Here is a 57,671-nt window from a genome sequence, read left to right as displayed (position 1 = left end):
GCTCGGCCTGTGCACCTGTGGCATAGATGGCCTTCTCTGTATCCAGGAATCTGTCATTGATTGCTTTCTTAATTCTAAGCGCCAGCTGCCGGTAATGTACAGCATCCGTAGCCCTGCCCATAACGCCTGCAGCTTTTGATAATAACAGCGCATCCTGATAATAGTACAGGGAGATCAGCAATTCTTTGTTTGCAATTGTCTTATAAGGCACCCAATCACCCAGCCCCCAATCCGTAAGATCATTTTTACTTACAGATGTAATATAATCGACAAAGCGTTTCATGTTAGGATAATTATCAGACAGCACTCTGGTATCCCCGTAATACTGATAGAGTGTCCAGGGCACGATCAGCATGGTGCTCGTCCAATCCGGCCCGTTGCCCCAGTGATAGCCCCAGGTGGCCGTTGGAATAATTGCCGGCAGCATGCCATTTTCCTGCTGGGCGTCCCGGTGGTCCGCCAGCCATTTTTCATACACCGTAATGCCGTCATAGTTTAACAGGCCTGTCTCCAGTGCAATATGGGCATCACCCGTCCAGCCGTTCTTTTCCCGTTGCGGGCAATCCGTAGGATAACCATGTAAATTTGAAAGGTAAGAACGATTGGTAGCTGCCCATATCTTATTCACCAGCGTATTGGACGATTCAATTTTCCCTACTTGCCGTACATCGCTGTTTACGCGGTAAGCCGACAGGCTGCCCGCATTCAGCCGAACAGGGCGGTCTGCAATCACCTCAACATATTGAAAACCCTTGTAATTGAACCGGGGCATAAACTCCTCAATACCCGCTCCTTTCAGAATATAGATATCCGTCTGAAAAGGATCGGCCCCATGCCGCTGATCTGCATAGATATCGATGGTAGACTGATCTACCCGTTCATCTTTATTAAGTGTTTCACCATGTTTCAGCCGGATAACCGTTCCTCTTGCTCCCTGAATGCTCAGTTTTGATATGCCGGCAATATTTTCCGGGAACCGGAACACATATACAGAATCGTTTATTTTCCGGACCCCGGGGTTATGAAATTCTTTCACGATCCTGACCGGAACCATGGCTTGTGTAACAACCTGCGTTGAAGGTGCCTGCCGCTGTACCACTTTGTTCCAGCCGGCATCATCATAACCGGGCACACTCCATCTGCCTAAATCCATCCGGGCATCATAATGCTCTCCGGTATAAATGCTGTTGAAAATAAGTGGCCCTGTTTTCGTTTTCCAGGTAGGATCTGAATAAACTGTTGCAGTAGTTCCATCTGTATATCTGACCTGCATTTCCAGGCAAAATGCCGGACGATTGCGCCACATCGCGCCATTGAAATTCCATTCAGACCATGACTGATGATTATACCACCCATTGCCCAATACAACACCAATCGCATTGTTCCCTTTTCTCAGCTCTTTTGTTACATCAAAGCTTAAATACAGATTGCGTTTATCAAACCGCGTAAACATGGGATTCAGCAATTCATTACCCATTTTCGCGCCGTTCAGATAAAGCTCAAATAATCCCGCGGCCACTATATACACCCGTGCCTGGGAGACCTGCTTCTGCAGCTGCACTTCTTTACGGAAATAAGGTGCGGGATAAACCAGGGTATCTTCCCCATCGCTCATCCATTGTGCCTTCCAGGGCTCCTTCATTTTTCCGGTTTCAAACCACGACAGTTGGGAGGTGGCTGATTTTACGCCATTCTTGTCCCACAGCGCCACGGCCCAGTAATAACGGGTGCGGGGTTTCAGCTTTTTTCCGTTAAAGGTTGTTATTGTAGCCGAAGATGCTATTTTACCACTCTTCCATACAGTTCCGTTTCCACGGCGGACGATAGCGGCATCTTCGTCCACAATAATTTCATAGGCTGTTTGCGCAGCGCCCAACCTGCTGTCTGCCACCTGCCAGGTAAAACGGGGAGCTGCCGCATCAATACCAAGCGGATGCTCCAGGTGCTCGCATTTAAGAAATACCGCTTCCATCCGCTGGCCTATTGCGGGCGCAGCATAAAGTAACAACAACACCAGTAGCACATGTAAGCAATTTGTTCTCATGCAATGCGATTTAGAAAAATGATACAATACAATTATCCCCTGAGTTAATTCTTCAATCTCCGCTGAAGATCAAACAAAGATTTATATCCTATAACAATGACACCTTCATCCTTTATCAGCTTTTTAACTGCATCGCCCGTAAAGAAAGCCAGTTCCTTAATACGTGTTCCGGCTGAATTGGTAATAGCACGCAGTTCATCGCTCTCCGCGGCCGCATGCACAAAAATCTCGGTAACGCCCGGTTTCAGGTTTTTAATATAGTCTGTCTAGAACGTCTCAACATTCTCTGTCTTATAATCTTTAAATTCCTCATAAACGAAATAATCCGGCGTTACCAACCCGCTATCCCTGCATCGTTTTCTAAACTCTGAAAACCCCATTGCATCCAGGGTTGTTTGTGCAGCCATGCGCAGCGGCAGGTCAAACTCTTTAGCCAGCTGCAGGTACATTTTCATATAGCTGGAATCATACTGGAACGTTCCCATATGCGAGTCAATATGTGTAACCGGTATGCCGCTATCCAGCGCTTTTTTTATCTGGGCCCGTCCTTCAATCAGCGCTTCTCGGATATTGGATGCTGCGTACACCTCCGATGCATCTTTCCACAGGTATCCCTCCTTATCATAAAGCCCGGGCACCTCGCTACGCGGGGCAATACTCGCCCATCGATAGTGCTTCCATTCTGATGTAAGCGTAAGGTGCACCCCAAAGCCATATTCCGGATGGGTCCTGGCAAAGTCGGCGATCTCATTAAACCAGGGACAGGGAGGCATGATCGTGGCAGAACGGATAATTCCTTTTGTCATTGCCTGTATCGTACCCAGGTTAGCAGCATGACACATACCGGCATCATCATTATTAATGATCAGTATTCTATCGGTCTTTTTGTACCCCAGCTGCTCTGCCAGCGTCTGGCTGCCCGCAGGCAACGCGGTGAACAGCCCCCATAAAACAAAGATTATTTTTTTTAGTTCCTTCATGATCAGTCTGGTTAAACTCCTGCTTATTCTTTTATCCTCATAGCATATTCCATATTTGCCGGGGCATTTACAATCCATAGCAGATCAAAACCCGCCTGGTATTGCTTTTCTATCTGTTCCCGGATCACATTTTCCAGATCTGTTCCGGGAACGTTTTCATAATTTACCGGCAACCACCACAATGTACCCCTTATTGCGGGTTTTTTATTTTGCGGCCCGCTATACCGGCTATTGAGCTTCTGATAGTATCCTGCATATGCATCATAGGCATTTCTCTGTCCTTCAGAAGTGATCGTCTGCCCATCCACTTCTGCTGAAGGCCAGGGCCCCCGCTCTGTAACAGGATTCATAAAGGGGAAATAGCCCCAGTTTACAATACCGCTTCCATATTCAGCAGCCAGCTCCAGCTTTTGCTGCAACCAGTTGATGGGGGTGAACTTCCAGTTCCGGGTATTGCTTTTTTCCATAGCAAGGAACTCCTGCCAGTCCTTGGCTACCACCTCCCCTGTTTCTACATTTACCCAAAACTGCGCACCTGCTTTTTCACAGGCATTTTTGAGCGCCTGCAAAAACGGACGCCGGTCATCCAATGTAAAAAAGCCTATATGCTCGGCCCCTGAATCCTGCAGCATCAGGATATCAATACCTGTCTCCAGTAACGTTTGCGCCCACCATTTTTCATAGTCTTCGGGCTGCAGATATTCAAATCCTCTGTACCCGTTTTTATCCAGCAGGAAAAAGGGGGAAATCGTTACCACGCTCTGCGGCGCTACTCTTTTACATTCCTGTACCGCAGCCTTCCATACTTTATGCCAAAAGGCAGTGATCGTTTTTTCTCCGGGTCCTAAGGGGTTAAGTTCGTTATTGAGATACCATCCCCAGAAAGATTTGTACCGGCCATAGCGGTTATAAAAAGTTTGTACATATGTTTTATACTGCCCTGCCACATACTCGGGTGTATACTTACGATACAGTTCCCCTCCGTTCATATTCAGATCGCAGATCACTTTCATTCCTTTTTCCTCCGCAATCGCATAGATCATCTTAAGAACATCCTGCCGGTCGGTATAAACTCCATTTTTTTGTCCCTCCGCATTTGGGGGGTCGAATTTATTACCACAGCATGGCATCAAAACCAAACACAATAACACGGCCGCTGCAATATTTAAAAAGCGCATATACACAAGTATTCATTTTCTTTTTTATGAACCTCTATACCAGGTAAAGTACCGGCTCGCCCGAACGTAAAACGGTGCCGGCCCCACAGGTATCCCTGGTATGGCAGTACCGGCCCCGGATCACGCTATTGTTATTTCGAAACAGGCGGGTTCGTCTATCTTGCGGGACTACCAGCCTGGATTTTGATTTTTTGTAAAATCGGGTATAATAGAAGCATCACTCAATGGTATAGGAAAAATCAGAAATTTATCCTGCCAGGCATTCCTGCGTTCGGTTACAAACCGGGTATAGGTAACATTGGCTGGCGGAGCAGGCTGACTGCCCCCCCCCTTCTTTATGATACTGAAATCGTCCAGTAATCCCTTACTTCCATTGGGCCACCAACTAAAAATGTCGGCAGTAGTATTCGCAGCCCCGGTTGTAAACTGTACCTTTTGCTCTTTGACCCCATCTGCCGGAACAGCCGGTGTGCTTACTTCATTTCCACCATAATTTCTTACTCCTACATAGCCACTGCCAGACTCCACATACATCAATAAAGATACTTCGTAAGTGGTATTCGGCTGCAATCCACTTATAGTGGTCCAAATATGCCCTCCATCTGCAATGGAAACCACATGTTCACTGGTATGACCTGCCCTCGCCACAACGGAAGCGCCGGTGTAAAAGGTCCATCCTGATTCTCCGGATTCAAAGCTTGGATTGGGAACTGTAACAGTGCCGGCGCCGGCGCCCGCTTTTATTTCCATCCCTGTAACCAGTTTATCTGTCTGACTCAGGATCTTCCATCTGCGTACATCCCAAAAACGATGTTCTTCCCATACCAACTCTACCCTGCGCTCTCTCCTGACACGGTCCCGAAACTGGGTCTGGTCCAATCCGGTTGTCATGTCGGGCATTTTCGCCCGCTTCCGGATAACATTAACGGCATCGTAAGCCCGTGATGTTGGGCCGTTAGCTTCATTTTCTGCCTCGGCCAGGTTCAAATAAAGCTCAGCCAGCCTGTATTTCTTAAACTTGGCGGAAGATGTCTGGTTGATGGCAAGCTTGGGGTCGATAAATTTTCTCAGGTAATAGCCCGTATGGGTATTGATCCGGTTAGGCGGCGATTTGATCAGTTGATCAGCTCCCCCAATAAACGTTTCGACAATATGTACCTGTCCGTTTATATTATCATAGGCCGCGCCGTTGTACCATAAGGTTGCATAAAACCGGGGGTCTCTTCCTTTGTAAGGATTTTGCTCATCATAACCTGATGTCCCATTAATGATGGGTTTCAAGTGATCTGCATCTTCATATCCTAAAATGGCGGGTTCTCCTGTTTCCTTCATATCATAGGCATCCACCAGCTCCTGCGACGGAGTTGCGCCCAACATCCAGGAGCCCTGTTTGCTGGGCAGCCCGGTAGTGGTTAACGGTATTTCGCCTGTCTTGATCTCAAATATGGTTTCCCTATCACGGGGATTATCAGCCAGGTCAGAAGTGTTTAAAAAGTAATTTCCATAATCATTTACCAGTTCATACCCGGCAACGGTCAACGCGTCTATTCCTTCCTTTGCCGCCGCCGCCGCTGCATTCCATTTTGCAAGATCATTTGCCGGATTCCACAAGGGGCTTGCATTGTACAACAAAGCCTCTGATCGTAAAACATATGCTACAGCAAGGGTAAAACGGCCGCGTTCAGATTCCTGGGTAATCCGCACCGGAAGCTTTCCTTCTGCAATCACCCGTGCACACTCCTCTGCAATAAAATCCGTGCACTCCTGGAAGGTTGGCCGCTTCAGCTGCGAATAATCAAACGTGGGGCTAAAAGGCTCGGTAATAATGGGCATAGGCCCGAATTGCTTAACCAGTTCAAAATAAAAGAAAGCCCGCAACAGTCTTGCCTCCGCAATAATTCTTGCCTTCCTGTTTGGATTGGCGAACATAACATCCGGCGCTTTGCCCAGAAAAACATTCGCATCCCTGATCCCTGCCCAAAACGTGGTATACCGATTCTGCCCGCCACCTATACCTCCGGCCTGGGCCAGGGGATTATTACCGGGGGTTAAGCTACCGGTAATCCAGGCTGCAGCAAGACTTGCAGAAAGATTTCCTATCTCTGCATCCTGGGCTTCATCCGTAAGCCCCGCCAAAAAAGACCAGCCGGCATAATTGTTAAAATAAGAGGGTATGGAAGCGTATACCGTATTCAAATAGGCCTCCGTTTGTATTTCGCTGGTAAATACATCTTCCAGCGACATCCTTCCATCCGGTGTAATATCGAGTGGATCGCGCTTACAGGAAGCAACAGTAAGGGCAAGCGCTATGATTATAAATATCTTTTTCATAATTTAGAAAATAAAGTTTACACCAAAATTGATTAATCTCGTAATCGGGTAAGTCATGATACTTGTCATCTCCGGATCAAAATCCTTAACAGGTAACTTATCCCAGGTAAACAGATTGAGTCCATTTGCATAGAAGCGAATACTGCGGGCTCCTACGCGCCGGATCCAGTTATTATTTAATGTATACCCCACCTCCACATTCTTAAGCCGGATATAACTACCGTCATTTATAAAAAATGAATTCGGGTTCTCATTGGGATTGGTTTGGGTGGTAAGCCTGGGGTAGCTGATTTTTTCTCCGTTTGCCGCGCGTTCCTCCGTCCAGCTTTCCAGGTGTCTTGAACGAAAGTTATTTCCAATTGCAAATATTCCATAGCTGCCATAATAGTTGGATACATTGGTAACGCCCTGGAACAGGATGCTCAGGTCAATATTTTTGTATATTACATTAACGGCCGCCCCATATTGTACTTCAGGGACCGTTGAATACCCTATTGGCGCAATATCTTTTTCATCGATGATTCCATCGCCGTTCAGGTCTTTATACTTGAAGTCCCCGGGTTTCGGAGCATGTCCGGGAATGCGCTGTTCGGGAGCATTGGCAATATCTTCTGCATCCCGGAAATAACGATCAACAATATAACCAAAGTTCTGACCGATCCTGTAACCCGTTTGCCGATAACGATAGGCATACGTCTCATCCAGCAATGGCTCATCTGCAAATACCTGTTCGTTCCTGGCATAGGCACCATTCAGCTTTGTCATAATCGTCAGGTCTTTGCCTATTGGTTTTCTATAGGTCAGCTCCAGCTCAAACCCTTTATTTTCTACCACTCCAATGTTTACCGGAGGCAGTACTGAAGACGGCAACCCGTTAAGCACAGGTACCGTTCCCCTGTTACGCAGTATATTATCTCTTTTTTCCCTGAAGTAATCGAAAGTAATATCAAGTGCATTGAGCACACGCAGGTCCATGCCGATATTTACCTTTTGCGCCACTTCCCATTGCAAGGCATCATTTTTTAAAAGACTGGTGATCACCTGCTGTCCCTGTCCGAGGCTTCCGGAATATCCTCCGGGTTTTACCTGGATATCGTCCAGGTAAAGGAAGCGCCGCGAACCGATCCGGTCGTTACCCACTTTTCCATAGGATGCCCGGAATTTCAGGCTATTAATAAATGAAACATCTTTCATGAAGGCTTCGTTGGACGCAACCCATGCCGCGGAGTATGCAGGGAAAAAGCCAAATCTCCGTCCTTTTTTAAACTGTTCCGATCCATTATATCCCATATTAAACTCCGCAAAGTATCGCGATTTATAGCCATAGGTGATCCGGGATGAAATTCCTCTTAAATTGTAGGGGAGCTGTGCATCTATAATATTTTGTTGTTGCTGATAAAGCAGCAGTCCGGTAACAGTATGGTCGCCAAATGTGTTTGAATAGTTCAAATACCCCTGCAGATTGGAAAGCGTACTGAAAAACCGGCTACCGGAAAGTTGTAAGGGCGTATTCTTGCTATCCCCCATATTCCTGTAATAAACCGTGTCCCCTCCGGAAGCGGTAGGCTCTACCACCTGAACAAGCTTTAAATACTGGCGGCTTGCCATCATATTATTAATGGATCTTGAGTCAAAGGACATCCAAACCTTAGCAGAAAGCCCTTTTAAGAATTTGTTCAAGTCCTGCTCCAGTCCAAACGTCGCCATAATATTGTTCCGCGTTTGCTGTACATAGCCCGACCGGTTGAGCGAACCAAATGGCGGATAAAACCCGCCCTGCCAGGTGCTTACAGCTCCGTCTGGTGTTACAGGCCCGGGCACCGTAGCATTCTGATCAACAATCAGCTGCGCCAGGATGTGCAGGGCCGGCGACGTTGACGAAAGGAAATCGAGGTTATCATAGATACCGGCCGGCATATTTTGTTTTTCCAGGTATCCGCCAAGATTCAACATGGCCTTCAGCGTCTTGTTCAGCTGAATATCCACATTCGATCTGAAATTATAACGATTCAGTCTAAACGAGGGATCATACGGAAGTCCTTTTTCAACATTGAACATTCCGCCCTGGTTGAGGTAGCCTGCATTTACAAAATATTTCACCCGCTGTCCCGCTCCTGAAACATTGAGGTTATATCGCTGCTGCAATGAATTATTTTTTAGCAGGATACCCTTCCAGTCCGTATTAGGAAACCGGAGAGGATCGTCGCCATTCTTATAATGCTCAACTATTTCAGGAGAGAAAGCATCTCCCAGACCATCATTGCGTTGCATCTGGTTCCTGATCAATGCGTATTCATAGGAACTTACCAACGATGGGAACCGCTGAAAATCCTGAGAGCCGGCTTCAGCAGTAAAACTAATTTCCGGCTTCTCGGATACGCCTCTCTTTGTTGTTACCAGGATTACGCCGTTTGCTCCGCGCACCCCAAAAATTGCCGTGGAAGAAGCATCTTTCAAAATAGTAACACTCTCCACTTCATTGGGATCAATATAGGTTAGATCGCGTTCTACCCCATCCACCAGGATAATCGGGCTTTGTGAATTGATGGTGCCTAACCCACGTATGGCCATTTGGGTAAGGTCTCTTCCCGGTTCCCCGCTTCGCTGAATCGCCGTCAATCCCGGCAGTCGTCCCACCAGTGCTACAGCAAGGTTCGCTGCGGGGCTCTGCTTGATCTCTTTCGTTGTAATAGAAGCAATAGCACCGGTTAATGTTGCTTTCTTCTGTTTGCCGTATGCCACCACAACCACATCCTCCATATCGGTCAGGTCGGCTTCCAATATAACGTCGATAACCCGATCCTCTTTAACTTCTATATCCCTGGCCTGATACCCGGTGTGCGTAAATCGCAATACATCCCCCTTGCCGGCCATCACCGCATAAGTACCATCCTTTGCGGTAGCCGTGCTGGCAGCGGTGCTTATCACGGTAACGGTAACCCCTTCCATTGCCTTGCCGGATGCATCGGTCACTTTACCGGTTATTCTTGTTTGTTGCAGGGTAGCCCGGCTTATATAACCCGGTATACCGGCCATTGGCGCTGCGTTTCCATTGAGGCAGGCCATGCCCAGCGCCAGCATCAGCACAACATTGGAAGCCCGCCTACCGGGCAGCCATGCCGGTTTTAATTGAATACTCATTTTCATAATGCTTCAGTTATTTGGTGGAAAGATTTAGTTTTAATGTAAGGCGGCACAACGGGCAGGCGCCCGGGTACCTTTTTGGCAATCGTTAACATATATTTTATTTTTTAGAAATCGTTCAACAGGTGTTACCCGGTTGTTTTAAGCCGGGCCTTATAGCCGCTTACGCCATAAAACACCAGGTACAGGTAGCAGCAAAGCACCAGCAAAAAGCCCCATACCCAGGAAGCACTGTCTACCAGCACACCGCAGAAATACGGTACTACGGCCCCGCCCACAATAGCAGTGGACAATAAGCCCGAAGCACGGGTGGTGTAACTGCCCAGTCCTTTAACCGCCAGGGAAAAGATGATGGCAAACATTACGGAATTGCAAATACCTACAGCAATCATCATCCACACCGCCAGCATACCGGAGGTCAGTATGGAAGTAACAATGAAGCCCCCCGCAGTCAGCGCCGCAACCACCAATACCTGCTGGGGTTTTACCACTTTTAACAAGGCTGCGCCCATCAGCCGGCCCGCCAGCATGCCTCCCCAGTAAAAGGCCACGTAGCTGTTGGCCGCATGTTCCTTTATGGATAACAGGTCTGCTATATAGTTGGTAAGGAAGGTTCCAATGGCCACTTCTGCCCCCACGTACATAAAGATGGCGATCACACCAAATTTCAGGTTCCGGAACGCAAACAGCCGCTGTCCGGCGCCGGCCTCATCCCGGGCTGTTTGGCCGGTTGCAATACGGGGCAGCGCCAGCAGGGATACGGCCACCGCTATCAGCACCAGCGTAAGGCCAATGCCCAGGTAGGGTGCGGTAAGGGTACTGCCCGTAACACGGGTACCCATGCGCGATAAAATAAAATGTGCACCAAAAAGCGGGGCCACCGTTGTACCAATAGACCCTATGCCCTGGATCAGAGTGAGCCGGGAAGAAGCCGTTTCCGGTTTACCCAATAAGGTAATATAGGGATTGGCTGCCACCTGCAACAGCACAATACCCAGGGCCAGTATAAACAGCGCGCCCAGGAACAGCTCATAGCGGTGCCACCAGGAGGCCGGCAAAAACAGGAAGGCCCCCAGCCCTGCAATGGCAAAGCCCAGCACCATGCCCTTTTTATACCCGATCCGCTCCACGATCCTTCCTGCGGGTACCGACATGATGGCATAGGTTACAAAAAAGTAAAACTGCACCAGTGAGGACTCGGCATAATTGAGCTCAAAGCCTGTTTTAAAAAACGGCACCAGGGTATCATTTAAACAGGTAATAAACCCCATCATAAAATAGAGTACACCCAGCAGGATCAGCGCAGGCTTTTGTGTTCCTGTACCGGCTGCAGCCACCTGCAGTTTGCTGTCAAATGAAGTAACGGCCATCGTTTTTTATTTTGTTTGTAACAAATAAGCAGGATACTTTTGTTCAATTGCTTCCATGGTCTTCCACAACTGGAACAAGCCCCTTGGCACATGAAAACATCCTTTCCATTTGCCACCCTTTAAGGATAACAAGGGTTTGCCTTCCCGGTTCAGATAGCCGAACCACTCGCCATATTCCGGATCCGGAAAATGCTGCCAGGTATAATCATGCAGTTGCTGAAACCACTGCGCGCAGCGCCCATCACCGGTATGCAGGTAGCCCTTGGCCAGCGTGATCATGGTTTCTATATGTACCCACCAGAGCTTTTGGTCCCACTCCAGTTGCTGCAGGGGCTTGTTCAACACATCCAGGAAGTAAAAGATTCCGCCGTGCTCCGCATCCCATCCGCATTCCACCAGCTGGAGTGCTATATCCGTAGCCCGGCGTATGAGCGCATCATCTCCTTTTCTTTTCGCCAGGTCCATAATAAACCACATCGCCTCCAGGCCATGGCCGGGGTTGATGACACGGCCATCAAAAGAATCGGAAAAACCGCCATCGGTCCGTATGTTCTCAAGAATAATGCCCTGGTCCGGCCGGTAAAACTGTTTCATCACTGCATCAATACCGGCCCGGATGGTATCCTCCACCAGCGATGGCTCCAGCAGCGGCTCCAGCTCCAGTACCAGGTTGCATAAGATCATGGGCAATGCAAAATTCTTTAAGGGGCGGGTACCCGGCACGGCCTTATTGTAAATGCCCTTGGCCTGCTCCTGCCGTTTAAGGATATTGTAAAAGGTATCCCGGGCCACCGTAGCATAGTCATTATTGCCGGTAGCCTCGTACAGTTTGCCAAAGGCCATAGCAGCAAAACAATCAGAGAAAATATTATAGGGCTGTACCAGCGGGGCGCCTTCCCTTGTTAATGAAAAATACCAGTACCCGTTTTCCGCCCTGCCGCGCTGCAGTAAGAAGCGGGCACCCGCTTCTGCAGCCGCCAGCCACTCGCTGCGCTTTTCCACGTTCACATATAGCATGGCAAAGGTCCATACCTGCCGGGCCTGCAGCCAGATGAATTTATCCGTATCAAATACCTCTCCGTTCCGCTCCAGGCAGGTAAAGTAGCCCCCCTGCTCCCTATCCGGCGAGTAATTCAACCAAAAAGGCACCACATCATCCAGCAAACCCGCCTTATATAATTTGCCCAGCTTAACCGCATCAATCATTGTATCATTTATTTATTCGTTGGAAACCCGGCCAAAAACAGCATCGTTAATCCTGCAAACCATCCTGGCAACCGAACGTTCCGATAAGTAGTTATTTGTTATCTGAAGGCTAAATAACAAACTTTTTATTTATCATCCAAATAATTTGTAAATTATTTTTTTAATTAAGCAGAGAATAAAAATATTTAATCAAAATAAGCAGTGCCCATAAACACAACAGGGAGTTCTGTTCTTAAAAGGAGGAGCGGTGCACCAAAATGCATCCTCTTCCAAACCGGCTCCGGATGGCCATTTACAATGCGCCGGGGAACTATTCCCGGCCCTGAAACAGCCGGGGTTATTCAAATGCAAACAGCCGGCTGCGAACCAGCAGGCAGGCGCCCATTACACCGGCCTTTTCTCCAAGTTCGGCCATTTTCAGATGTGTTTCGTTACTTACCAGGCTTAACGAATATTTAAAGATGGCGCTTTTTACCGGCAGGCGTATATAAGCCCCGGTAGCGGATAGGCTTCCGCCTAATATAACCAGGTCCGGGTTAAACAGGTTAATCAGCGTAGCTATTCCCTCTCCCATTTTTTCGCCGATAACGGCAATGCATTCGATAGCCAATACATCATCATGGTTGGCAGCAGCAATAATATCATCCAGCAAAAAATCCTGGGTTTTCCTGGTGATCTTGGTAACAATGCTGGTAGCGCCTGCGCAAAGTCGCTCAGAAAACAACCGCACCAGTGCCTGTCCGGAGGCCTCTGTTTCCAGGCATCCCTTTTTTCCGCAATGACAGATAATTTCGTTGTTGAAGGCATGGATATGCCCGAACTCCCCTGCAAAACCGGACTTTCCATAATATAGCTGTCCGTTAATCATGACACCCATACCAATACCGTAATCCATATTGATATAAAGAACATCTTTCTCCGGGCCCACCGCCCCGTTGCAAAATTCGCCATAAGCCATGGCGCGGGAGTCATTCTCCAGATAAATAGGGATCCCCAGCTTATCCTCCATGATCTTGCTCAGGGGTTCTTCGCTGAAATTAAAGAAGCTGTAACTGTATCCGGTTTTATAATTAATACGTCCTGAAAGATTGATACCAACGCCTGCGATCTGGTCCTTCCGGGCAGGAAGGCCCTTCAGAAATCCCTGGATAATAGCACACAAGGCATCCAGCGATTTGGGGGTATTATTTAATGTAAAAGCAACTTTTTCCTGGTACTTTACCAGCGTGTTTTTCAGATCCAGCAAACCAATGTTGATATGGAATTTTTTTACATCCACTCCTACAAAAAAGATCGAATTGGGTTTTAATCCATAACGATTGGGGCGCCGGCCCACACCAGAATCCTCCGCCTTTCCATAATCCTTCACCAGCCCGTCCTTTTGCAACTCGGTCAGCAATTCTGCAATTTTTGGGGCGCTGAAATTCAGTTCCCTGCTTAACTCTGTAATCGTTGCGTCGCTGGTATTGGCAAAATACGTAAGGATCTGTTTTTTTAAATGCAGGTTCTTATAGGCCACCCCATCAATTGACTCATTATGTAAATCGGAAAATATTTTCTTAATTGTAGCCATAATTTATCGGAAATAGAAAGCAAAAGTACATAATTTATAAAACGAAATGCAGGCACATCCCCTCTAAGAGCTCTCCGGCTCCCCTACGTTCCAGGCCCGGGAATGCCGTCTCATAAAACCAGCCGGCAACAGAACGGTCCCATCTTTTAACATTCAATAACGATGCTCTTTGGCTCATATATCGCGCGACGGTCCTGATTTTAGCACAAAAGGGGTCAAATTAATAAATTTATTTTAATTTATTAATATATTTAAAAAATAATTTTACATTTGTGGGTGCATTATTTTTAAAGGCAGCTATTAACAATCGTTTCGACCTTGCCAGACCAGCTAAAATGGAAACCGTCAATAGGAATAAACTAAAATAGGATTTCTATGCCGGTATTCAATGTGAAACAGCGATGCCGTTGCATATTAAAATCATAAAACAGGTCATGAAAAGAACAATACTCCTGGGAGTCACCCTGCTACTGCTTTACCCGGTCCGGGCGCAATCCGTTCAACCGTTCCGCCATGGCGACCGGGTGGCGCTTGTAGGCAACAGTATTACGCACGGCGGCCGTTATCACGCTTACCTCTGGTTATATTATATGACGCACTTTCCGAACCGGCGCATTACATTATATAATTGCGGGATTGGAGGCGACATGGCGGGCGGAATGCTTCAACGATTGACCACCGACGTTTTTTCAAAAGATCCAACGATCATTTTCCTCACTTTTGGCATGAACGACAGTGGCTATGCCGAATTTTTGCAATCGAATTCCAATGAACTGGCCGACAAAAACGTAGCGCGCTCCCACAAAGACTACCAGCTCATCGAAGAAGAACTGACCCGCTATCGTAAAGCTAAAAAAGTGATCATATCCTCCTCTCCCTATGATGAAACCGCTAAGATTTCGGCTCCCGTATACCCCGGGAAAAATAATACCATCCTGCGAATTGCTGATTTTCAAAGGGCCTCTGCATTAACAAATCAATGGGGTTTTATTGATCTTACCCGCCCGATCACTGCCCTGAACCTGAAAGGGCAGCAGCAGGACAGCACATTTACCCTTACGGGAAAGGACCGGATCCATCCGGATGTGGATGGCTACCTGGCAATGACCTATTTTATCCTCAAAGCACAGGGGCTTGCCGGTGACCCGGTTGCCCGGGTAGGTATTGACGTACAGGGAGCAAAAGTATTCCAGTCTGCGAACTGTACGGTCAGCAAGCTTTCCGTTTCTCCTTCCCACATCCGGTTTCATTACCTGGCCAATGCGCTACCTTTCCCCATAGACACGGCCTTCAGCAGCTGGAACAGCCGGCGGGCCTCTGATGCATTGAAATGGATCCCTTTTATGGAGGAATTTAACAATGAGCGATTCATCATCAGCGGATTGAAAAAAGGCGACTACCTGTTACGGATAAACGGCGACTCTATCGGTGTCTGGTCCCATCAACAGCTGGCGCAAGGTATTAACCTGGCATTGCAAACCAATACGCCACAATATCGCCAGGCAGAGGCACTCCGGATTCTGAATGAGGACCGTTGGATGCTTGAAATGAAATTAAGGGGGTATTACTGGATCCAGTATATGTACTTTCGCGATAAAGGCATGCTTTTTAATGATGATCCTGCTGCAGTTGCCGACGTTACCCGGGAGGCCACGCATAACATCTACGTAGCCGCACACCTGGAAAATTACCTGAAGGGGCATCATAAGGCTGTACGCGATGGCTGGATAGCGGAAATGCAGGCCCTTACAAATAAAATATATGCAAACAACAAGCCCCGGCAACAAGAGATCGAGATCGTGCCTCTTACACCTTAACGAAAGTCAAAAAAAAGTCATTCATTTAAAACAAAAAGCATAAACACAAGCATATGAAAAGAATTATACTTACCGGATTTTTGGGAGTAGCCCTGGTTCTATCGGGTTTTAATGCTAATGCATCCCGTGTTACCTCTTCCGGAAATAATAGCACAAGCCGTATCACGGTCGAATCAGAACCCGATCTTTTGGAAATCATTTACCACATTGCCGATAAAAAAGGCATGAAAGTGATCAGTGATATTAATGTGGCAGGCGGCGATCTTTATGGAAAGCTTGACGCGGGTACTATCGCCGACAGTATGCAGCAGTACATCCGTCAGTATCATGCACAATATGGAAGACATCGCTCTTTCTGGGGCTGGTACCTCAATCACGAACTCAACCCGGTTAAAACCAGTGATAAAGCGCAGTCTGCTTTCTGGCAACAGGTATGGAAGGCTGCAGTTGACGCCTGCCACGAGGTAAAGCCCGGCAGCCAAGTAACCATTTCGCCTTTCTTTTTGCTGGACAAACAGCAATTCCGCGGATTTGAATACCTGCAGCCGGCAGAATATGAACAGTGGTGGGCCGAGGCGCTGAAAGCAGCCGGTATCGATATCCTGATGTTACAGGATTCGGGGGCAGAGCACCTCGGATTTTTTACTATGGAAGAGCGGCGAGCCTTTTTCCAGGCATTTAAAAATGCCTGCTCCAAAGCCGGCAGCCAGTTCTGGCTCAATGTTGAAACCGGGGAAGTAGCTGCAAAGGACTGGAAGGAAGCCCTTGAAATGGAAAAAACACATCAGCGAAAATGGGTCTTTACTCCAATTGATCGTCTGAAACAGAAATTAAATCTGGCTGCAGAGTACGGTGAAGGCATTGTAAACTGGGGATATTTTCCGTTAATGAATCCGATAAAAGAAGAAGGCCCCTGGCCCTCGGGCGAGGTGGACGGCCAGCCAATCTCCTTTGCCGGTCAACAAAAAGCCTACCATGATTATAAAACCTATTATCAGCAAACACGCCGGTCAAAAAATACGCCACATATCCGGGGCACTTTATGGATGTTGCGGGAAAACTATAAAGGCTGGTCAAAGGCCAAACTAACTGCAGCTATCACCCGCCAGATCGACGCTCAAAAAGCCGCGGGGTTTGATCTTTTATGGATCACCAATACTCCCCAACACGTTTCATGGCTGAAGCACCCATAACCAGAGCAACGGTGGCAGTTCCCTTATAGTAGCCCGAATACCGGGCGCTTCCCTATTTCATTCCTATTTGTTTATAAATTTATATTTGAAACCAAAGGGGTATCACTCGAGGAAATTGAATCCATCCACGTGTGATCCTGTATTTTTGCTATACCGGTAAAACACCGGGGAAATGTTTATTGTAAAGGGAGCAACCCAATTGGTGCCTGCCGGAAGTCCAATACCGGCCGCCCCGGCTCTTTATAATTTGCACAAAAGCTGAGAACGAATAAAAGATCACCGGGCGTTTTTGGGAACGCCTGCATAAAATGAAACAGGAACGATCCATGGCTCAAAAGAAAAAGGAATACGATTTTTTTTCGGATGAATTGTCAACCGGCGTTGCTTACAAAAATAAGCTGCGGAAAAGGAAGATCATCCGTTATTTAGATCAGAACGGGGAGGCCATCATTGCAGAGCTGGCCCAGGCTATCAATATCAGTACTCCCAAAACAACCAGCCTCATTAATGAACTGATCGAAGAAGGGCTCATCAGCGATTATGGCAAGATCGATTCAACAGGAGGCCGGCCGGCCAGCATTTACGGGCTTGTTGCAGACTCCTGCTTCTTTATCGGCATCGATGTAAAACAATACTATGTAAACATCGGACTGCTCGATTTCAAGAAGAATCTCCGGAAAGCAGACATGAAGATCCCCTTCCTGCTCGAAAACAACGAGGCTTCGCTGCACAACCTGATCAGGCTGATCAAAGAGTTTATCAAGACCGCAGGCGTTGACAAAACCAAGATCCTGTCGCTTTGTGTAAACCTGGGCGGACGTATCAATACCAATAGCGGCTCCAGCTACAGCTATTTCCATTTTAATGAGCAGCCTCTGAGTGTTCTGCTCGAAAAACAACTGAGCATCCGGAGCTTTATTGAGAACGACTCCCGTGCAATGGCCTACGGAGAGTTTCATAAAGGCATTGTAAAAAACGAAAAGAACGTGCTGTTTATGAACCTCGACTACGGTCTTGGGTTGGGTGTTATGATCGAAGGCCAGGTGTATTACGGGAAATCCGGCTTTAGCGGTGAGATCGGTCACATTCCGTTCTTTAACAACGAGATCCTGTGCCATTGCGGCAAAAAAGGCTGCCTTGAAACCGAGGCATCGGGCATTGCCCTCTTGCGGATGTTCAAAGAAAAAATGGTCCAGGGCGTTAAATCCAGCATTGGCACCAAAAAAGATATCCGGCTAAATGACATCATTGATGCTGCCAAACATGAAGATATGCTTTCCATTGACCTGCTGGCAGCCATCGGTGAAAAAATAGGACGAGGAATTGCCGTACTGATCAATATCCTTAATTCGGAAATGGTGATCCTCGGGGGCACCCTGGCTTCTACCGGCGATTACATCTTTCTTCCTGTTAAAAGCGCCCTGAACAAATACTCGCTGAACCTCGTAAGCCAGGACACCAAACTGGTCGTATCGGAACTGGGTGAAAAAGCGGGGCTGATCGGCGGCTGCCTGATTGCAAGGAACAAGCTGTTGTTATAAACCCGGGAAATTTGAAAATGTAGAGATACGGGAATGTGAAAGTATGACAATGAGAATTCAAGAGTAAGGATAAGATTAGATCTGATCAGTGTCGATAGTCGATAGCCAATGGTCGATAGAACATCAACCACACCCTAAACGTCAAACCTCTTCCGAAGGTTCGGAACAAAAGACGGGTCCCTGAGCATCGAAACACGGATCAAACCTCAAACTTTAAACCTCAAACCCTGAAACGCCCTCTCCCCATCAAACCGATTGTTTCCGGCTTGCTTTCTCTGCCAATTCCATTACGCTACTGATCCGAATCGACGCGCCATTTTTCTGCTTGCTGATCTCGGCAGCTTCCATAAAGGCAATGGCCCCTATCGTTTGTTCTTCCGGCACCGGTGATTTACCGGTTTTAAAAAAATCGATAATAGCCGGTACCAGCGGGGCATAACCGGTAAAATCGCCTAATGCAGCGCGCTGACCTTTTTCGCCGTATGCATAGCCGCCAAAACTCCAGGAGTTATTGCGCAGCCCTCTTAGCGTTCCGATCTGCTGATCGTCCCAGACACCGACCACCATATCCGATAAAGGCGTATACGTTCTTGTAACCTCCCTGCAGCCGGCGCCTAGCATCGTATACAACATTTCCACGCCATGCACCCCATACCAGAAAAGGTCCGGGTGCGTGGGCTCCACAGGCGTCGGGGAAAAAACATCTGCCCCGATCACTGTCCCGATCTTCCCCGCCGCTACTTCCTGTACAGAGGGTATATAACGAAGCGTTGATGAAGAAAAAATGGGTACCCTGTATTTCTCCGCTGCACGGTAAATGGAAAGCGTGTCCTTTAAAGAAGCAGCGATCGGTTTGTCGATAAACATGGTTTTCCCGGCCCTGAAAACGGGCAATGCCTGCTCCAGGTGCAGGCGTCCGTCGTTGGTTTCCAGCATGACCAGGTCAACCAGGGGCAATAATTCCTTTATCGAGTCTACAATAACCACCCCCTGGGCTTTTATAGCTTCCGTATTGCGGGGGATCATATCTGTACTGGACCGAATATCCTTGCTCCCTCTTGGAGTAGCCGCCACGATCTTAAATCCGCCCAGCTCCGCCGGCGCATCGGCAGCATTTAGCAAACGGGCAAATGCCGGCCCGTGCTCGGTATCGAGACCTATAACGCCGATCCTTTTTCCCGCGGGGGCTTCGCGCTGTATCCGCTGCGGCGTTAATGTATATCCTTTTAAACCTAATGCCATCCCGGCCCCGGCCAATGTGGCCTGTTTTATAAAAGCGCGCCGGCTACCTGTATGTTCCATATTGATCGTTTTTGTTCCTGAATAAAGTTTATGCTTTCCGCGGGATATCCTGTTCTCAGGCGAACGCTTTATCGCCCGGTTTGAAGGGGATATCGCCCCTGAACTTACCCGGTACTGCCTCATACCGCAATGCTTTTGTAGTACCCGCTTCCGATGTAAAATACCCGGTAATGATCAGCCCCTTCATGACTGCATAATAATGCTGTGGCGCATCTCCCGGTTTAGCAGGTTTATAGGTTCCGGCCTGCTCATCCAGGAATAAAACAACGGCCTTTCTTTCGTCGTTCTGAAGCTTATCAAACGTTCCGCCCGTTTTTTGAAGGATCGCTTCCCGGAGCTGCGTCATACCCTTTAGGAAAAAGACCTGGTCCTGCTTATGAAAACAGTCGGTTACGATCGCCTGGATATAATCGCCCACCCGGGCAGCCGCTGCACCGGGAACACCCGGTGTTGCAGGCAGCAGCGCTTCCCCAACCTGGTCCAGCAGCTGTATATCCTCTTTCGTTAAAATGCCCGTGGCCCGCTCCGGTTCATTGCAGCCGGCGAGCACTCCGGAAAACTCAAGGGCCGTACCTCCTGCCAGCAAGCCCAATAACGAAATAGCTCTTCTCCTGTGCATTCGTATCTGTAATTTTAAAGGTTCCCTTTTTTCAGTTCTTCTATTACATGATTGGCGGCCCTTGCCGTAATAGCCATAAAGGTTAAAGAAGGATTTTGGGTACTGGTGGAAACCATGCAGGAACCATCTGTTACCAATACGTTCGGACAATGATGCAGCTGGTTCCATTTATTCAGCAAAGAGGTTGCAGGATCTTTGCCCATCCGCACTCCTCCAACCTCGTGAATGTCCAGCCCGGGGGCCTGTTTCGTATCTGTTACCGCTATGTTCTTTGCACCGCAGGTTTCCAGCATTTCCGCCCCGGTGTCCAAAAAATCCTTTAACAGCCGCTCATCATTTTCATCATAATCCACCGAAGTGATCAGCTGCGGTATACCCCAGGGATCCGTATGGTCCTTGCTGAGCCGAACATGATTGGCTTCCCTGGGGATGGTTTCCCCCTGCATCATCATGTATACACCCCAGTCGCCGGGATCAGCTATGGCCGTTTTAAACTGAGGACCGGCCTGTTCTCCCGGAACGGCATGCCCCCACCCGGCCCGCCCGGTGCTGAAGAAAACCATATACCCTCTCTGAAAATCTTTTTCCTGCCGGTGCACATTCCGGAAATTCGGCATCATAACCGCACAGGGTCTTTTGCCGGAATAGTAACGGTCTTCCATTCCCTCCAGCGATGCAGACAGCCGCCCCCGGTAGTTTTGAAAGGCAATATATTTTCCCAGCAACCCGTTGTCATTGCCCAATCCATTGGGAAAGCGCCTGGATACGGAGTTTAAAAGGACCTGGTTCGTGCTTAAAGTAGACGCGTTTATAAAAATGATCTTTGCATAGTACGCCGTCATTTTCTTTGTATGTGCATCAATAACATTCACGCCCGTGGCCTTTCCTTTTACATCATCATAGATAACCGAATGAACAATGGAGTCCGGCCTTAATGTAAGATTACCCGTTTTTGCAGCCCAGGGAAGCGTGGAGGCATTGGAGCTGAAGTAACCACCAAAGGGACAGCCCCGCTGGCACAGGTGCCGGGCCTGGCATAACATGCGTCCCTGATCCCTATGCACCTGCCTTATTTCTGTAAGATGCGCACAACGGCCAATGATCACATTCCGGTCGCGGTGCCGGGCCTCAATTTTTACACGCATTGCCTGTTCCGCCCGGTTCATTTCCCAGGGTGGCAGGAACTCGCCATCCGGCAGTGTGTCCAGTCCATCCCTGTTGCCGCTGATACCGGCGAACAACTCCACATAACTGTACCAGGGCGCCAGTTCCTCATAGGTGAACGGCCACTCCACGGCAAAGCCATCCCTTGCAGGGCCTTCAAAATCATAGCGGCTCCAGCGTTGTGTTTGCCTCCCCCACATCAGCGATTTGCCTCCTACCTGGTCCGGACGGATCCAGTCAAACGGTTTTTCCTGGATATAAGGCTGGTCCTTATCTTTTAGAAAAAAATGGGCGGCAGTTTCATCATATGCATAACATTTAGCGGCGATCGGATTTTCTTCCAGTACTTTTAAAGGAAGCCTTCCCCTGTGCGGAAACTCCCAGGGAGCCTTCATGGCAGTTGGATAATCCTTTATATGTTTTACCTCTTTTCCCCGGTCCAGCACCAGTGTCTTCAGCCCTTTATCACATAGCTCTTTTGCGGCCCATCCGCCGCTGATCCCCGAACCTACTACTATGGCATCAAAAACATGTTCCGGATGCTGATCACTCATTACAATCGTTTTAATATTTACCGGCAAAGCAACCCGCCGGCGGCAGGTATTAAAATAAATATTTTTAAAAGAAGCTCAAGTTAATAATTATTTTTAAAAAAATACTCTTAAAAATAAGATCGTACAGCAACGCATGCCTGTACCGGCTGTCTGCATCTCAAAATCCATCCCTGGTCTCCTCATCCCGCTCTGCATCAGACGCTGATCCGTTCTTTATTGTACCGGTTGCGGTAATCTGCCGGCGACAGGCCGGTTATCTTCCGGAATACATCCCGGAACGTTTTATCATCGGTATACCCCACATCCATCATCACTTCAAAAATGGTTTTGCGCCCCCGCTCCAGTTCTTTTTTTGCCGCTTCGATCTTTACACGCTGCAGGTATTCCACCGGTGTGTTGCCGGTGGCCCTGATAAAGCGCCGGTCAAAATTGCGCCGGCTGACAGCCAGGTGCACCGCCAGTTTTTCAAAAGAGATGCGGGTATCAAGGTGCTCTTCAATATACGTTTGTGCATCCCGGATCAGTTCATCATCATGCTCTTTCTGAACCTGGAAGATGGTAAACGGGGATTGGGTGATCCGCTCCACATCGATCTGGAATACCTTTGAGCAAAAGATAGCAACAGAACGGTCAAACAATATTTCTACCAGGTAAAGCACCAGGTTCAGGAAGGAGTAAGCCCCGCCATTGGTGTAGATGCCGTTTTCGTGGGTTATGATCTTACCGGTGGCAATAGTTATGCCGGGAAACATCCGCTCAAACTCCTCCGTTTTATTCCAGTGGATGGAGCAGGCCCTGTTTTGCAGCAGTCCTGTTGCCGCCAGCAGGAACCCTCCGGAACACATGCTGGCCACTTCTGCCCCGCACTTGTATTGCAGCCGGATCCAGTCCAGCAGCTCCTGATTTTGTTGCACTGCTTCTTCATATCCGCCCAGTACGGCGGGGATCAGGACCAGATCGGTATGCCGGATCGTCCGGATATCTGCCGGCCGGATGGACAGGTAACCGTTATGTGACCTTACTTCAGGCACAAAGCCGGCAATTTCAATAGTTAATAACGACGGATGCCCGGCTTGCTTCCAGTACTCGTTGGCCCGGCACAATATATCATAAGCCCCGCCAATGGTATTTACATTGACCCTGCAATCCGGTACTACGATGGTTACATGTTTCATTGGCATCATTTTTTGTTTGCCCGTTATGAGCGGATCAGCTGTTTAAAAATCATAGCCCAACCTGTTTTTTTCCGCGTATATCCCCGCCATTATTAAGAACGTTTACACGAAAATCAGCCGGATCTTAGGGTGCCTGAACCTATATACAAAGTGCCAGGGTCATTTTTAAACAGCCGCATACAAAGATACTCAATGATCCTGTCCAAATCCCCCCTGGTTAAAGTCTATTTCACACACCTGAGATAAGCCATTAAGACAATAGCTTTGCGTTATGTTCAAGACCCGGGAAAAAAAGAACAGGTCCGGGCCTGCAGAAAGCCCTATTCTTAAACTCAAAAAAGAAACAATGCAACACAATGACTTTACCACAACGATCCAGGTAACAGAAACACCCGGGCAGGTTTTTAACGCCGTTAACAATGTGCGCGGATGGTGGAGTGAAGAGGTCCGGGGATCAACAGCGCAGCTGAATGATGAATTCCTATACCACTACAAGGATGTTCATATCTGTAAATTAAAACTGACCGAAGTAATTCCCGGCAAAAAAGTAGTCTGGTTGGTATTGGACAATTCATTCAATTTTATACAGAATCCTGAAGAATGGAAAAACACGAGGATCATTTTCGAGATAGCTGCAAAAGACGGCGGAACAGAGCTGCGTTTTACCCACCAGGGGTTGGTACCACAAGATGAATGCTACAATATTTGCCGGGATGCGTGGACCAACTATATCCGCAGCAGCCTGTACCAGCTGATCACTACCGGTAAGGGACAGCCCAATCCGAAGGAGGGCGGTTTTAATTCGGAACTGCTAAAAAAATGGAATATACAGGAATCCTGAGCTCCCGTTTGTTATTTAAACCAAAAGCGGTCAATAAATGAATACTCCTGATTTCTCCGTTGCTATTATAACGGACCAGGCACCGGAAGTTGTGTTCCGTGCAGTAAATAACGTTGCGGGATGGTGGACGGAAAACATTGAAGGGCAAACCCTGCAACAGGGTGATGCATTTGAAGTGCGTTTTGGCGATGTACACTATTCCCGGCAGCAGGTTACGGAAATGATCCCCTATAAAAAGGTGGTATGGCTGATCACGGACAGCCGGCTTAACTTTGTGCAGGATCCCGCTGAGTGGACCAACACCCGGATTGATTTTGAGATCCTGGAGGAGAAGGGTCAAACCAAGCTCCGTTTCACCCACAAAGGCCTGCACCCCGCTGTGGAATGCTACAGTGCCTGCTCCAGCGTGTGGACAGACTATATTACCAACAGCCTACGCAACCTGATTACCGGCGGCAAAGGGAACCCCGCTTCCAGGGAGGAGCCCCTGCCTCAGCCAAGGTCATAAACAAACCGGGAACGATAGCTACTGCTATAAATAAACAGGACAGACCCTTCTTTGATGGTTTCAATGATCGGCAAGTTGAGCTCAACAGGTACGGCAGGGCATCCAAAACTCCGGCCCAGGTACCCCAGCTCATCGATGCTCGACTGGCTTACATAGCGCGCGCCATGCAGCACTATAGCACGCTGCATGGCCTTATCGTTCAGCCCCTGCTCCAGTCCCTTTAATTTTAAGGAGTAGCCGTTGCCGCCATAATAAGGCTCATCGGTAAGGTAAAAGCCCAGGCTGCTTTTATTCGAGGACATGGTATTGCTGAACGAAGTGGCCATTAAGGTACCTGACCTCCTGCCATGTGCCGCCCAGGTATTAAAAAGAAGCCTGTAGTTTTTGAGATCAAGTATATACATCCGCTTGTTCACACTGGGCTGATCAAAATCAACGATGGTAATAATAGAATCGTTCACTACTTTGCCTTCTGCTTTCAGCTCCTCCAGTCCTTCCAGGGCATAAGCAAAGGCTTTTTCAGAAAGTCCCTTCAGATCCAGGTGCAGGCTGTCATAAACCAATGCCGATTTGTTCGTTCCCCATCCGAAAGACATCCGGTACATCGTTAAAAAATTCAGGTCTTCCTTTACCGGGGCTACGGCTGGAGCACGCCATGAAATATTTGTCACGGCAACAATTAAAAGTACCAGCGGCACTATCTTCTTTGCAATAAAAGTCCTCATCATTAAAAAATCTCTTTTTTAATTCTCAAAAAACCAAGTGCGGGTTTAAAACGATCCTTAAAGAATCATATGGCGGATGCAACATCCAAATCCGGTACTGCCGGATGTTCTGGGAGAGTCAATATCCGGCAGGCGGAATTTTTCTCACAAATCAGCGCAAAGGTACAGCAACCCCGGCATTTTTCTGTTACAAAAAGCCTAAATAAAACATTTAATATAATTAAATTTATATATATCTGCTACTCAATATCTAAAACTTCTTTTGCGAGACGGATCATACCTGGCTCGCCTGTATGTTTGCCTTTTTCGTCCGAAAGCTTTACGGTAGACACCCATCGTCTGCCATCGAACTGAACAGCTGTTAGTTTCATTACAATGTTCATTGGCTTCAGCCCTACATCATTGGTAAGGTTGGTACCAATGCCAAAGGAAATACCGATCTTTCCCTTGGTAGCTTGTGTAATCTCGGCTACCTTTTCGGTATTGAGTCCGTCAGAAAAAATGATGAACTTATAGGCCGGGTTAATACCCAGTTTTTTATAATGCGCAATGACTTTCTCCGCATAGGCGATGGGGTCGCCGCTATCGTGCCGTACCCCGTCAAAAAGCTTTGCAAATTTCTTGTCAAACTGTTCGAAGAACACATCGTTGGTATAGGTGTCGGACAAAGCCACTCCCAGGTCCCCGCGGTACACATCCGTCCAGTGCTCCAGGCTTAGCGCATTGGCCATCGTAAACCCATATTTAGCCGCGTGAAACATAAACCATTCGTGTGCATGGGTACCGATCGGTTTCGTCTTTGAGCGCATAGCCAGGTGCACATTACTGGTGCCCACAAAGCTTCTCCCTCCATACCGGGTCAACGTGTCCACCACCAGTTGCTGCACTTCATAGGAATGCCGGCGCCGGGTACCAAACTCCGCTACGGGCACATCCAGTTTTTTATAGATCCCTGTTTTTTCAATAGTGCTTTTCACTACCTGGTCATCGGTATCCCTTTCCTGTTGTGTGAGCCGGTAATACAATTCGCTGACCAGGAATAAGAGAGGCACTTCCCATAAAATGGTGCGGAACCAATATCCCTCCACGGTAACCTCCAGCCCTGTGCCCTCCTGCCGGATGCTCACCTCGGAGGGAGCATATGCATAACCGGCCAAAAAGTTGAGATACGCCGCATTCAGGTATGGGCAATTCAATTCCAGATACCGGTGTTCTTCCGTTGTCAATTTCAGCGTCGCCATCCGGTCTACCTGTACCCTTAACGCATCGCCAAAACCGGCAGGAAATTCATGTGCGCCCCGGTTAATGAAGGTATATTTTGCCTTTACATCCGGGAACAGCTGCATAACGGCACACTGCATGGTAAATTTGTAAAAGTCATTATCGAGGATCGATGGTGAAGGAAAATGTGTTTCAGTATTCATGATTCAAACCTACATAAAATTGTTTAGAGGAGGGAGAATCGAGACCTGAGATTCGGGCACTTGGTTTTCAGCGGCCAATGTGGGCTTATCAGGCATCGAAAATCCGGCATCCCTCTCAAAAATATCCCGCCCCTGCGGCGTAGTACATTCTTTTTACCGTTCTTTGCAGCATGGCAATACAGGTAGGCATCATTATGGGCAGCGACAGTGATTTACCGGTGATGGAACCGGCAGCGGCTGTTTTAAAGGCATTCGGTATCGATTATGAAATAACTGTTGTATCTGCACACCGCACGCCCCTGCGCATGGTAACCTATGCACAAAAGGCAAAGGACCGGGGTTTAAAAGTGATCATCGCCGGAGCCGGCGGCGCGGCGCACCTGCCGGGCATGGTGGCCTCCATTACCTCGTTGCCGGTGATTGGTGTGCCGGTAAAATCGAGCAACTCTATCGATGGCTGGGATTCGGTATTGAGTATTTTACAAATGCCTAATGGGGTGCCGGTAGCAACTGTGGCCCTCAACGCTGCTAAAAATGCAGGCATCCTTGCCGCCCAGATTATTGGAGCTGCGGATGAAGCCGTTTATCAAAAGATCGCTGCTTATAAACAGAAAATGGAATCCGAAGTATTGCAGAAAGTGGAGCGGTTAAAGGGAGCGGGGCAACCCAATGATTTTGATTCCTAAGGACTGGTAGTAGTTGATGAAAAGTGAAATGTATCGACCTAAACAAGGACTGGACTTATCGTTTATGAAATCCAACGTTAACCTTTAAACCGGGGAAAGCTCATGAGGTATGAAAATGGAGCTAACCAGTGGTAATAGGACTCCCGGAATGAAACGAAATCTAACGTTGAACTTTAAACCCCTTCCGAACCCCGATTCCGAACGGGGAAACCAAGAGGGATCAACGAGAAGTTAAAAATTGATCTAAACATTATCCTGGAATTTTGAACCTGCCCGTGATCTGCGAGTGGTGTAACGCGGATCTACCATTAAACCCGGGATTTTAAAACTACAACTCCTCCAATACTACAAACTCCTGCTCCAGCCCCAGTGAGTGCTTATAAAGGGTGTCGATCAACGAGCTCCCATACTGCGCATAGAACGGGATAAAATTTTCAATACGTTCCTGGAGGCTGTTTAACGGGAATAGCTGTTCCTTTAATTTTGTTACCTGGTTCATGGCATCCCGGTGATTCCTTTTTTCCGCGCGGAGCATTTTTTTACCCAGTTCGCCGATCCGTTTTGAGGTTGTGGTCTTCAGTGCTTCTATGTGGCGTAATAAGGTGGCGTCAACCGGCCCCGCCTGCGCTTCAAGGCCTGCGTAAACCAGTTTTATACCAGCGAGGGCACCTTCTATATCCAGGTCTTTCTCTGAATGTACCTTTATCCAGTCATTCTTCAGCTCATGCAGCTGCCGGAACAGCTGTGCCGGTCTGTATCCCAGCTTTTGCGCCAGTACAGCCTGCTTCCGGTTGAGCACCAAAAACGAATTCCGCAACACCAGCAAGGGGTATGGAATCCCGTAATGATTAAACACCTCTTTTAACTGGATCCAGTAGGCCAGCTCACCTCCTCCTCCTACAAACAAAAGATTGGGCAGGATCATTTCCTGGAATACGGGGCGCAGGATCACATTGGGACTAAAGCGCTCGGGATGCGCATCCACCTCCTGCATTATTTCCTCCTCGGAAAATGTATGAGAGGTATCCACTACCTGCCACCGGTTCCCGGAACGCTCGATCCGGTGGCGCCCTCCGTCGGCTAAATAGAACAGGTTAATATCGCGGCTATGGGCCTGTACCTTGTAGCCTGCAGCCGTTAACTGTGCAGCCGTGGTTGCTACTATCGCCACAGAGCGGCTATTCTTTAATTCATCTTTAAACAAAGAGGCGGCAACGGATTTCAGTTCGGCATTATCGGGTATCACCACAACCAGGCCATAGCGGGCAAACAGAAAATGAACAAATCCAAATGTGGCCTCCTGTATGGAAATACCGGGTCTATAACAGGTCCGCAACGCATCGCCGATCTCATCGCCATAGGGCCCTACCCCGGTTTGTGCGCCGATCCGGTCTACCAGCTCCAGCAGGGCCTTATCCACCGTCATCCGCCCTATGGCACCTGCCTGGTTTGTATTCCAAACCATTTTTTGCCCGTCAATAAAAAGATGCCCCAGTTCATCAAGGTCCGCATCTTCGCTTCCCATATAGTATACCGGTACAAAATCATATTGCGGATACCATTCCTTGCTTTGTTCTGCGAGCCGGATAGCATGCAGGATCTTGTAAATAAAATAAAACGGGCCCGTAAAAATGTTGGGCTGATGCGCCGTAACGGTCGTAAAAGTGGTTTCCTTTTCCAGCAAGGCCAGGTTGGCCGCTACCTTGGCAGAAGCCGGTACCGCCTCGTACTGCTGCTGTAATACCCGCACCAACAGCTGCCGGTTGGTGGCTGTTTTCTTTCTCCGCTCTATGGCATCCCCGATCGCAGCAACCGAAGGAAACGCATTATAGAAAGGTCTTAGTTTTTCATCCTTACTCAAATACTCCAGCGCCAGTTTACTAAAAAAACCGGTTTCTGCGTAAGAAAGATTTAGGGTCTTACAGTCCATACATTGATATTGCAATCCAAAATGAAAATACAATAACATTTTTAAAGTGAAATAGTTTTATTTTTAGCCAATGATCATCTTAATACAATGTGCGGACCGGGTTGGACTGGTAGCTGCTATTTCTAAAGTGATGGCGGATGCGGCGTTCAATATCATTTCGATGCGGGAGTACGTGAACGTGGAAGCCAACCGTTTTTACCTCCGCGTGGAGGTTGCCGACAATGGTTTTGATACATTACATATTGAAGCCGCGCTGCAAAAGGTGCTTCCCCCCGGCAGTACCGTATATATCAATACTGCTGTTAAAAAGAACGTGGCGGTGCTGGTAACCAAAGAATATCATTGTTTGGGCGACATCCTGCTGCGGAACTATTTTAATACCCTGGGCGCTTCGGTGGCTTGCGTGATCGGCAATCATGAAACATTGCGGTCACTTACCGAAAAGTTTGACATCCCGTTTCATTATGTGGATCACCAGGACCGTTCAAAGGAATCTTTTGAAGCGGCACTGTCGGGCATATTGAGCCACTACCGGTTCGACTATATCATCCTCGCCAAGTTCATGCGGATCCTCTCCCCCCAGTTCGTTGCTACTTATCCGCACCGGGTCATCAATATTCACCATTCATTTTTGCCGGCTTTTATTGGCGCCAGTCCATACCGGCAGGCCTACGAACGGGGAGTAAAACTGATCGGGGCAACCGCGCATTTTGTTACCGATGTACTGGATGAGGGCCCCATTATTACACAGCAGATCATCCCTGTAAATCATGCCCATTCTGTAAAGGACATGATCACATTGGGAAAGGAAATTGAGGAATCGGTCCTGGCAAAGGCGTTGCAACTGGTATTGCAGGACCGGGTGATCGTAGACGGGAATAAGACGGTGGTCTTCGAGAATTAAGCCAGATCCCAGGATCATCACTGCGATCTTCCCCGGTGTTCTGTTGCAGGTTTGGAGTTCCGTTTTAAAATAAAAAGAGAGGGCCGGATCCTCATTACCCACGGGGCAACAGTCCAAAAAAAATCCCGCACTGTGAAGGCGGGATCCGTATCTTATATAAGCAGTGCTGCTATCAGGTTCCCTTTTTCCGGGTAATCATCCCATAGAGCCATAATAAAAGAACCGCGCCCAAAATAGCGAAGGCAAATCCTTTAAACGACCAGTTACCATTAACTGACATGCCCAGTACCTGTGTCCCGATCCATCCGCCTACAAAGGCTCCGGCAATACCAATGATAATCGTTACGATCCACCCACCGGGATCTTTACCGGGATGTAAGGCTTTAGCAATAGCGCCTGCTATCAATCCAAAAATGATCCAAGATAAAATACTACCCATAGTTTTTCTGTTTTAACAAGGTGAAATAAAGTTTTCGTTTTTTAAAGTTACCATAAAAAAACATGCCAAAAAAACAATTCACAGCTAAGAAACAAGGTAGTTATCAACAGGTTACTCCCCTATTACGCGGTCTATTTTCCCTGCAAGCATCATAAAATCAGCCAGTACAATGGCGGTAACGGCTTCCACGATTACGGGCGCCCGCAGGGCTACGCACAGGTCATGGCGGCCCTTAACAGAGAAATCTTCCATCTGGCCGGTTTCCCAGTTGAGGCTATGCTGGGGCTTGGGTGTGGATGCCGTAGGCTTGATCGCGATACGGAATACCAGCTCGTTCCCGTTGGAGATGCCGCCAACAATCCCCCCCGCATTATTGGTAGTTGTTTTTCCTTCATTATTTTCGATAGGATCGTTGTGTTGCGAACCGAACATCTTTGCTGCGGCAAAGCCGGCGCCGAATTCCACACCTTTTACCGCCGGGATCGTAAACAGGAGATGGGCCAAAACCGACTCAACAGAATCAAAATAAGGTTCACCTAACCCTACCGGCAGCCCGTTTACCCGGCATTCGATCAAACCACCTACGGAGTCTTTGGCTTCAATAGCCTTCTGTAATCCTCTTTCAGGATCCGGATCGCCGCCTATTTCTGTAATCCTTGCTTCAATGGAAACATCCCGCAGCAGCTTTTTTGCAATAACGCCTGCTGCGACCAGGCCCGTGGTCAAACGCGCACTGAAATGCCCGCCGCCGCGATAGTCTTCAAAACCACCAAACTTCTTATGCGCTACAAAATCTGCATGCCCGGGCCTTGGAAAGCTTCTTAATTTTTCATAGTCCCCGCTGCGGGTATTTTTGTTTTCAAAATAAAGCATCACCGGGAACCCCGTGGTTTTACCGTTAAATACGCCGCTTTTAAACAGCGGGATATCGTCCTCCTTCCTGGGAGTGGCCCCTTTCTGGGTCCCTCCTTTCCGGCGTTCCATATCCGGAAGAAAATCCGCTACAGGCACTTCCAGGCCGGCAGGAATTCCATCCAGTACCACCCCCACACATTCTCCATGCGATTCACCAAAGATCTGTATCCTGAATAATTGTCCGAATGCATTCATTGTTATTATTATTTTTCAGCTATCAGTTACTAGCGGTCAGTTTTCAGCTATCAGCGAAGACCTTACACAGATGAAGTATTGATCTTCTATCAACACCTCCATTCACCATTGACTGTTGACTATTCATTATCTATTTCTCCGAATAAATTTCGTTTAACGCATCCCGGTATTCCAGTCCGCCTGTAACCGTTGCGCCCAGCTCTTTTAAATGATCGTAGAAATCGGGATAGGATTTGTTGATGGCTTCCGCCTCTTCAATCGTTACCGGGCCATCCGCTTTTAAAGCAGCAGTGGCACAAGCCATTGCAATGCGGTGATCGTGCCTGGAATGTACCTGTGCGCCTTTAACCGGACCGCCGTGTACCCGCATCAGATCCCCGTCGAGCGCTACGCGGATCCCCATTTTTCCAAACTCTTCCTGAAGCGTCAGTCCTCTGTCGCTTTCTTTATGGGCCAGCCGGCTCACACCTTTAATGACAGTAACACCGGTACAATTGGCAGCCAGGGCCACCAGCGGAGGAAACAGGTCCGGACAATCCGTGGCGTCAAACTCAAAAGCCGTCATGGGTGCCGCATGCAGGGTAATACCCTTTGCATCCATGGCAATGCCTGCATTGGCGGCCATTAACGCCTCCAGGATCTTTTTATCGGCCTGTGTGCTCGTTTGCTGCAATCCTCTTACATGAATATCGCCGGCAATGGCTCCTGCGACCAGCAAAAAGGCGCCCCCGCTCCAGTCGCCTTCAACGGTATAGGTTAAGGTCTCAGGTTTCAGGTTTAAGGTTTCAGGTTGGGCCGCGGTAAATGTAAACGTTTCATAATTGTTGTTTTCCGGTACCTGAAGACCAAATTTCTTCATTACATCCAGCGTAAGATCAATATAAGGCCGGCTCTTGAGGTCGTTTACCCGGATAGTTACGGCTTCTGTAAGCGGAGCTGCGGCAAATGCCATCAACAACCCGGTAAGGAACTGTGAGCTCAACGAACCATCGATGGTAATATTCTTTGGTTGTAAAGGCCCGTTTACTTTCAACGGCAGTTTGCCATTACTGGAAGCAATAGATACGCCCAATTGCGGCAGTATTTCATCAAAGAAATCCATAGGCCGGGTTACCAGGCTCCCTTCTCCGTTAATTAACACCTCATTATTGCACAGCGACACAATGGGCGTAAACATCCGGATGCTCAAACCACTTTCGCCACAGTTCACCGCAGCTTCCTTTGAGACAATGGCCGCCGGATCGCTCAAAAACGAACTTTCAATTGTAATGGTTTCCCGGTCTACCTCGGTAATTGTTGCCCCCAGCGACCGTATAATGCCCATGGCCGCAATATCATCATTGCTGTGCCCCGGGTTTTTGATCACAACTTTCTGCGTCGAAAGTAATGCAGCGGCACAGGCCCTTTGCATGGAGCTTTTGGAAGCTGCAGCATATATATTACCGGACAATTTTGAGGGATGTATCGTTATCTTCATTTGAGATTCGAGATTTGAGAGTTCGGCCGTCAGCCTTCAGCTCCTATAATTTGTTGATTATTTTTTCCAGTTGTTTCATCGGGATGGCTTTTACAATTCCCCTGCCTATTTTATCCAACAGTACAAAGTTCATTTCTTTCCGCTCCCTTTTTTTATCCATCTTTAAACTATCGAACACCTTTTTGCGGTCAAAATCGGCATAGGTAGGCAACTGGTACTGCTCCAGGAGGGCTACTACTTCCTCCGTTTGGGAAAAGCCGGTCATCTGTTCCGAAATATGGCATGCATAGGTAGTACCAATGGCTACCGCCTGCCCGTGCATCAGCTCGTATTCTTTTTCCAGCGCATGCCCGATGGTATGCCCCAGGTTCAGCAACCGGCGATCGCCTTTTTCAAATTCGTCTTTTTGTACGACTTTGGTTTTTATCAGCGCATTCCGCTGAATTAAGCGGCTCAGTTTCTGTTGGTCTTTTTGATACGACGACAGCGATTCCTGCTGCAGCTGCTTAAACATAGGCGCATCTTTGATACAGGCGTGCTTAATGATCTCTGCAAAGCCATTCTCCCATTCGTTCCGGGGAAGCGATTGCAGGAACACCACATCATGCAAAATAAAGGAGGGCTGCCGGATGATGCCCACCAGGTTCTTATACCGGTCTACATCAATCCCGTTTTTTCCCCCGATGGATGCATCCACCAGCGCCAGGATAGAAGTAGGTACAAAACCAAAACGGAGGCCCCGCATATAAACAGAAGCTATATAACCCGTGAGATCCGTGATCACCCCCCCGCCAACGCCTACCAGCACAGTCTGCCGGTCGGCTTCCATTTTTATAAGCGTGTCGATCACTTCATCTACCGTGGCCTGTACCTTATACGCTTCGCCCGGCTTCAGCACAATTACATTCAGGCCTTTAAAAGCGGCAGGATGCGCTTTGAAAATATTTTCATCGGTAATAACCACCAGTGATTTTTTGCCGGCGATCTTTGTTACCTGTTTAAAAGAGCTGTCGAAATAAAAATGCGTGGAAGCGTTCGAAAATTTTATGATTTTTTCCATTTCTTGTGTGGCGTCGATGATGAAATGTGGGTAGTAGGATATCTATAACAGTATCTTTATAGTGGGATGCCTGTAGCCAGATATCAATGCTGTAACAGGAATCGTTCATAGTTCACAAAGCAGCTGCTGCCGGCCATGAACTATGAACGATGATCCATACGCTATTGTGCGTCCATTACATTTTTCTGGTGATTGATGCTTTCCAGGTGCACTGCATCCAGGTACTTCATGATAAAGTCTTTGCTCAATCCCAGTTTTTCACCTTTAGCCATCATCTTATCGAGGATCTCCTGCCATCGGTTGGTTTGCAGGATGGTGAGGTTATTTTCTTTTTTATACTGGCCGATCTTATCCGCGATCTTCATACGCTGGGAAAGGATCTGCAGCATTTCATCATCCAGGTGGTTGATCTGCTGACGGAGTTTTTCCAGTCCGCCCTGCAATTCAGAATTGTCTTTGCTCTCTTTTCTCCATACAATTGCTTCCAGCATTTCTTTCAGGCGCTCCGGTGTTACCTGCTGCTTGGCATCGCTCCATGCATTGTCCGGATCGATATGTGACTCGATCATCACCCCATCATAATCCAGGTCAATAGCTTTTTGCGCAACATCGAACAGGCCATCGCGGTTACCGCAGATATGCGAAGGATCGTTAATGATCGGAAGGTCGGGGAAACGCAGTTTCATTTCAATAGCCAGGTGCCACATGGGCGCATTACGGAACTGAGTATTACCATAAGAAGAAAATCCACGATGGATCAAACCGATGTCTTTGATACCGGCACGGGCGATCCGCTCCACACCTCCGCCCCAGAGCTCCAGGTCGGGGTTGATCGGGTTTTTCACCAGTACTGGTACATCCACGCCTCTCAATGCGTCTGCGACTTCCTGCACACTAAAAGGGTTTACCGTGGTACGTGCCCCAATCCAGAGGATGTCTACATCAAAGGTCAGTGCAGCCTCTACCTGTTTGGCGGTAGCCACTTCAACGGCTGTAGGCAATCCGGTTGCTTTTTTAGCCGCCTGCAGCCAGGGCAGTCCTTTTGCGCCAATGCCCTCAAACATTCCGGGTTTGGTCCTGGGTTTCCAGATGCCGGCGCGCAGTACATTTACTTTACCGGTTGCAGCCAGGCGCTGTGCCGTGGCCAATACCTGTTCTTCTGTTTCAGCGCTGCAGGGCCCGCTGATAACGATGGGGCGTTTTGCCCATACCTGTTGTGTTTTTTCCTTATCCGTCATTTCAAGAGTTTTCATTTTTTTCGTGTGATTTTTAGAATGTTTATGTTGTGCTTATCTGATAATGCGCCGGATCTTATTGGCATCTGCGATCAATGCCTGTAAGCGGCCGCTGTCATCTGTCTGTATTGATTCCTTAAATTTAGTAAGCTGATCGATATGTTCAGTCAGTACGTCAATAATATTATCCTTGTTCTGCAGGAAAATAGGCACCCACATATCCGGGTTGCTTTTGGCCAGCCGCACGGTGCTTTCAAAACCGGCCGAGGCGATCTCGAAAATGGCGCTCTCTACTTTCTCTTTTTCCAGTACCGTATTGGCCAGCGCAAACGAGGTAATATGACTGATATGGCTTACATAGGCTACGTGAAGATCATGCGCTTTTGCTTCCATTTCCACCACCCGCATCCCGATCTTGCCATACATTTTTTTTACCCATTCCAATGCGTCAGCATCCGATTCGTTGGGGTTGCAGATGATCACCGCTTTTCCTTCAAAAGCACCGCGCACAGCCGATTTGGGGCCACTGTATTCGGTACCCCACATGGGATGCGTGGCTACAAAACGACCACGCCGGGGATGCTGTTTCAATACCTCGATCACCGATGCCTTTGTAGACCCCATATCCATCACGATCTGATCAGTGACCTGGTCCATGATCCGGGGCAGCAAATGCACCATTTTATTTACCGGGATGGCCAGCACGATCACCTCCGCCGCGGCAATGGCCTCGTTGAGTGGCAGGAACTCATCCACCAGTTCATACTCCAGCGCCTGGGAGGCATGCTCCTTACTGGCTTCTACGCCAATAAGCAGGGAAGACAGCTTCTTTTCATGCAGCTGCAAGGCCATCGACCCTCCGATGAGCCCCACTCCTATAATTGCGATTTTTTTACGATTGACCATTGATTCCTTATACTTGTTACTCCCCGATAGCTACCGGGCCAGATTCCCTGATACCGTGTTCCCGGTCCTTGATTCCGGATGCTCCATCCGGGCATCCTCAACTCCTGATCTTCTCTAACTGCGCGCTTACCCGGGCGATGGCTGTTTCAAACCGCTCAATTGATCCGCACAGGCTAATCCGGATATACCGGTCGCCGGCCGCTCCAAAGATCCCTCCCGGAGTTATGAACACATCTGCATTATACAACACAGCATCCGCCAGCTCATACCCATCTTTGTATCCGGAGGGTATAGCGGCCCAAATAAATAAACCCACCTGGTCCTTTGAGTAGGTGCACCCCAGCAGATCCAGCAGGGCATATACTTTTTCTCTCCGCGCCCTGTATACCGCATTCACCTCATCATACCAATCCCGGCCCAGGCTTAAAGCAGTAGCCGCCGCCAGTTGCAGGGGTAAAAACATCCCGCTGTCCATATTGCTTTTGAAACGCAGCACTTCATTGATCCGGTCTGCAGCACCGCAAAGCACGCCCACCCGCCAGCCGGCCATATTGTGCGACTTGCTCAGTGAGTTCAGTTCCACGGCTACTTCTTTTGCACCTTCGATGCCCAGGATGCTGACAGGACGGTCATTCAGGATAAAGCTATAAGGATTGTCGTGCACCAGTAATATCCGGTGCTCTTTTGCAAAAGCGATCAGTTCCTTCATCACTTCCATATCCGCCTGCTGGCCGGTAGGCATTTGCGGATAGTTGACAAACATGAGCTTTACACGGGAAAGATCCTTTGCCCTTATCACTGCAAGATCCGGCTGATAGTTATTTTCTTCCTTAAGTTCATAGTCGATACATACGCCTCCCGCAATGGTAACATTACTGCGATAGGTAGGATAACCCGGGTTGGGCACCAGGGCGGCATCGCCCTCATTCAGGTAGGTCATGCAAATATGCATGATGCCCTCCTTACTGCCTATAAGGGGCAGCACTTCCGTATCGGGGTCCAGTGCCACACCATACCAGCGCTGGTACCAGGAAGCGAAAGCCTCGCGTAAAACCGGGCTGCCTTTGTAATTCTGATAACCGTGCACATGGGTCTTTTGGGCCTCTTCCTGCAGGGTCTTAATCACCTCCGGGTGCGGCGGCAGATCCGGGCTGCCTATACCAAGGTTAATGATATGCTTCCCCTGCCGATTCAGGCTGTCGATCTCCCTCAGCTTTTTGGAGAAATAATATTCCCCAACACCTTGTAATCTTTTTGCTATTTCCATGAACCTCTTTTATAAATACCATAAACTTTTAAGCCGGTTGTAACAGGCTTGATCTTCTCCATTACTTTTTCAAAATCGCTTATTTGCTCAAACTCCATGTCCGCATGAAACTGGTACCGGAACTGGGTTCCGGGAATCGGGAAGCTCTGCAGTTTGGTCATATTAACCTCTTCCCGGGCAATAATGGAAAGTACTTTGGCCAGGCTCCCCTTGGAGTGGTCTGTGTGAAAATTGATGGAGGCTTTATCTCCTTCCATTGCTTCTCCCAGGTCTTCCTTACGACGCAGTACCAGGAAGCGTGTATAGTTATTCTTTAAGGTCTGAATTTTGGGGGCTATGATCTTCAGCCCGTAAAGCTCTGCCGCCAGTTTACTGGCGATAGCCGCAATATGCCGGGCCTTATGCTGGGCAATATGCCGGGCACTTAAGGCCGTATCATCTGCATCCACCAGTTTCCACCGGAACTGATCGAGGTATTCATAACACTGTTGCAAAGCCATGGTATGCGAATGCACTTCCTTTATATCCTCCAGCTCTACATCCGGGTTTACCAGCAGGTTCTGGTTGATCTGCATATATACCTCACCAATGATCCTCAGGTCACTCGCCTGCAGTAAATTGTAATTGGGCAGGATACTGCCGGCAATGGAATTCTCGATCGCCATTAAGCATCCATCGGTACGGGCCGGGTCCTTTGCGGCTGCAATCACTTCTTTAAAGGTATCGCAACAGGCTACCGTAACGTTCTTCTTAAAGAAGAGGTTCGCTGCCTCCTGGTGAAAGCTTCCTTCGTAGCCCTGTATGGCCATATGTACTGTCCTGCCTGATGTTGCCTCTTTTGTCATTTTTTCCCGACTAAACAATTACAAAAAAATCCCGGCCTTTTTCGCCGGGATCCTCTTTTATTCTGAATGATTTTTTACAAAAATTATTTCGACAAAAGCATACCCGGCTTTCCGCTAAAAAAGAAGAAGCTAAAATAAAACCAGGTATAAAACTTTGTTGACCTCATAATTGAGGTTCAAAGATAAAACGAAAATTCAAATTTCAAAATAAATATTTAAAAAATATTTCACAACTAACGATAGTTTTTAATTAATTTCTATTATGCCAAAACAAGCACGCTACCCCGGCCCCGACCTCCCGCAAAGAGGACCGTATGCCGGGGGCCATATCTTCCTGCCATCCATCCCCGTTTCGAATCAGAAAAAGATCTGACAAAAAAACGGAATTTTCCCTTATTATTTTTTTAACAAATTGACGATAAATCATATATTTGCACGTCACTATATATTTATAGCTGTTTTCGTATACCCTAAAAGGGGTACACCAACAGCTCTGAAGAATATATCAAAACCCAAAAAATATGAACCATTCCAAAACCCTCCTCCTAGCCTTAGCTATCTGCTCTTATGGCAGCTCAAAAGCCCAGGTTAGCGGAACCCATCCTTACACGGCCCCCCACCCGATTTACGGGCCTGTTTCCATTACTGATTCGCAGTATTATTCGAAGAAAAATCAACAGCAGTTCCGTGATTTTGTAACAGGGCAGACCGACTATCCTCCCAAACCCAAAGACATGTGGGAAATTGGTCTTAAAGGCGGGTTGTTCAGCGTTAACGGTGATGTTCGTTCAGAAATGCTGAGCCCCGGTTTTGGTCTCCATGTCCGCAAATCACTGGGGCACACCCTGTCGCTGCGGCTGGAATATATGTATGGTATTGCCAAAGGCCAGGATTGGCGCCCTTCTTCCGGTTATAAGTTTACCGGGATGGACAACCCCTGGTATTACCGTTACCAGCGGAACAGCGTGTTAGCCGGGAATAATGTATGGAACCCCATCAACTTCCCCAGTGTTTATTACAATTACAAAACCACTGTACAGGAGCTGAGCCTGCAGTTGATCGCCAATCTTCATAACATCCGGTTTTATAAGGATCAAACAGGCGTTACCTTCTATGCCCTGGGTGGTGTGGGTATTACTACCTGGGATGGTCGCGTAAATGCGATGCACGAAGTAAACGGTGATTTGGAAAGCGCTGCGTATGACTATAGCAAAATTACAGCTACCGGCAAGAAAGACGTTCTGAAACAACTGAAGGACCTACAGGATGATATGTTTGACACTCCGATTGAAGCAGATCCCAGCATCCGTTACTCCCACGTGTTTGCCGGCTCTGTTGCCGCTTCCGTTACCGGTGGTATGGGTGTGGCGCTCCGCTTAAGCCCACGTTTCAATATTGCATTGGAAGACCGGATCATCTACAATGGTTCTGACCTGCTGGATGGTCAGCGCTGGACCGATCAGGGAACCCTGACCCCCGATAAAGATTTCATGAACTATCTCACTTTAGGCATTAACTATAACATTGGTTCCAAAAAGAGAAGAGTAGAGCCCTTATACTGGCTGAATCCGCTGAACTATGCTTATGGTGAACTGCGCCGCGTGCCGGAGATCGTACTGCCTGATTCTGATGGTGATGGTGTTACAGACCAGTTTGACCAGGAACAAACGCCTGCCGGCTGCCCTGTTGACACGCATGGTGTAAGCCGTGATACAGATGGCGACGGCGTTCCGGATTGCAAAGATAAAGAACTGGTTACTCCTACTTACTGCCAGCCGGTTGATGCAGATGGCGTTGGAAAATGCCCCTGCCCCGATGACTGTAAAATTGCAGAACCTGAGTGCGCTACCTTACTGGGAGCATTACCAAGCGTAGCATTTAAAGCTAATTCCAATACGCTTTCTTCCGATGCTACTGCAGCCTTAGCTACCATAGCTTCCAAATTAAGAGCCAACCCTAACTGTAAAGTTGTCGTAGTGGGTTACTGTGCAGCAACCAAACGCCAGCAGCAATTAAGCTGGGATCACGTAAATAAAGTGATCACTCACTTACAGGAAAAAGAAGGCATCAGCGGAGACCGTTTTATCTTCTCCTCTGGCCAGGAAGGTGGAGACTGCAACACTGTAGATATCCGTGCAGCAGCTCCGGGCGAGGACGGGCCTAATACTGTGGCTCCTCCGCATCCGAACCTTCGCAAAAAATAGTCACTTTTTGCTATAACAAATACGTCCCTGCCCATTTGGGCGGGGATTTTTTTTGATGTTGCCAGACGCCCGATACCCGGTGCCGGGTGTCCCCGGGGGCAAGATCGATAACCGTTTCTTCTGCCTCCATCAAATTTTCCTGTTCAATTCCATATAAAAGGAGGCGCCTCCTTTTTCACCTGCTCAAAGAGCTTCCGTTGTTTACAGCAGCGTATGCACATGCAGGCGCGTACAAATGTATTCCAACACACCTGCTTCTATACCGGGCCAACCGGCAGTCATGCCCAAAAAGAAAAAAGAATACTTTGATGCGCAGCAGGAAGCTTCCCCTGAAATATTAATTTCAGCCAGAAAGATGCCGATTCAATGTTTTTCGGGAAGACCACTGCATAAATGCCGGAACCCGTCCGGCAGGATAAGAAGGCCCGCAGACCTCCTGCTGCATAGTTATGACCTATATCGGAGACGGATCTCAAATACCTCCTCAAAGTTTTTCCTCAACCGTATTTTAACCGCTTCCATATCCAGCTGCGTTCCCAGTTCCTTTTGCAGGGAGGTTACCTGTTTGTTCTGGATACCACAGGGAATGATAAAATTAAAATATTCCAGGTCGGTATTTACATTCAGCGCAAAACCATGCATGGTGATCCACCGGCTGGTGCGCACTCCAATGGCACAGATCTTCCGTTCTCTCCCTTTTAAGAACGGATCCAGCCATACCCCCGTTTCGCCCGGGGAACGCTCTCCTTTTAAACCATAGTCAGCAAGGGTGCGGATCACTACTTCTTCAATATTCCGCAGATAGCGGCCAATATCTGTATAAAACCGTTCGAGATCAAAAATCGGATAGCCTACCATTTGTCCCGGTCCGTGATAGGTAATATCCCCGCCCCGGTTGATCCTGAAAAAATCGATCCCTCTTTTTGCCAGGTGTTCTTCGCTTAACAGCACATGCTCCATATGCCCGCTTTTGCCCAGCGTGTACACATGCGGATGCTCTACAAAAAGTAAATGGTTGGATGTTTGACGCCCGGCATCGAAGCTTTCTCCCCTGTCCTGGGCCTCACGCAAAGCGGTTTTAACAGCCACATTTTCCTGCAATAATTGTTCCTGGTAATCCCATGCATCTTTATACCGCAGGGTTCCCATATCTTTAAACAATACTTCCTGATGTTTCATAATCGATATGCAAAATTACCAAAGAAAAGCGGATGTCTTACATTTGCAGGCAAGACAGTTTTCCGGGAGCCAAGACCTGTGAGGTTTTACATGCCACCGGAACACCCCTTCACAGGTCTTACTAAATTTGAAGCAATGGCAAGGAATGAAACTGAAGCGCCGGACGATTTTTTGACGGGTACGGATAGCAATGACGAACTATACGAAAAGTTTGTATATAAAACCGATAAAGGACAGGAGCCTTTCCGGATTGACAAATACCTGATGAACCGGATCGAAGGCGCTACCCGGAACAAGATCCAGCAGGCCATCCGCAATAATATGGTGCTGGTAGATGGCAAGGAAGTAAAACCCAACTATAAATTAAGGGGCGCCCAGGAGATTGTTGTTTATACCGATATGGCCCCGGATGAAAACGAGATCGTTCCTGAAAACATCCCGCTCAATATAGCCTATGAAGATACAGCGGTCTTAATCATCAATAAACGGCCCGGCATGGTGGTGCATCCCGGCTCGGGCAATCCTAATGGCACGCTGATCAACGCCGTGGCCTATCATTTACAGCAACAAAATGCCGCCATTACAGAAGAAACCCTTCCGCGGTTTGGCATGGTGCACCGGATCGATAAAAATACCAGCGGCCTGTTAGTGCTGGCCAAAACGGAAAAAGCCATGCGCTCGCTGGCAAAGCAGTTTTTTGATCATACCGTAAGCCGCAAATACATTGCCCTGGTTTGGGGCGATATGGAGGAAGACGAGGGCACCATTATTGCCCATGTAGGCCGTAACCTTCGTTTCAGGAAACTGTTTGAGGCCTACCCGGAAGGGGATCATGGAAAAGAAGCCATTACCCATTATAAGGTGCTGGAGCGTTTCGGTTATGTAACCCTGGTACAATGCATTTTGGAAACCGGTCGCACGCACCAGATCCGCGTGCATATGAAATACATCGGGCATCCCCTTTTTAATGACGACTTCTATGGTGGCGATAAGATCGTAAAAGGAACGGTATATGCCAAGTATAAGCAATTTGTAGACAATTGTTTTGAGCTTTGCCCGCGGCAGGCCCTGCACGCTAAAACACTGGGCTTTGTGCACCCGGATACCAACGAGGAAATCCTATTTGACAGTGCCCTGCCACAGGATATGGAGGCAGTGATTGAGAAGTGGCGGAAATACACCAATCGTTCTTAGGAATTTGGAAATGTGGAAGTGGGTGAGCATGCTGCCTGATAATGGCGCGTACTATATTTGGGCGACAAGGAGACTGTCGGGACTTTGTATAAAAACGGATCCAATGTGAAACTTTAAACCTTAAACCGCTATCAGCCATCAGTTTTCAGTTGATTCGTCCGGAATGTATGATCTGACATTTTGCATTGAGTATGACACGGATCTAACCTTTAACGTTAAACCTGAAACAGTCTCTGCACTATTCCAGTTCAATGCTCTTTTTAAGTTTTATATCTTCTGAAGAACTGCCGATCATGATATCGAATGTACCGGGTTCTACCACAAAATGCATATCCTTATCCAGGATGGAAAGATCCTCCGGTATTAGTTTAAAATGTACCGTTTTTGTTTCCCCGGGATTTAATGATACCCTTTCAAATCCCCGCAGCACCGACTCATAGGTGGTTACGCTGCTTACCCGGTCCTTCACATACAGCTGCACCACCTCATCGCCTTTTACCGCCCCTGTATTCTTTACGTTCACAGTAACGCTTATGTCCGACTGCGTTTTGCCCTTCTCCGGCGATACCCGGAGATTGGAATATTCGAAGCCGGTATAGCTCAATCCATAACCAAAGGGGTATAACGGACCTACAACCGCTGTTCTGCCGTAGCCGTTGGGACCATCGCCCGGCTGACCCGCATGGGATGCCGGTTTAAACGGAAAGTTCAGTTCTATTTGCCCGGTGGTTTTGGGAAAGGTCATCGTTAGTTTACCACCCGGGTTATACGCTCCAAAGAGGGCTTCGGCCACGGCGGTTCCGCCCTGCGGACCCGGGAACCAGGCCTCCAGGATCGCATCCAGGTAGCGGTTCTCCCAGTTGATGGTCAGCGGCTGGCCGTTGATGAGCACCATTACAATGGGTTTGCCCGTTTTCTTTAATTCCTGCAACAATTTCAGTTGCCGGCCGGGCAGGTTCAGCCCTGTACGGGACAGGCTCTCACCCACCCGTTTATCATCTTCACCCACCACGGCAATCACCACATCGCTTTGTTTTGCAGCTTCTGCCGCCTCACTGATCGCCGCAGTTTCTTCGCCGGTCAGCGGTGTTTCGATGATCTCACTCTCCGGCCAGGTAGCATCGGCCACATCACATCCTTTTATATATTGTATGGCAGCCTTATCACCTACATAATACCGGATGCCTTCCAACACGGAGATCACTTCTTTATTAGAAGGCCCATAGCGGCTGATGGCATGACTTTTTTCACCGGCCAGTGGTCCGGTCACCAGGATCTTTTTATACTGGTTGATGGAGAGCGGCAGCAATGGTTGTGTTTGTCCCCGGGGAGGGCTGTTCTTGAGCAATACCAGCGATTCCCGGTTTAGCTGTAATGCCACTGCTTCCGATTCCTTTGTAGCAACGGTCCGGTCTGCCTGCTTTGGATCATTCACATACGGGTGATCAAACAATCCCAGTCTGAATTTCACCTTCAACACTTCGGCTACCCGCTGGTCCAGGGTTTCTACAGACAGCGCTCCTTCTTTTACCAGTTCCCGCAATGGCCGTATAAAAGTTTCTGGCGGATCAAATTCGGTGCGTACATTCAGCCCGGCTTCCATCACCATCTTTACGGCACCTTTATAATCCCTGGCCACATGATGTTTTTCCGATACAAATTCCACTGCCCTGCTGTCGGACACCACATAGCCGTTAAATCCAAATTGCTGACGCAGCAATTCCGTTAAAAAATAGTGGCTGGCCGTTACCGGCACGCCGTCCCAATCGTTGTAACTGCTCATAATACCCATCGGGTGCGCATTAGCGATCACTTTTTTAAAGGGATACAGGAACAACTGGTGCATTTCCCTGGGTGCCACATGTGGATCCGTACGGGCATTGCCATCGCGTCCCCCCTTCGGGATGCTGTAAACGGCAAAATGTTTTAAGGTAGCCGCAACGCCGTTCTCCTGTATACCTGCAGCCATTTCGGTGCCCAGTTGTGCAATTAAAAAGGGCTCCTCACCATAGGTTTCCACCACCCTTCCCCAGCGCTGATCGCGGGCCACATCCAGGATGGGTGCATATACGTTGGTATAACCCAGCGCCTTTGCTTCTTTGCCCACGATCTGTCCCATTTGCCGTACCAGGGTCCTATTCCAGGAAGACCCGATCCCGATGGGCGCCGGAAAGGCAGTAGCATGGTCGTGGTTCAAACCATGGATGCCCTCGTTGGTAAAATCTACCGGTATCCCCAGACGGGTCTCTTCTACAAACCAGCGCTGCACTTTATTGATGGCTTCTGCGTGCCGGCTAAAGGGATAAGAATATTTTGTCTGCGCCTTTTTGTTACGGGCCAGCCCGTTCAGCATTTCATCAATATTGGCAATTCCATCTTTCCAGATCTCGTTCTTCCAGCCGGGGGTGGGCTGTTCATCTTTTAAGACCCGGCCAAAACCATATAACGTTGCTGTCTGACAGGTCTTTTCGTCGATGGTCATCTGCCCCAGCAGGTCTTTTACCCTTTCCTCAGGCGAAGCAGCAGGATCTTCATAAATATCCTTCTTCCCGTTTTTATTAAAATCGATCCAGTCTTTATGGTAAATGCTTTTTTGCGCAAACAGCGTGGCGGATGCTACCAGCATCGCCAAGGCAGTAACAATATATTTCATTCATTCATATTTGCAGTGCTGCAAGATAAATAATCCGGGGAAGAAGCAAAACCGCTCATCATTATGAGGGCAAGAGGACTGAGATACTTGGAGAGATCTCATAAAATCCCGGTGATACAAACAACTGCCCTCAAAAAGAACAGCCCGTTTGTACGGACTGTTCTTTTATCTGATATGTTGTAAAATGAAGTTATTCGGCGCTTTCGGGCGTTGCATCCAGTGCTTTTTTTGCGGCGGCTGCAGCTTCCTTCTCCTTTGCTTTTTTCTTTCCGCTCATCAGTTTAAGGATCACCGGCGCAGTGGTTACCACTACAATTCCCAATACAATGTATTCCAGATGCTGCTTCAGGTCGAACTGGAAGGCGCTCATCAGCCATTTCTGCAGAAAATGTCCTGCAAATAACATGGAAAACACCCAGGAGATACAACCTACGATATTATAAAAGGTAAATTTGGCCCTGTTCATACCCACAATACCAGCAATGATCGGCGCAAAGGTCCGGATAAAAGGCAGGAAGCGCGCAACAATGATCGCCCCGCCGCCATGTTTTTCATAAAAATCGTGCGCCTGCTCCAGGTAGCGACGTTTAAAAAAGAAATTCTCTTTCCAATGATACATTGCCGGCCCTACTTTACGGCCCGTCCAGTAGCCCACCATATTACCCAGGATCCCGCAAAAGGAGATCAACGCCCACAGCACGATCAGGTCTACCCATTCATTCTGGATATGCCCTAAATTGAACAATTTTAAAAACTGGTAGGTCAGCCCCGGTTCGGCGGTTACGCCCTCCCCGATCTTATGGGCATAGATCCCTGCTATAAATAAAAGCGTATCACCCGGGAGAAAGAACCCGGCAAACAGACCGGTTTCAGCAAACACAACAAAAAGTAAAAGCCACAGGCCACCATTCTCAATATACCACTGCGGTTGCAACAAATCTGTCCAGCTAAAGCTGCTTAAAAGTTCGATCATTATTTGGTTTTAATTATCCTCTACAAAATTCAGGGCTTTTTGTTCATCAAATTCACCTTCCCATCGGGCAATTACACAACTTGCCAGGGTATTTCCAATTACATTAACAGAAGTACGGGCCATATCCATCAGCTCATCGATCCCATAAATGGCCATGATCGGCCACAATGGCAAATTAAAAGTGTGTGCCGTGGCAATCAGGATCACCAAAGATGCCCGGGGTACGGCAGCTACTCCTTTACTGCTCAGCATCAGCGATAAACCGATCATCAGCTGTGCTCCAAACGACAGATGAATACCCGCGGCCTGGGCCACAAAAACCGAGGCCAGCGACAGGTACAGTGTCGTTCCATCTAGGTTAAAGGTATAACCCGTTGGGATAACGAACGAAACTATTTTTCGAGGTACTCCGAATTTTTCCATGTTTTCCAGCGCTTTAGGCAATGCAGAATCGGAGCTGGTTGTTGCAAATGCAATGGATACCGGTTCTTTGATGGCCTGTATGAACCGCCGTAACGGGATCCTTGCCACAAACAGGGCAATGGGCACCAGTACCACCAGGATAAATGCGATCAATGCCAGGTAAAGCGTAACGAGGAGCAATCCCAGGTTCTTTAAAATATCAATTCCCAGGTGCCCGACCGTAACCGATATGGCAGCCCCCACCCCAAAGGGTGCAAAATGCATGATCAGGTTGGTGAACTTGAACATGGTTTCGGATAAACTTTCCGTAAAATCGATGAGCGGCTTTTTCCGCTTTTCAGAAAGCATGGCCAGCGAGATCCCAAAGATCAGGCTAAATACCACAATGGGCAACACATTGCCTTCATAAACCGATTTAATGATGTTTTCCGGGAAAATATCCACGATATGGTCCTGCCAGCCTTTTTCGGAAGGATCCGGCAGTTTGTCGATCAGGTGCGGCGGCACCGAAACCCCGGCGCTGTCCATAATAGTGATCACCTTTTGCTGCAGCAGTTTTTCCTGGGAACGCGGCAGGTCTTTCAGCAATGCCTCAGGCACTTCAATACCTGTTCCGGCCTTGGTAATATTTATAAATACCAACCCTATTATCAGTGCAAAAGTGGTTACTATCTCAAAATAAAGTATAGATTTCCATCCCATCCTGCCTACCTGTTTCAGGTTGCTATGGCTGGCGATGCCCACTACCAGGGTCGAAAACAGCAGCGGGGCCACAATGGTCTTGATCAGCCGCAGGAAGATCGTACTCAGAAATTTCAGGTTTTGGGAAAAAGCGGGGAAATCCACGCCGATCTCAACCCCGATCGCCATGGCCACAAAGATCCAGGTGGTCAGTGATCTTTTATACCCCGCAAAAAGGACCAGGCTGGCGATCACCACCCATCTCAGGCCAAAAAGCAAAGCCTCCGGCATTGGGGCCCATTCTTCATGTATGAGGTGAAAAGCAGCAGCAATCGTAAAAAGTATAATGGAAAGAAACCCGGCTTTTCTTTTATTCATAGTCGAGTGGTTATTTGCCAAAACTAAAGGTTTAGCCTGAAAAAGGCGATTCCCCTTTTAATAATTTTTCAAAAAAATGGAATAAGTTTTATCCGGGAAGCGTATTATTGCTTACTTTTCACTGCCATATAATTTTTATTTAAAAAATCAACTACTCATTAAAGAATCAATCTTATGGGATTATTTGTTAAAAAACCATTGCATTCCTTATTAGCCGAAGCAGAGGAGTCGGAAAAAGGGCTGAAAAAAACACTTACCTCATGGTCGCTTGTGGCTTTGGGGATCGGTGCTATTATCGGGGCCGGGTTATTTTCCATTACCGGTATGGCTGCTGCCAATTATGCAGGTCCGGCCATTATGATCTCCTTTGTGGTAGCCGCACTGGGTTGCGCCTTTGCGGGGTTATGCTATGCGGAATTTGCATCAATGATCCCTGTTGCCGGCAGTGCTTATACATATAGTTATGCAACAATGGGCGAATTTATTGCCTGGATCATTGGCTGGGACCTGGTGCTGGAATATGCCGTTGGCGCGGCCACTGTGGCCTCAAGCTGGTCCGGCTACCTGTCAAAATTATTTGCAACGTTTGGCGTTTCGCTTCCGCAATACCTGATGATGACCCCTTTTGACACTGCTGCTGATGGCACACATGGCTTGCTGAACCTCCCGGCTGTGTTTATCGTGGTGCTGATGTCGCTAGTGCTGATTAAGGGGACCAGCGAGTCTGCGCTGGTAAATACGATTATTGTAGTATTAAAGGTGGGTATTGTGCTCACTTTTATTTTTGTGGGCTTTAAATATGTGCGGCCGGAGAACCTGCAACCCCTGATCCCCGAAAACCAGGGTGAGTTTGGCAAATTCGGCTGGTCTGGCATCATCCGGGCAGCCGCCGTGGTCTTTTTTGCCTATATCGGGTTTGATGCGGTATCCACGGCTGCCCAGGAAACAAAAAATCCCAAAAAGGCCATGCCTATCGGTATTATGGGATCATTGCTGATCTGTACGGCATTGTATATTGTATTTGCCTACGTAATGGTTGGGGTGGCCCATTATACCGAATTCGGACAGGGGTCCTCCAGCGACCATCTTGCTCCCGTAGCCACCGCCATTGATCATATGGGTATTGCCGATGCAAGCGGTAAAATTCAGCCGGCCTATCCCTGGCTCAACAATACCATTATTATTGCCATCCTGCTGGGCTACGCATCAGTGATACTGGTGATGCTCCTGGGCCAGAGCCGTGTGTTCTATTCCATGAGCAGCGATGGGTTACTCCCAAAATTCTTTTCAGTCGTTCACTCCAAATACCGCACTCCCGCCCGCTCCAACCTGTTTTTCATGGTTTTTGTGAGCCTTTTTGCCGCTTTTGTTCCGGGGCGGGTTGTTGGTGAAATGACCAGTATCGGCACCCTTTTTGCGTTTATTCTTGTTTGCATTGGGGTGATCATCCTCAGAAAATCGAACCCGGATGCTCCAAGAGCATTTAAAACGCCCCTGGTTCCCCTCGTTCCTGTCCTGGGAGTGATCGTTTGTTTCGGGATGATGGCCTTTCTTCCGTTCGATACCTGGATCCGCCTGATCGTATGGATGCTCATCGGTATGGATGTATACCTGTTCTTTGGCCTTAAACACAGTATCCTGAATAAGGGCAAACACGACAGCCGGAGCTACCGGACCGTTTCCAATACCGGGATCGTGATGGCTGTGATTCTGGCAATCGTTGCATGTGCTCATCATTTCACCTCCAATGTTCCGGATACAGGTCTGTTCTACTTCTCACTGGGCTTTGGCCTGCTTCATTTGGTGCTATTCTTAACGAATCGTTCGAAGAAGGCCCAAACAGTTTGATCCGGGCCTGACAAAGGCACTTATTGTGAACCCCCGTTTTGGCATCTAAAACAATTAAAGAAATCGGAGGGATAGCGACGTTTTAGGCAAAACAGATCATTCATCTGTTGCTTATTTTCACATTCCGGAATTCAAACGGGTTATTGCTGACACGTAAGGCATGACCGCTGGTGGTAGTTACATTTTGCAGAACAACTTCTTTAGTGACTACATACGGGAATTGTTCCTTGTACGTGTCATCTTTCATTTTTGGGTTGAAATCGGCAAAAACAGCCACGCCGTTATAGTCTGCGGGGTGATTTTTGTCTTCAATTTTCAGGTTTTCGATAATGATTTGTTCAGGCATATAACAGGTATAGCCAAAATCATGCTGACCCGAATTGGAGCCATTAATCAACACGCTATGAACGGGTTTTCCGGCCTGAGGTCTGAATATACAATTGCGGATAATGAAACGGCCCTGCCAGGTACTGCCATAATCACTTCGCAGGTTGATCAGGCTGCCGCCATTAATCGTACTGTTTTCAACAAGAAATGTTCCACTGCCAATGGCATTAATACCCATGTACCCCAGCGTAGAGTTACGTATGGTAGCATTAGCCACTCCTTTATGGGCGTCAAAACGGGAGAATACACAACCGTCATACAAAATATTTTTACAATAATTGGATCCCATGATTCCCCAATACCTGTTGTCATTAATATCATTGGTCTGTCTGCAATTAATAAAGGAAATATTTAGCGCCCGGTTCGCAGAAATATCATAAGTGCCCATCGATACCGGGGCTCCTGCCGAGCCAATGGTCCGGTATGTTTTGTGCCCCGTAAGAACACAATTTTTAATAGTCACAAAGGCGCAGTTGCTGATATTTAAAAAACCTCCATAAGGTGCCCCATGATCTCCTTCACCGGTAATACGATGTACGATCCCATCTACCACAACATTTGAACGTTTTATCGCAATATTTCGATCGTAATAGGTATATTTCGATTCAGCGGCATTGGCGATCGTAGTGAAATCGCCGCCTGAAATCCTGAGCGGCTCTTCGTCTATGGGCAATGCGGTAATTGCAGTAATTGTATTGAAGTCCCAGATAATGGGCGCATTCATATCTATATTCCCGTTTTTATCAACGATGAAAATGTCCGTTTGCGCAGCTCCTTTATCCTGGTTTAATCCCATACGAATATACTGTTTGATCTGGGTATCAGTTACCGTAATAAGACTGGTTGCAGGAAAGGAGGCGTTGATTTTTTTTTGATTTTTCTTCAAAGAGGTAATTCCTTTGAGCGGGGAGGCTGCCAGGCCTGAGGCCACTTCAAAAATTGCTGCATTCCGGTTCTGCACTTCGGTGTCATCGATTATGAAACGGGCAGTTCCAAAATCAGTTGTTGTTTTAATGATAGCGGTATGCGCCTTTCCGCCAATATAGTAGGTGGCGCCTTCGTTTGCCTTAACGGCGAGGCCTTGTTCATTGGCCACTGCGTGGGTTGCAACGATCGGGTCAATATCATCCGATTTCCCGTCCCCCGCTGCGCCCAAATCGCTGTATTGCACGAAACCGGAAGCTTTAAATTTTTGTAGATCACGGGGCGATACATTAATGAGCAGACCGCCCTTTTCGTTCTCCCCTATCCTGGTTTTCCCTGGCTTATAGGTAATAATTGTGCCTCCCGAACGAATGCCGGTTTGTGCCTGAGCAGTAAGTGCACCCGCCAGAAAAAGAAGTATCAGGAGGTGGCAACATTTCATTTTTGAGCTTTGATTCATGTTTTACTCTTGCTTATTTTGAACTAAATGGGATCGAAATCGTTGATTGCTAAGTTACAGCAAACGGTAATACAACATGTAAATCTCTGGGCACCAAATACATCACTACCCGCAGTTCTATGGATCAAAAATTTAATGTACGTTTGCACCTCAATTAACTTTTTTAGACCAAGTATTTTATATGGGAAGGATATTTGAAGTTCGTAAAGCCAGCATGTTTGCCCGCTACGACCGTATGGCAAAACAATTTACACGTATTGGTAAGGAAATTGCCATTGCCGTTAAAGCCGGGGGGCCGGATCCTGCTACCAACGCTGCATTGCGCCGTTGTATGCAAAACGCCAAGAGTGTAAACATGCCCAAAGACCGCGTAGAAGCAGCCATCAAAAGAGCACAGGGCAAAGAGATGGAGAATTACGATGAAATTCTTTACGAAGGATACGGGCCTCATGGAGTAGCCATCCTGGTAGAAACGGCAACCGATAATCATGTACGTACAGTGGCCAATGTAAAATCCCACTTTAATAAAGGTGGAGGCACCCTGGGAAACAGTGGCAGCGTGGCTTTCCAGTTTAATAAAATGGGCGTTTTTAAATTAAACCCCGACGGATTGAACGCAGAAGATCTCGAACTGGAGCTGATCGATGCCGGTCTTGAAGAACTGGGAGAAAGTACGGACGACAACGAGAAAGAAATCCTGGTGGTACGTGTGGGCTTTACCGATTTTGGCAATATGCAAAAAGCCCTGGAAGAAAGAAATATTACTCCGATCAGCGCGGAAGTAGAATGGATCCCCGGCACCACCGTTCCGGTAACGGATGAACAGGCAGAAGAAGTGAGCAAGCTGATCGAGCGCCTCGAGCAGGACGAAGACGTACAGAAGGTTTTTCATAACATGCAATAGTCAGAAGGAGTATTCAAAATGAACTGGATCCCCCTGGAACAAGAAACGCAGCTGGACGCTATTGACCTGTCATCCGGAAGCCGGCCGCAATTGATTTTTAAACACAGCACCCGTTGCTCCATCAGCAGCGTTGTAAAAAGCAGGCTGAACAAAGGCAGGTTGCCGGATATGGTTGACTTTTATTACCTGGACCTGATCGCCTACCGCGATCTGTCCAATGCGATCGCAGAACGTTATGGCATACGGCACGAATCGCCGCAGGTATTGCTGATCAAAGACCGGAAATGCGTTTATCATGAAAGTCACAGCTCCGTTTACATGGAAGATATCCTGGATGCAGCTGGTTAAAACATTTTTCATAAAATCCTGAAATTGTTTTCCGAATTACAGTAAGAATAACTATTTTTGCGGCCCGGTAAATAAATTTGTGATCCAATACGAATCGCTTTGTTTACAGAACGGCGGGGTAGCTCAGGTGGTTAGAGCGTTGGATTCATAACCCAAAGGTCTCGGGTTCAACTCCCGATCCCGCTACAAAAGCTCCTTTATGGAGCTTTTTTTATGCTTATGAGCTACACTGTATATGTGCTGCATGCACCGCGCTTTAACAAGCATTACACCCGCTTCTTTCATAATAGTTCGTTTTCGATTATCGATCTTTTAAATGTATTATTTATTAAACACCGCACATCAAATAATACACATAGGTTCAAACAAAAAACCCCACCAAAAGTGGGGTTTTATTTAGTTGCGAAGCCAGGGATCGAACCTGGGACCTTCGGGTTATGAGCCCGACGAGCTACCGCTGCTCTACCTCGCGGTGCAAAGATAGGAGAAAAATATGAATACACAAAACTATTACCAAAGAATAGTTGATTTTTTTTCATTTTGCAATGCGGCTTACCTAGTATCCATAAAAAAAGAATGTCATATCCGCGTACTAACGGCTCTGACATTCTTCCCTATTTGTCTGCAACCACGTCCAAACGGATCGCAACTACAGTTATCAATGCTTTATCAAAAAAGCGTGCTTACCATTTGCTGGCATAAGAGCGGTTATTGCTCTTTTCTTCTCTCGGCCGGGCTTCTGTTACTTTAATTGCACGTCCGTCTACGGTGCCGCCATCCAGTTCTTTAATCGCCTTACGGGCAGCTTCATCGTCTGGCATTTCAACAAAGCCAAAACCACGGCTGCGCCCTGTAGCTTTGTCAGTAATAACCCTTGCGGAACTTACCTCGCCATACTCAACAAAAAATTCCCGAAGATCTTCATCGCGAACGATAAAGCTTAAGTTTGAAACATAAATGTTCATGAAAATGAAAAAATTTAAAATAAAAAATCTTTGAAAAAAAAACAGTGTAAGGAACGGCCTAAAAAATCAGATGCAGTACTTGCTTAACAGATCAAGGAGCAAAACATTACAAAATGTATTCAATTCAAACTAACCGCGCAAAGTTAGCTGGTTAGCGCTATAAAACAGCACCAGGCACCACATTTTTGTATACAGGTGTACCGCCTCCCGGGCAGCACCCCCAACGCAGTACCCCGATTAGCGGAGGAATGCTCTTTTCATCACACATTTGTTTTATAATAAAATTTCAATAATTTTGCGGCGTTCTTTCAAAAAGACCACAATGTTTGACGCTGATTGTCAAACGCAATGAGATTTTTAGTGCCCCGCCACCGGCGGGGCAGGTTCCCGGGGTGCTTCAACTTTCGCCAACAGCGGAAGAAAAGGCTGAGATAATACCCGTAAACCTGATCAGGGTAATGCCTGCGCAGGGAAGGATCGCTCCTTTCTTTTCAGCATTTCCCTCTCATTATTTTTTTTAACCCGGCCCTGTAATGATTACAAGGGTCTAAAAACTGAAAAAAACAAATGAAGAGGATCTTCTTTTCCGGCTGCCTGGTATTGGCAGCGCAACTCTCTTTTGCACAAAAAGATTCCGTAACAGCGAAAACAGACAGCTTTTATCTGCTGTCGCCCGTGGAAGTACGCTCCCTGCGGTTAAGCAGCAAGGCGCCGTTCACCACCACTAACATCCATTCTGCAGACCTGCAGAAACAGAACCTGGGGCAAAACATGCCTTACCTGCTGAACCAAACGCCCTCGCTGGTGGTAAACTCGGACGATGGCGTAGGCGTAGGCTACTCCTCCCTAAGAATCAGGGGTACCGACATGACGCGCATAAATGTAACCATGAACGGCATCCCCATCAATGATGCTGAATCGCAGGCAGCTATTTTTGTAGACCTGCCAGACCTGGCTTCATCCACCACAACGGTGCAGATACAACGCGGCGTGGGTTCATCTACCAATGGTTCCGGGGCATTTGGCGGCTCCATTAATATTTCCAACCTCGAACAAAGCAAAACAGCGGGTGTTTCCCTGAATAATTCTTATGGCTCATTCAATACCTGGAAACACACCCTGCAAGCCGGTACCGGACTGCTAAAAGGAGGATTCCAGTTTGACGCACGCCTGTCCAGGCTCAGCTCCAGCGGTTTTGTTGACCGTGCCTCCTCTGACCTGCTCGCCGCCCACGTGATCGGCTCCTGGACCTCAAAGAACGAAGCCACCAATATCAGGTTCAACTACCTTACGGGTAAAGAACGGACCGGCCAGGCATGGAACGGCCTGGGTATTGCTTTTACCGACCAGGGCCAACCGGCAGATTACCAGAAAGAGCTGGAGCAACAGGGAAGGAATACCAATACCCTTGGGGAGATCAGCGAAGGCGTTTATTACAAAGACCAAACAGATAACTACTGGCAGGACTACTATCAGCTATTCCTCAATCAAAAGATCAGCAACCACTGGGACCTGAATATCGGAACATTTTTAACGAGGGGTAAAGGATACTACAATGAATATAAGAAAGAGGAAAAATTTGCAGACTATGGTTTGCCCGATTATGTAAAAGCCCCCGGGGATACCCTGCGTAAGATAAACCTTACCCGGCAGTTATGGCTGGACAACTACTACTATGGATCCGTCTTTTCAACGACCTATAATACGGCTGCCACTAACTTTGTTTTTGGCGGCGCTTATACACAGTACGATGCCCGGCACTATGGTTTTGTAAAATGGGCTGCGTACGGCGTTCCGCTGGACTACCGGTGGTACAACCTTACCGCTTTCAAAACGGATTTCAATCTCTATACAAAACTGCAGCAGCAGCTTTTTACCAACTTTTACGGTTTTGCAGACCTGCAGTACCGGAACGTTGTCTACACGATCAATGGATTCCGGAAATCTCCCGCCCTTCCTTCTATGGAGAATACCTACCGGTTCTTTAACCCCAAAGCAGGGTTAAGCTATTTTATTTATCATGGCAACAACGTATCCAGTAAAATATATGCCTCCTACGCCATTGCCCATAAAGAGCCTAACCGCGACGACTTTGAAGCCTCCGAAAACGAAAAACCCCGCACCGAACAATTACAGGATATAGAAGCCGGTTATCAATACCATACCCCAACATTCCAGGCAGGGATAAACGGGTATTACATGGATTATAAAGATCAGCTGATCCTGACCGGGAAGATTAATGATGTAGGCGCTTATGCCCGCACCAACGTTCCGGACAGCTACCGCGCAGGACTGGAATTTTCTGCCGGACTGCAGCCGCTGCACTGGCTGCAGCTGAATGCCAATGCAACCTTCAGCAAAAATAAGATCCGATCCCTTACACAATACGCCGATGATTATGATAACGGCGGACAGCTGGCCACAGCATACCGGAATACGGATATTTCTTTTTCGCCCAACACCATTGCCGGAGCAGGCCTCACCCTGGAGCCATTATACCGCATTACGGGCGACCATCATTTTTTTATCGACTTCCTGGAAAAATATGTAAGCCGGCAATACCTGGATAATGCATCCGACAAAAGAAAAAGCATCCATCCTTATGCCCTGACCGATCTGCGGCTGCGCTACCAGGCCAGCTCCAAAATATTTAAAAGCATCGGAATCCTGTTGATGATCAATAATGTTTTTGATAAGAAATATGAGAATAATGGTTATACCTTCAGCTACCGTTCCGGGGGGACCGTCACCACAGAAAACTATTATTTCCCCCAGGCCGGGATCAACTGGAATATAGGCCTGAGCTTCGGATTTTAGCGCTGAGAGGAGAGAATGGAGACCTGGCACCGATGGCTTACCAACCGGGTCTCCGTTCTCAGCGCTCAGTTCTGAAAGAAGCTGATCGCCGGCTGCTTATTTCGCCTTAAACAATTCCTCCTTTGATACCACTTTTACTTTTGTATCGTCTTTCAGCGTTTGACTAACGGCGCTATAGGGTCCCGTCACCACTTCATCCCCGGCCTTAAGCCCGCTGGTGATCTCAATATAATTAATGTCCTGTATACCGGTTTTTACAATCCGCTTTTTGACAATCCCGTCTTTCATAACCAGGTAAACGACCTCTTCCATATCCCCGGCGTTGCTGTTGTCATCAGCATTGCCGGCCCCGTTGTCCTTTTGCTCCTGCTGTTCCTTGCGGGTATCATTGAGGCTCTTATCACTTCCTTTTACCCTTGCATTTACAGATGCAATCGGCACGGTTATGATATTCTCCTTCCGCTTGGTTTTGATCTCCGCACTGGCGTTCATACCCGGCCGGAAAGGGAACTTCCGCGGGTGCTGTGGATCGACCAGATCCTGGTAGGAGTTCTTATCGATCCGGATACGGACTTCATAATTGGTAACATCATTGCTGGTTGCGGTACCTGTGGTTAAAGCACTTTTCACACTGCTCGCGATCTTTGTGACGATACCTGCAAACTTGCGCCCGCTATACGCATCCACTTCAATATCGGCATTATCACCGATGCTGACTTTTACAATATCATTTTCTCCTACATTCACCCGCACTTCCATGGTATTCATATCGGCAACCGTCATCA

The 57,671-nt window shown here is 47.9% G+C and carries 43 protein-coding genes, 2 tRNA genes and 1 riboswitch (2 of these 46 cut by a window edge); of the genes, 14 read left to right on the top strand and 31 right to left on the bottom strand.

Features of this window, described 5'->3' with window-relative positions; all coding sequences use genetic code 11:
• The 8 genes from BLS44_RS06170 to BLS44_RS06135 form a co-directional block, all read right to left on the bottom strand.
• On the bottom strand, positions 1 to 2,044 hold the 5' portion of the coding sequence (locus tag BLS44_RS06170; RefSeq protein ID WP_090389142.1) for an alpha-L-rhamnosidase. It extends 650 nt beyond the left edge of the window; only the first 2,044 of its 2,694 coding nucleotides appear in the window; it begins with the start codon at positions 2,042 to 2,044; the stop codon falls past the left edge of the window.
• 266 nt (positions 2,045 to 2,310) lie between these two features.
• Positions 2,311 to 3,024, bottom strand: a complete 714-nt coding sequence (locus BLS44_RS06165) for a polysaccharide deacetylase family protein (RefSeq protein ID WP_176954329.1) — start codon at positions 3,022 to 3,024, stop codon at positions 2,311 to 2,313.
• A gap of 23 nt (positions 3,025 to 3,047) precedes the next feature.
• Positions 3,048 to 4,202 (bottom strand): DUF4434 domain-containing protein, encoded by a 1,155-nt coding sequence (locus BLS44_RS06160; RefSeq protein ID WP_090389140.1) that lies wholly within the window; start codon positions 4,200 to 4,202, stop codon positions 3,048 to 3,050.
• Positions 4,203 to 4,370: 168 nt separating this feature from the next.
• The gene (locus BLS44_RS06155; RefSeq protein WP_090389139.1) at positions 4,371 to 6,533 is read right to left on the bottom strand and encodes a RagB/SusD family nutrient uptake outer membrane protein; all 2,163 of its coding nucleotides are present in this window, start codon (positions 6,531 to 6,533) and stop codon (positions 4,371 to 4,373) included.
• A 3-nt stretch (positions 6,534 to 6,536) separates the two neighbouring features.
• On the bottom strand, positions 6,537 to 9,680 hold the full coding sequence (locus BLS44_RS06150) for a SusC/RagA family TonB-linked outer membrane protein (RefSeq protein ID WP_090389138.1): 3,144 nt from the start codon (positions 9,678 to 9,680) through the stop codon (positions 6,537 to 6,539).
• 125 nt (positions 9,681 to 9,805) lie between these two features.
• On the bottom strand, positions 9,806 to 11,047 hold the full coding sequence (locus BLS44_RS06145) for a sugar MFS transporter (protein WP_090389137.1): 1,242 nt from the start codon (positions 11,045 to 11,047) through the stop codon (positions 9,806 to 9,808).
• Positions 11,048 to 11,053: 6 nt separating this feature from the next.
• Positions 11,054 to 12,253, bottom strand: coding sequence for a n-acyl-d-glucosamine 2-epimerase (locus BLS44_RS06140; RefSeq protein ID WP_090389136.1), 1,200 nt, complete (start codon positions 12,251 to 12,253; stop codon positions 11,054 to 11,056).
• 337 nt (positions 12,254 to 12,590) lie between these two features.
• Positions 12,591 to 13,826, bottom strand: a complete 1,236-nt coding sequence (locus BLS44_RS06135; RefSeq protein ID WP_090389135.1) for an ROK family transcriptional regulator — start codon at positions 13,824 to 13,826, stop codon at positions 12,591 to 12,593.
• A 434-nt stretch (positions 13,827 to 14,260) separates the two neighbouring features.
• Between BLS44_RS06135 and BLS44_RS06130 the strand changes: the two genes are divergently transcribed.
• The 3 genes from BLS44_RS06130 to BLS44_RS06120 all read left to right on the top strand — a co-directional run bounded on the left by BLS44_RS06130 (position 14,261) and on the right by BLS44_RS06120 (position 18,377).
• Positions 14,261 to 15,643 (top strand): SGNH/GDSL hydrolase family protein, encoded by a 1,383-nt coding sequence (locus BLS44_RS06130; RefSeq protein WP_176954328.1) that lies wholly within the window; start codon positions 14,261 to 14,263, stop codon positions 15,641 to 15,643.
• 53 nt (positions 15,644 to 15,696) lie between these two features.
• Complete coding sequence (locus BLS44_RS06125; protein WP_090389133.1) at positions 15,697 to 16,836, top strand: DUF4434 domain-containing protein; 1,140 nt, start codon at positions 15,697 to 15,699, stop codon at positions 16,834 to 16,836.
• A gap of 308 nt (positions 16,837 to 17,144) precedes the next feature.
• Positions 17,145 to 18,377 (top strand): ROK family transcriptional regulator, encoded by a 1,233-nt coding sequence (locus tag BLS44_RS06120; RefSeq protein WP_245729115.1) that lies wholly within the window; start codon positions 17,145 to 17,147, stop codon positions 18,375 to 18,377.
• A 246-nt stretch (positions 18,378 to 18,623) separates the two neighbouring features.
• On the opposite strand, the gene BLS44_RS06115 is transcribed toward BLS44_RS06120, so the two are convergent.
• From BLS44_RS06115 to BLS44_RS06100, 4 genes are all read right to left on the bottom strand, one after another.
• Complete coding sequence (locus BLS44_RS06115) at positions 18,624 to 19,679, bottom strand: Gfo/Idh/MocA family protein (protein WP_090389132.1); 1,056 nt, start codon at positions 19,677 to 19,679, stop codon at positions 18,624 to 18,626.
• A gap of 55 nt (positions 19,680 to 19,734) precedes the next feature.
• A complete protein-coding gene (locus tag BLS44_RS06110) occupies positions 19,735 to 20,298 on the bottom strand; it encodes a gluconate 2-dehydrogenase subunit 3 family protein (RefSeq protein ID WP_090389131.1) in 564 nt (187 codons plus the stop codon).
• 14 nt (positions 20,299 to 20,312) lie between these two features.
• Positions 20,313 to 22,016: a GMC oxidoreductase gene (locus BLS44_RS06105; RefSeq protein WP_090389199.1), complete on the bottom strand. Its 1,704-nt coding sequence runs from the start codon at positions 22,014 to 22,016 to the stop codon at positions 20,313 to 20,315.
• Between the two features lie 194 nt (positions 22,017 to 22,210).
• The gene (locus tag BLS44_RS06100; protein WP_090389198.1) at positions 22,211 to 23,191 is read right to left on the bottom strand and encodes a GlxA family transcriptional regulator; all 981 of its coding nucleotides are present in this window, start codon (positions 23,189 to 23,191) and stop codon (positions 22,211 to 22,213) included.
• A gap of 346 nt (positions 23,192 to 23,537) precedes the next feature.
• On the opposite strand from BLS44_RS06100, the gene BLS44_RS06095 reads away from it, so the two are divergent.
• Together BLS44_RS06095 and BLS44_RS06090 are read left to right on the top strand one after the other, a co-directional pair.
• Complete coding sequence (locus BLS44_RS06095) at positions 23,538 to 24,032, top strand: SRPBCC family protein (protein WP_090389197.1); 495 nt, start codon at positions 23,538 to 23,540, stop codon at positions 24,030 to 24,032.
• A 37-nt stretch (positions 24,033 to 24,069) separates the two neighbouring features.
• Positions 24,070 to 24,540 carry an SRPBCC family protein gene (locus BLS44_RS06090; RefSeq protein WP_090389130.1) on the top strand — a complete coding sequence of 157 codons (471 nt, stop codon included), beginning with the start codon at positions 24,070 to 24,072 and terminating at the stop codon, positions 24,538 to 24,540.
• Here the strand turns inward: BLS44_RS06090 and BLS44_RS06085 are convergent.
• Positions 24,525 to 25,268, bottom strand: coding sequence for a murein L,D-transpeptidase catalytic domain family protein (locus BLS44_RS06085; protein ID WP_090389129.1), 744 nt, complete (start codon positions 25,266 to 25,268; stop codon positions 24,525 to 24,527). The genes BLS44_RS06090 and BLS44_RS06085 overlap by 16 nt on opposite strands.
• A 236-nt stretch (positions 25,269 to 25,504) precedes the next feature.
• Positions 25,505 to 26,689 (bottom strand): nicotinate phosphoribosyltransferase, encoded by a 1,185-nt coding sequence (gene pncB / locus BLS44_RS06080; protein WP_090389128.1) that lies wholly within the window; start codon positions 26,687 to 26,689, stop codon positions 25,505 to 25,507.
• 170 nt (positions 26,690 to 26,859) lie between these two features.
• Here pncB and purE point away from each other — a divergent pair, with 170 nt between their 5' ends.
• Positions 26,860 to 27,375, top strand: coding sequence for a 5-(carboxyamino)imidazole ribonucleotide mutase (gene purE / locus BLS44_RS06075; protein WP_090389127.1), 516 nt, complete (start codon positions 26,860 to 26,862; stop codon positions 27,373 to 27,375).
• 328 nt (positions 27,376 to 27,703) lie between these two features.
• On the opposite strand, the gene bshC is transcribed toward purE, so the two are convergent.
• Complete coding sequence (gene bshC, locus BLS44_RS06070; protein ID WP_090389126.1) at positions 27,704 to 29,344, bottom strand: bacillithiol biosynthesis cysteine-adding enzyme BshC; 1,641 nt, start codon at positions 29,342 to 29,344, stop codon at positions 27,704 to 27,706.
• A 31-nt stretch (positions 29,345 to 29,375) separates the two neighbouring features.
• Here bshC and purU point away from each other — a divergent pair, with 31 nt between their 5' ends.
• Entirely contained in the window at positions 29,376 to 30,209 is an 834-nt protein-coding gene (gene purU, locus BLS44_RS06065) for a formyltetrahydrofolate deformylase (RefSeq protein WP_090389125.1), read from the top strand.
• A gap of 172 nt (positions 30,210 to 30,381) precedes the next feature.
• Here purU and BLS44_RS06060 read toward each other — a convergent pair whose 3' ends face one another.
• From BLS44_RS06060 to BLS44_RS06025, 8 genes are all read right to left on the bottom strand, one after another.
• Positions 30,382 to 30,648, bottom strand: coding sequence for a GlsB/YeaQ/YmgE family stress response membrane protein (locus BLS44_RS06060; protein ID WP_090389124.1), 267 nt, complete (start codon positions 30,646 to 30,648; stop codon positions 30,382 to 30,384).
• Positions 30,649 to 30,759: 111 nt separating this feature from the next.
• The gene (locus BLS44_RS06055; RefSeq protein ID WP_090389123.1) at positions 30,760 to 31,758 is read right to left on the bottom strand and encodes a chorismate synthase; all 999 of its coding nucleotides are present in this window, start codon (positions 31,756 to 31,758) and stop codon (positions 30,760 to 30,762) included.
• Positions 31,759 to 31,888: 130 nt separating this feature from the next.
• Positions 31,889 to 33,235 carry a 3-phosphoshikimate 1-carboxyvinyltransferase gene (gene aroA / locus BLS44_RS06050; RefSeq protein ID WP_090389122.1) on the bottom strand — a complete coding sequence of 449 codons (1,347 nt, stop codon included), beginning with the start codon at positions 33,233 to 33,235 and terminating at the stop codon, positions 31,889 to 31,891.
• 43 nt (positions 33,236 to 33,278) lie between these two features.
• Complete coding sequence (gene aroB, locus BLS44_RS06045) at positions 33,279 to 34,295, bottom strand: 3-dehydroquinate synthase (protein ID WP_090389121.1); 1,017 nt, start codon at positions 34,293 to 34,295, stop codon at positions 33,279 to 33,281.
• Positions 34,296 to 34,456: 161 nt separating this feature from the next.
• Positions 34,457 to 35,548 (bottom strand): chorismate mutase, encoded by a 1,092-nt coding sequence (locus BLS44_RS06040; protein ID WP_090389120.1) that lies wholly within the window; start codon positions 35,546 to 35,548, stop codon positions 34,457 to 34,459.
• A gap of 36 nt (positions 35,549 to 35,584) precedes the next feature.
• Entirely contained in the window at positions 35,585 to 36,436 is an 852-nt protein-coding gene (locus BLS44_RS06035) for a prephenate dehydrogenase (RefSeq protein ID WP_090389119.1), read from the bottom strand.
• Between the two features lie 97 nt (positions 36,437 to 36,533).
• Entirely contained in the window at positions 36,534 to 37,703 is a 1,170-nt protein-coding gene (locus tag BLS44_RS06030) for a pyridoxal phosphate-dependent aminotransferase (RefSeq protein ID WP_090389118.1), read from the bottom strand.
• On the bottom strand, positions 37,694 to 38,548 hold the full coding sequence (locus tag BLS44_RS06025; protein ID WP_245729114.1) for a prephenate dehydratase: 855 nt from the start codon (positions 38,546 to 38,548) through the stop codon (positions 37,694 to 37,696). The genes BLS44_RS06030 and BLS44_RS06025 overlap by 10 nt, the downstream gene beginning before the upstream one ends.
• 521 nt (positions 38,549 to 39,069) lie before the next feature.
• Between BLS44_RS06025 and BLS44_RS06020 the strand changes: the two genes are divergently transcribed.
• Positions 39,070 to 40,752 carry an OmpA family protein gene (locus tag BLS44_RS06020; protein WP_090389117.1) on the top strand — a complete coding sequence of 561 codons (1,683 nt, stop codon included), beginning with the start codon at positions 39,070 to 39,072 and terminating at the stop codon, positions 40,750 to 40,752.
• A gap of 447 nt (positions 40,753 to 41,199) precedes the next feature.
• Here BLS44_RS06020 and lipB read toward each other — a convergent pair whose 3' ends face one another.
• A complete protein-coding gene (gene lipB, locus BLS44_RS06015) occupies positions 41,200 to 41,931 on the bottom strand; it encodes a lipoyl(octanoyl) transferase LipB (protein WP_090389116.1) in 732 nt (243 codons plus the stop codon).
• A gap of 135 nt (positions 41,932 to 42,066) precedes the next feature.
• Between lipB and BLS44_RS06010 the strand changes: the two genes are divergently transcribed.
• Entirely contained in the window at positions 42,067 to 43,125 is a 1,059-nt protein-coding gene (locus tag BLS44_RS06010; RefSeq protein ID WP_090389115.1) for an RluA family pseudouridine synthase, read from the top strand.
• Between the two features lie 238 nt (positions 43,126 to 43,363).
• Here BLS44_RS06010 and BLS44_RS06005 read toward each other — a convergent pair whose 3' ends face one another.
• From BLS44_RS06005 to BLS44_RS05995, 3 genes are all read right to left on the bottom strand, one after another.
• The gene (locus BLS44_RS06005; protein ID WP_090389114.1) at positions 43,364 to 45,778 is read right to left on the bottom strand and encodes a glycoside hydrolase family 3 N-terminal domain-containing protein; all 2,415 of its coding nucleotides are present in this window, start codon (positions 45,776 to 45,778) and stop codon (positions 43,364 to 43,366) included.
• 190 nt (positions 45,779 to 45,968) lie between these two features.
• Entirely contained in the window at positions 45,969 to 46,751 is a 783-nt protein-coding gene (locus BLS44_RS06000; protein ID WP_090389113.1) for a DedA family protein, read from the bottom strand.
• A 9-nt stretch (positions 46,752 to 46,760) separates the two neighbouring features.
• The gene (locus tag BLS44_RS05995) at positions 46,761 to 48,233 is read right to left on the bottom strand and encodes a dicarboxylate/amino acid:cation symporter (RefSeq protein WP_090389112.1); all 1,473 of its coding nucleotides are present in this window, start codon (positions 48,231 to 48,233) and stop codon (positions 46,761 to 46,763) included.
• A 174-nt stretch (positions 48,234 to 48,407) separates the two neighbouring features.
• Here BLS44_RS05995 and BLS44_RS05990 point away from each other — a divergent pair, with 174 nt between their 5' ends.
• Complete coding sequence (locus BLS44_RS05990; RefSeq protein WP_090389111.1) at positions 48,408 to 50,081, top strand: amino acid permease; 1,674 nt, start codon at positions 48,408 to 48,410, stop codon at positions 50,079 to 50,081.
• Between the two features lie 100 nt (positions 50,082 to 50,181).
• On the opposite strand, the gene BLS44_RS05985 is transcribed toward BLS44_RS05990, so the two are convergent.
• Positions 50,182 to 51,852, bottom strand: a complete 1,671-nt coding sequence (locus tag BLS44_RS05985; RefSeq protein WP_218127699.1) for a hypothetical protein — start codon at positions 51,850 to 51,852, stop codon at positions 50,182 to 50,184.
• A 181-nt stretch (positions 51,853 to 52,033) separates the two neighbouring features.
• On the opposite strand from BLS44_RS05985, the gene BLS44_RS05980 reads away from it, so the two are divergent.
• The 3 genes from BLS44_RS05980 (at position 52,034) to BLS44_RS05970 (ending at position 53,290) form a co-directional block, all read left to right on the top strand.
• Positions 52,034 to 52,756 (top strand): YebC/PmpR family DNA-binding transcriptional regulator, encoded by a 723-nt coding sequence (locus tag BLS44_RS05980; protein ID WP_090389110.1) that lies wholly within the window; start codon positions 52,034 to 52,036, stop codon positions 52,754 to 52,756.
• Between the two features lie 18 nt (positions 52,757 to 52,774).
• Positions 52,775 to 53,104, top strand: a complete 330-nt coding sequence (ytxJ, locus tag BLS44_RS05975) for a bacillithiol system redox-active protein YtxJ (RefSeq protein ID WP_090389109.1) — start codon at positions 52,775 to 52,777, stop codon at positions 53,102 to 53,104.
• A gap of 112 nt (positions 53,105 to 53,216) precedes the next feature.
• Positions 53,217 to 53,290: transfer RNA gene (locus tag BLS44_RS05970), tRNA-Met, on the top strand.
• A 214-nt stretch (positions 53,291 to 53,504) separates the two neighbouring features.
• On the opposite strand, the gene BLS44_RS05965 is transcribed toward BLS44_RS05970, so the two are convergent.
• Both BLS44_RS05965 and BLS44_RS05960 read right to left on the bottom strand, forming a co-directional pair.
• Positions 53,505 to 53,576, bottom strand: a tRNA-Met gene (locus BLS44_RS05965).
• A 211-nt stretch (positions 53,577 to 53,787) separates the two neighbouring features.
• Positions 53,788 to 54,069 (bottom strand): RNA recognition motif domain-containing protein, encoded by a 282-nt coding sequence (locus tag BLS44_RS05960; protein WP_090389108.1) that lies wholly within the window; start codon positions 54,067 to 54,069, stop codon positions 53,788 to 53,790.
• 378 nt (positions 54,070 to 54,447) lie between these two features.
• Positions 54,448 to 54,560: riboswitch (TPP riboswitch) on the top strand.
• A 76-nt stretch (positions 54,561 to 54,636) separates the two neighbouring features.
• Here BLS44_RS05960 and BLS44_RS05955 point away from each other — a divergent pair.
• Positions 54,637 to 56,886 carry a TonB-dependent receptor gene (locus tag BLS44_RS05955; protein ID WP_090389107.1) on the top strand — a complete coding sequence of 750 codons (2,250 nt, stop codon included), beginning with the start codon at positions 54,637 to 54,639 and terminating at the stop codon, positions 56,884 to 56,886.
• Positions 56,887 to 56,982: 96 nt separating this feature from the next.
• Here BLS44_RS05955 and BLS44_RS05950 read toward each other — a convergent pair whose 3' ends face one another.
• On the bottom strand, positions 56,983 to 57,671 hold the 3' portion of the coding sequence (locus BLS44_RS05950) for an efflux RND transporter periplasmic adaptor subunit (RefSeq protein ID WP_090389106.1). 685 nt of this gene lie beyond the right edge of the window; only the last 689 of its 1,374 coding nucleotides appear in the window; the start codon falls outside the window, past its right edge — the gene reads right to left on this strand; its stop codon occupies positions 56,983 to 56,985.

The sequence above is a fragment of the Niabella drilacis genome (assembly GCF_900101395.1).
Lineage (GTDB): Bacteria > Bacteroidota > Bacteroidia > Chitinophagales > Chitinophagaceae > Niabella > Niabella drilacis.
This window is presented reverse-complemented; position numbering and strand designations above follow the sequence as displayed.

What these genes read in the sequence shown, in the direction of transcription:
- BLS44_RS06000 (WP_090389113.1), bottom strand. Translation starts at nt 46,751, where the DNA reads ATGATCGAACTTTTAAGCAGCTTTAGCTGGACAGATTTGTTGCAACCG.
- BLS44_RS06110 (WP_090389131.1), bottom strand. Translation starts at nt 20,298, where the DNA reads ATGCACAGGAGAAGAGCTATTTCGTTATTGGGCTTGCTGGCAGGAGGT.
- BLS44_RS06085 (WP_090389129.1), bottom strand. Translation starts at nt 25,268, where the DNA reads ATGATGAGGACTTTTATTGCAAAGAAGATAGTGCCGCTGGTACTTTTA.
- BLS44_RS06055 (WP_090389123.1), bottom strand. Translation starts at nt 31,758, where the DNA reads ATGAATGCATTCGGACAATTATTCAGGATACAGATCTTTGGTGAATCG.
- BLS44_RS06115 (WP_090389132.1), bottom strand. Translation starts at nt 19,679, where the DNA reads ATGGAACATACAGGTAGCCGGCGCGCTTTTATAAAACAGGCCACATTG.
- BLS44_RS05995 (WP_090389112.1), bottom strand. Translation starts at nt 48,233, where the DNA reads ATGAATAAAAGAAAAGCCGGGTTTCTTTCCATTATACTTTTTACGATT.
- BLS44_RS06100 (WP_090389198.1), bottom strand. Translation starts at nt 23,191, where the DNA reads ATGAAACATGTAACCATCGTAGTACCGGATTGCAGGGTCAATGTAAAT.
- BLS44_RS06140 (WP_090389136.1), bottom strand. Translation starts at nt 12,253, where the DNA reads ATGATTGATGCGGTTAAGCTGGGCAAATTATATAAGGCGGGTTTGCTG.
- BLS44_RS06090 (WP_090389130.1), top strand. Translation starts at nt 24,070, where the DNA reads ATGAATACTCCTGATTTCTCCGTTGCTATTATAACGGACCAGGCACCG.
- BLS44_RS06040 (WP_090389120.1), bottom strand. Translation starts at nt 35,548, where the DNA reads ATGAAAACTCTTGAAATGACGGATAAGGAAAAAACACAACAGGTATGG.
- BLS44_RS06120 (WP_245729115.1), top strand. Translation starts at nt 17,145, where the DNA reads ATGAAACAGGAACGATCCATGGCTCAAAAGAAAAAGGAATACGATTTT.
- purE (WP_090389127.1), top strand. Translation starts at nt 26,860, where the DNA reads ATGGCAATACAGGTAGGCATCATTATGGGCAGCGACAGTGATTTACCG.
- BLS44_RS06135 (WP_090389135.1), bottom strand. Translation starts at nt 13,826, where the DNA reads ATGGCTACAATTAAGAAAATATTTTCCGATTTACATAATGAGTCAATT.
- pncB (WP_090389128.1), bottom strand. Translation starts at nt 26,689, where the DNA reads ATGAATACTGAAACACATTTTCCTTCACCATCGATCCTCGATAATGAC.
- BLS44_RS06005 (WP_090389114.1), bottom strand. Translation starts at nt 45,778, where the DNA reads ATGAAATATATTGTTACTGCCTTGGCGATGCTGGTAGCATCCGCCACG.
- BLS44_RS06145 (WP_090389137.1), bottom strand. Translation starts at nt 11,047, where the DNA reads ATGGCCGTTACTTCATTTGACAGCAAACTGCAGGTGGCTGCAGCCGGT.
- BLS44_RS05980 (WP_090389110.1), top strand. Translation starts at nt 52,034, where the DNA reads ATGGGAAGGATATTTGAAGTTCGTAAAGCCAGCATGTTTGCCCGCTAC.
- BLS44_RS06035 (WP_090389119.1), bottom strand. Translation starts at nt 36,436, where the DNA reads ATGGTCAATCGTAAAAAAATCGCAATTATAGGAGTGGGGCTCATCGGA.
- BLS44_RS05985 (WP_218127699.1), bottom strand. Translation starts at nt 51,852, where the DNA reads ATGAATCAAAGCTCAAAAATGAAATGTTGCCACCTCCTGATACTTCTT.
- bshC (WP_090389126.1), bottom strand. Translation starts at nt 29,344, where the DNA reads ATGTTATTGTATTTTCATTTTGGATTGCAATATCAATGTATGGACTGT.
- BLS44_RS05955 (WP_090389107.1), top strand. Translation starts at nt 54,637, where the DNA reads ATGAAGAGGATCTTCTTTTCCGGCTGCCTGGTATTGGCAGCGCAACTC.
- purU (WP_090389125.1), top strand. Translation starts at nt 29,376, where the DNA reads ATGATCATCTTAATACAATGTGCGGACCGGGTTGGACTGGTAGCTGCT.
- BLS44_RS06010 (WP_090389115.1), top strand. Translation starts at nt 42,067, where the DNA reads ATGGCAAGGAATGAAACTGAAGCGCCGGACGATTTTTTGACGGGTACG.
- BLS44_RS06155 (WP_090389139.1), bottom strand. Translation starts at nt 6,533, where the DNA reads ATGAAAAAGATATTTATAATCATAGCGCTTGCCCTTACTGTTGCTTCC.
- BLS44_RS06025 (WP_245729114.1), bottom strand. Translation starts at nt 38,548, where the DNA reads ATGACAAAAGAGGCAACATCAGGCAGGACAGTACATATGGCCATACAG.
- BLS44_RS06150 (WP_090389138.1), bottom strand. Translation starts at nt 9,680, where the DNA reads ATGAAAATGAGTATTCAATTAAAACCGGCATGGCTGCCCGGTAGGCGG.
- BLS44_RS06160 (WP_090389140.1), bottom strand. Translation starts at nt 4,202, where the DNA reads ATGCGCTTTTTAAATATTGCAGCGGCCGTGTTATTGTGTTTGGTTTTG.
- BLS44_RS06165 (WP_176954329.1), bottom strand. Translation starts at nt 3,024, where the DNA reads ATGAAGGAACTAAAAAAAATAATCTTTGTTTTATGGGGGCTGTTCACC.
- BLS44_RS06030 (WP_090389118.1), bottom strand. Translation starts at nt 37,703, where the DNA reads ATGGAAATAGCAAAAAGATTACAAGGTGTTGGGGAATATTATTTCTCC.
- BLS44_RS06060 (WP_090389124.1), bottom strand. Translation starts at nt 30,648, where the DNA reads ATGGGTAGTATTTTATCTTGGATCATTTTTGGATTGATAGCAGGCGCT.
- aroB (WP_090389121.1), bottom strand. Translation starts at nt 34,295, where the DNA reads ATGGAAAAAATCATAAAATTTTCGAACGCTTCCACGCATTTTTATTTC.
- BLS44_RS05960 (WP_090389108.1), bottom strand. Translation starts at nt 54,069, where the DNA reads ATGAACATTTATGTTTCAAACTTAAGCTTTATCGTTCGCGATGAAGAT.
- BLS44_RS06095 (WP_090389197.1), top strand. Translation starts at nt 23,538, where the DNA reads ATGCAACACAATGACTTTACCACAACGATCCAGGTAACAGAAACACCC.
- BLS44_RS06130 (WP_176954328.1), top strand. Translation starts at nt 14,261, where the DNA reads ATGAAAAGAACAATACTCCTGGGAGTCACCCTGCTACTGCTTTACCCG.
- BLS44_RS06020 (WP_090389117.1), top strand. Translation starts at nt 39,070, where the DNA reads ATGAACCATTCCAAAACCCTCCTCCTAGCCTTAGCTATCTGCTCTTAT.
- BLS44_RS06125 (WP_090389133.1), top strand. Translation starts at nt 15,697, where the DNA reads ATGAAAAGAATTATACTTACCGGATTTTTGGGAGTAGCCCTGGTTCTA.
- BLS44_RS05990 (WP_090389111.1), top strand. Translation starts at nt 48,408, where the DNA reads ATGGGATTATTTGTTAAAAAACCATTGCATTCCTTATTAGCCGAAGCA.
- ytxJ (WP_090389109.1), top strand. Translation starts at nt 52,775, where the DNA reads ATGAACTGGATCCCCCTGGAACAAGAAACGCAGCTGGACGCTATTGAC.
- aroA (WP_090389122.1), bottom strand. Translation starts at nt 33,235, where the DNA reads ATGAAGATAACGATACATCCCTCAAAATTGTCCGGTAATATATATGCT.
- lipB (WP_090389116.1), bottom strand. Translation starts at nt 41,931, where the DNA reads ATGAAACATCAGGAAGTATTGTTTAAAGATATGGGAACCCTGCGGTAT.
- BLS44_RS06105 (WP_090389199.1), bottom strand. Translation starts at nt 22,016, where the DNA reads ATGAGTGATCAGCATCCGGAACATGTTTTTGATGCCATAGTAGTAGGT.